This window comes from Rhizobium sp. ARZ01, assembly GCF_014851675.1.
Taxonomy (GTDB): domain Bacteria; phylum Pseudomonadota; class Alphaproteobacteria; order Rhizobiales; family Rhizobiaceae; genus Mycoplana.
On the sequence record NZ_JACVAE010000002.1, the window covers coordinates 169,503 to 225,867 of the forward strand.

General features: G+C 62.3%; 53 protein-coding genes (2 of these 53 only partly in view). 34 read left to right on the forward strand and 19 right to left on the reverse strand.

Annotated features, from left to right (window positions below):
- The 11 genes from IB238_RS14980 to IB238_RS15030 all read left to right on the forward strand — a co-directional run.
- Nucleotides 1–632: the 3' portion of an ABC transporter ATP-binding protein gene (locus IB238_RS14980; RefSeq protein WP_192248293.1), read on the forward strand. The gene continues 142 nt to the left of window position 1, outside the view; only the last 632 of its 774 coding nucleotides appear in the window; its start codon lies off the left edge, out of view; it ends in the stop codon at nt 630–632.
- Nucleotides 633–663: 31 nt separating this feature from the next.
- The gene (locus IB238_RS14985) at nt 664–1,443 is read left to right on the forward strand and encodes a transporter substrate-binding domain-containing protein (protein WP_192248296.1); all 780 of its coding nucleotides are present in this window, start codon (nt 664–666) and stop codon (nt 1,441–1,443) included.
- A gap of 80 nt (nt 1,444–1,523) precedes the next feature.
- Complete coding sequence (locus tag IB238_RS14990; RefSeq protein ID WP_192248299.1) at nt 1,524–2,309, forward strand: transporter substrate-binding domain-containing protein; 786 nt, start codon at nt 1,524–1,526, stop codon at nt 2,307–2,309.
- Nucleotides 2,310–2,411: 102 nt separating this feature from the next.
- Nucleotides 2,412–3,143: an ABC transporter permease gene (locus tag IB238_RS14995; RefSeq protein ID WP_192248302.1), complete on the forward strand. Its 732-nt coding sequence runs from the start codon at nt 2,412–2,414 to the stop codon at nt 3,141–3,143.
- Nucleotides 3,143–3,964 (forward strand): ABC transporter permease subunit, encoded by an 822-nt coding sequence (locus IB238_RS15000; RefSeq protein WP_192248305.1) that lies wholly within the window; start codon nt 3,143–3,145, stop codon nt 3,962–3,964. The genes IB238_RS14995 and IB238_RS15000 overlap by 1 nt, the downstream gene beginning before the upstream one ends.
- 1 nt (nt 3,965) lies before the next feature.
- On the forward strand, nt 3,966–5,135 hold the full coding sequence (locus IB238_RS15005) for a M20 aminoacylase family protein (RefSeq protein WP_192248307.1): 1,170 nt from the start codon (nt 3,966–3,968) through the stop codon (nt 5,133–5,135).
- A gap of 320 nt (nt 5,136–5,455) precedes the next feature.
- Complete coding sequence (locus tag IB238_RS15010; RefSeq protein WP_192248309.1) at nt 5,456–5,698, forward strand: hypothetical protein; 243 nt, start codon at nt 5,456–5,458, stop codon at nt 5,696–5,698.
- A 322-nt stretch (nt 5,699–6,020) separates the two neighbouring features.
- Nucleotides 6,021–6,263: a hypothetical protein gene (locus tag IB238_RS15015; protein WP_192248311.1), complete on the forward strand. Its 243-nt coding sequence runs from the start codon at nt 6,021–6,023 to the stop codon at nt 6,261–6,263.
- A 213-nt stretch (nt 6,264–6,476) separates the two neighbouring features.
- Nucleotides 6,477–7,883, forward strand: coding sequence for a cytochrome ubiquinol oxidase subunit I (locus IB238_RS15020; protein ID WP_192248313.1), 1,407 nt, complete (start codon nt 6,477–6,479; stop codon nt 7,881–7,883).
- Nucleotides 7,873–8,877 carry a cytochrome d ubiquinol oxidase subunit II gene (gene cydB, locus IB238_RS15025; RefSeq protein ID WP_192248315.1) on the forward strand — a complete coding sequence of 335 codons (1,005 nt, stop codon included), beginning with the start codon at nt 7,873–7,875 and terminating at the stop codon, nt 8,875–8,877. The genes IB238_RS15020 and cydB overlap by 11 nt, the downstream gene beginning before the upstream one ends.
- A gap of 476 nt (nt 8,878–9,353) precedes the next feature.
- Nucleotides 9,354–9,650: a chorismate mutase family protein gene (locus IB238_RS15030; RefSeq protein ID WP_192248317.1), complete on the forward strand. Its 297-nt coding sequence runs from the start codon at nt 9,354–9,356 to the stop codon at nt 9,648–9,650.
- A 28-nt stretch (nt 9,651–9,678) separates the two neighbouring features.
- Here the strand turns inward: IB238_RS15030 and galE are convergent, their stop codons facing one another.
- From galE to mscL, 3 genes are all read right to left on the reverse strand, one after another.
- Complete coding sequence (gene galE, locus IB238_RS15035; protein WP_192248319.1) at nt 9,679–10,671, reverse strand: UDP-glucose 4-epimerase GalE; 993 nt, start codon at nt 10,669–10,671, stop codon at nt 9,679–9,681.
- Between the two features lie 73 nt (nt 10,672–10,744).
- On the reverse strand, nt 10,745–11,911 hold the full coding sequence (locus tag IB238_RS15040) for a pyridoxal phosphate-dependent aminotransferase (protein ID WP_192248321.1): 1,167 nt from the start codon (nt 11,909–11,911) through the stop codon (nt 10,745–10,747).
- 164 nt (nt 11,912–12,075) lie between these two features.
- Complete coding sequence (mscL, locus tag IB238_RS15045) at nt 12,076–12,507, reverse strand: large conductance mechanosensitive channel protein MscL (RefSeq protein WP_192248323.1); 432 nt, start codon at nt 12,505–12,507, stop codon at nt 12,076–12,078.
- A 200-nt stretch (nt 12,508–12,707) separates the two neighbouring features.
- On the opposite strand from mscL, the gene IB238_RS15050 reads away from it, so the two are divergent.
- Nucleotides 12,708–16,208 carry a PAS domain-containing hybrid sensor histidine kinase/response regulator gene (locus IB238_RS15050; protein ID WP_192248325.1) on the forward strand — a complete coding sequence of 1,167 codons (3,501 nt, stop codon included), beginning with the start codon at nt 12,708–12,710 and terminating at the stop codon, nt 16,206–16,208.
- Nucleotides 16,209–16,265: 57 nt separating this feature from the next.
- Here the strand turns inward: IB238_RS15050 and IB238_RS15055 are convergent, their stop codons facing one another.
- Both IB238_RS15055 and IB238_RS15060 read right to left on the reverse strand, forming a co-directional pair.
- Entirely contained in the window at nt 16,266–16,919 is a 654-nt protein-coding gene (locus IB238_RS15055) for a response regulator transcription factor (RefSeq protein WP_192248328.1), read from the reverse strand.
- A gap of 69 nt (nt 16,920–16,988) precedes the next feature.
- Complete coding sequence (locus IB238_RS15060; RefSeq protein ID WP_192248330.1) at nt 16,989–17,420, reverse strand: hypothetical protein; 432 nt, start codon at nt 17,418–17,420, stop codon at nt 16,989–16,991.
- A gap of 118 nt (nt 17,421–17,538) precedes the next feature.
- Here IB238_RS15060 and IB238_RS15065 point away from each other — a divergent pair, with 118 nt between their 5' ends.
- A complete protein-coding gene (locus tag IB238_RS15065; RefSeq protein ID WP_192248332.1) occupies nt 17,539–17,883 on the forward strand; it encodes a DUF952 domain-containing protein in 345 nt (114 codons plus the stop codon).
- Nucleotide 17,884: 1 nt separating this feature from the next.
- Nucleotides 17,885–18,967: a quinone-dependent dihydroorotate dehydrogenase gene (locus tag IB238_RS15070; RefSeq protein WP_192248334.1), complete on the forward strand. Its 1,083-nt coding sequence runs from the start codon at nt 17,885–17,887 to the stop codon at nt 18,965–18,967.
- Here IB238_RS15070 and IB238_RS15075 read toward each other — a convergent pair.
- From IB238_RS15075 to IB238_RS15085, 3 genes are read right to left on the reverse strand one after another with little or no spacing between them, the layout of a single operon-like run.
- The gene (locus IB238_RS15075; RefSeq protein ID WP_192248336.1) at nt 18,943–20,295 is read right to left on the reverse strand and encodes an MATE family efflux transporter; all 1,353 of its coding nucleotides are present in this window, start codon (nt 20,293–20,295) and stop codon (nt 18,943–18,945) included. The two genes, IB238_RS15070 and IB238_RS15075, sit on opposite strands and share 25 nt — an antisense overlap.
- A gap of 50 nt (nt 20,296–20,345) precedes the next feature.
- Nucleotides 20,346–20,837, reverse strand: a complete 492-nt coding sequence (locus IB238_RS15080) for a CAP domain-containing protein (protein WP_246723700.1) — start codon at nt 20,835–20,837, stop codon at nt 20,346–20,348.
- 16 nt (nt 20,838–20,853) lie between these two features.
- Complete coding sequence (locus IB238_RS15085) at nt 20,854–21,120, reverse strand: DUF6460 domain-containing protein (RefSeq protein WP_192248340.1); 267 nt, start codon at nt 21,118–21,120, stop codon at nt 20,854–20,856.
- Nucleotides 21,121–21,282: 162 nt separating this feature from the next.
- On the opposite strand from IB238_RS15085, the gene IB238_RS15090 reads away from it, so the two are divergent.
- From IB238_RS15090 to pdeM, 5 genes are all read left to right on the forward strand, one after another.
- Nucleotides 21,283–22,227: a methyltransferase domain-containing protein gene (locus tag IB238_RS15090; protein ID WP_192248343.1), complete on the forward strand. Its 945-nt coding sequence runs from the start codon at nt 21,283–21,285 to the stop codon at nt 22,225–22,227.
- Nucleotides 22,228–22,291: 64 nt separating this feature from the next.
- The gene (locus IB238_RS15095; RefSeq protein ID WP_192248345.1) at nt 22,292–22,927 is read left to right on the forward strand and encodes a YitT family protein; all 636 of its coding nucleotides are present in this window, start codon (nt 22,292–22,294) and stop codon (nt 22,925–22,927) included.
- Between the two features lie 88 nt (nt 22,928–23,015).
- Complete coding sequence (locus tag IB238_RS15100; protein ID WP_192248348.1) at nt 23,016–23,651, forward strand: YitT family protein; 636 nt, start codon at nt 23,016–23,018, stop codon at nt 23,649–23,651.
- A gap of 49 nt (nt 23,652–23,700) precedes the next feature.
- Nucleotides 23,701–26,235, forward strand: coding sequence for a ligase-associated DNA damage response DEXH box helicase (locus IB238_RS15105; protein WP_192248351.1), 2,535 nt, complete (start codon nt 23,701–23,703; stop codon nt 26,233–26,235).
- A 54-nt stretch (nt 26,236–26,289) separates the two neighbouring features.
- Nucleotides 26,290–27,015, forward strand: coding sequence for a ligase-associated DNA damage response endonuclease PdeM (pdeM, locus tag IB238_RS15110; RefSeq protein WP_192248354.1), 726 nt, complete (start codon nt 26,290–26,292; stop codon nt 27,013–27,015).
- Nucleotides 27,016–27,033: 18 nt separating this feature from the next.
- On the opposite strand, the gene IB238_RS15115 is transcribed toward pdeM, so the two are convergent.
- Nucleotides 27,034–27,594, reverse strand: coding sequence for a dihydrofolate reductase family protein (locus tag IB238_RS15115; protein ID WP_192248357.1), 561 nt, complete (start codon nt 27,592–27,594; stop codon nt 27,034–27,036).
- A 98-nt stretch (nt 27,595–27,692) separates the two neighbouring features.
- Between IB238_RS15115 and IB238_RS15120 the strand changes: the two genes are divergently transcribed.
- Nucleotides 27,693–28,199 carry a helix-turn-helix domain-containing protein gene (locus IB238_RS15120; RefSeq protein WP_192248360.1) on the forward strand — a complete coding sequence of 169 codons (507 nt, stop codon included), beginning with the start codon at nt 27,693–27,695 and terminating at the stop codon, nt 28,197–28,199.
- Nucleotides 28,200–28,202: 3 nt separating this feature from the next.
- Here the strand turns inward: IB238_RS15120 and IB238_RS15125 are convergent, their stop codons facing one another.
- From IB238_RS15125 to IB238_RS15135, 3 genes are all read right to left on the reverse strand, one after another.
- Entirely contained in the window at nt 28,203–28,997 is a 795-nt protein-coding gene (locus IB238_RS15125) for a TIGR02186 family protein (RefSeq protein ID WP_192248364.1), read from the reverse strand.
- Nucleotides 28,994–29,920 (reverse strand): sulfite exporter TauE/SafE family protein, encoded by a 927-nt coding sequence (locus IB238_RS15130; protein WP_192248367.1) that lies wholly within the window; start codon nt 29,918–29,920, stop codon nt 28,994–28,996. Before IB238_RS15130 ends, IB238_RS15125 begins: the two co-directional genes overlap by 4 nt.
- A 329-nt stretch (nt 29,921–30,249) precedes the next feature.
- The gene (locus tag IB238_RS15135) at nt 30,250–34,008 is read right to left on the reverse strand and encodes a peptidoglycan-binding protein (RefSeq protein WP_192248370.1); all 3,759 of its coding nucleotides are present in this window, start codon (nt 34,006–34,008) and stop codon (nt 30,250–30,252) included.
- Between the two features lie 495 nt (nt 34,009–34,503).
- Between IB238_RS15135 and IB238_RS15140 the strand changes: the two genes are divergently transcribed.
- The 3 genes from IB238_RS15140 to IB238_RS15150 all read left to right on the forward strand — a co-directional run bounded on the left by IB238_RS15140 (nt 34,504) and on the right by IB238_RS15150 (nt 39,907).
- Nucleotides 34,504–36,300, forward strand: a complete 1,797-nt coding sequence (locus IB238_RS15140) for an acyl-CoA dehydrogenase C-terminal domain-containing protein (RefSeq protein WP_192248373.1) — start codon at nt 34,504–34,506, stop codon at nt 36,298–36,300.
- 171 nt (nt 36,301–36,471) lie between these two features.
- On the forward strand, nt 36,472–37,680 hold the full coding sequence (locus IB238_RS15145) for an acetyl-CoA C-acetyltransferase (RefSeq protein ID WP_192248376.1): 1,209 nt from the start codon (nt 36,472–36,474) through the stop codon (nt 37,678–37,680).
- 19 nt (nt 37,681–37,699) lie between these two features.
- A complete protein-coding gene (locus tag IB238_RS15150) occupies nt 37,700–39,907 on the forward strand; it encodes a 3-hydroxyacyl-CoA dehydrogenase NAD-binding domain-containing protein (RefSeq protein ID WP_192248379.1) in 2,208 nt (735 codons plus the stop codon).
- Between the two features lie 120 nt (nt 39,908–40,027).
- Here IB238_RS15150 and IB238_RS15155 read toward each other — a convergent pair whose 3' ends face one another.
- From IB238_RS15155 to IB238_RS15175, 5 genes are all read right to left on the reverse strand, one after another.
- Nucleotides 40,028–41,647 carry an arylsulfatase gene (locus IB238_RS15155; RefSeq protein ID WP_192248382.1) on the reverse strand — a complete coding sequence of 540 codons (1,620 nt, stop codon included), beginning with the start codon at nt 41,645–41,647 and terminating at the stop codon, nt 40,028–40,030.
- A 231-nt stretch (nt 41,648–41,878) separates the two neighbouring features.
- Nucleotides 41,879–42,520: a hypothetical protein gene (locus IB238_RS15160; RefSeq protein ID WP_192249674.1), complete on the reverse strand. Its 642-nt coding sequence runs from the start codon at nt 42,518–42,520 to the stop codon at nt 41,879–41,881.
- Between the two features lie 543 nt (nt 42,521–43,063).
- Nucleotides 43,064–43,522 carry a GNAT family N-acetyltransferase gene (locus IB238_RS15165; RefSeq protein ID WP_192248385.1) on the reverse strand — a complete coding sequence of 153 codons (459 nt, stop codon included), beginning with the start codon at nt 43,520–43,522 and terminating at the stop codon, nt 43,064–43,066.
- Between the two features lie 98 nt (nt 43,523–43,620).
- A complete protein-coding gene (locus IB238_RS15170) occupies nt 43,621–44,649 on the reverse strand; it encodes a Tim44 domain-containing protein (RefSeq protein ID WP_192248388.1) in 1,029 nt (342 codons plus the stop codon).
- A gap of 124 nt (nt 44,650–44,773) precedes the next feature.
- Nucleotides 44,774–45,466, reverse strand: a complete 693-nt coding sequence (locus tag IB238_RS15175) for a helix-turn-helix domain-containing protein (RefSeq protein WP_192248391.1) — start codon at nt 45,464–45,466, stop codon at nt 44,774–44,776.
- Nucleotides 45,467–45,712: 246 nt separating this feature from the next.
- On the opposite strand from IB238_RS15175, the gene IB238_RS15180 reads away from it, so the two are divergent.
- From IB238_RS15180 to IB238_RS15205, 6 genes are all read left to right on the forward strand, one after another.
- Entirely contained in the window at nt 45,713–46,876 is a 1,164-nt protein-coding gene (locus tag IB238_RS15180) for an acyl-CoA dehydrogenase family protein (protein ID WP_192249677.1), read from the forward strand.
- Between the two features lie 188 nt (nt 46,877–47,064).
- Entirely contained in the window at nt 47,065–47,736 is a 672-nt protein-coding gene (locus IB238_RS15185; RefSeq protein ID WP_192248394.1) for an amino acid ABC transporter permease, read from the forward strand.
- Nucleotides 47,736–48,407 (forward strand): amino acid ABC transporter permease, encoded by a 672-nt coding sequence (locus IB238_RS15190; protein ID WP_192248396.1) that lies wholly within the window; start codon nt 47,736–47,738, stop codon nt 48,405–48,407. Before IB238_RS15185 ends, IB238_RS15190 begins: the two co-directional genes overlap by 1 nt.
- Nucleotide 48,408: 1 nt before the next feature.
- Nucleotides 48,409–49,143: an amino acid ABC transporter ATP-binding protein gene (locus tag IB238_RS15195; protein WP_192248399.1), complete on the forward strand. Its 735-nt coding sequence runs from the start codon at nt 48,409–48,411 to the stop codon at nt 49,141–49,143.
- Between the two features lie 10 nt (nt 49,144–49,153).
- Nucleotides 49,154–50,071: a N(4)-(beta-N-acetylglucosaminyl)-L-asparaginase gene (locus IB238_RS15200; RefSeq protein ID WP_192248402.1), complete on the forward strand. Its 918-nt coding sequence runs from the start codon at nt 49,154–49,156 to the stop codon at nt 50,069–50,071.
- 21 nt (nt 50,072–50,092) lie between these two features.
- Entirely contained in the window at nt 50,093–50,884 is a 792-nt protein-coding gene (locus tag IB238_RS15205; protein WP_192248405.1) for a transporter substrate-binding domain-containing protein, read from the forward strand.
- Between the two features lie 46 nt (nt 50,885–50,930).
- Here IB238_RS15205 and IB238_RS15210 read toward each other — a convergent pair whose 3' ends face one another.
- Nucleotides 50,931–51,932, reverse strand: a complete 1,002-nt coding sequence (locus IB238_RS15210; RefSeq protein WP_192248409.1) for a LacI family DNA-binding transcriptional regulator — start codon at nt 51,930–51,932, stop codon at nt 50,931–50,933.
- A gap of 411 nt (nt 51,933–52,343) precedes the next feature.
- Here IB238_RS15210 and IB238_RS15215 point away from each other — a divergent pair, with 411 nt between their 5' ends.
- The gene (locus IB238_RS15215) at nt 52,344–52,598 is read left to right on the forward strand and encodes a hypothetical protein (RefSeq protein WP_192248413.1); all 255 of its coding nucleotides are present in this window, start codon (nt 52,344–52,346) and stop codon (nt 52,596–52,598) included.
- A gap of 7 nt (nt 52,599–52,605) precedes the next feature.
- The gene (locus tag IB238_RS15220) at nt 52,606–52,959 is read left to right on the forward strand and encodes an EF-hand domain-containing protein (RefSeq protein WP_192248415.1); all 354 of its coding nucleotides are present in this window, start codon (nt 52,606–52,608) and stop codon (nt 52,957–52,959) included.
- A 65-nt stretch (nt 52,960–53,024) separates the two neighbouring features.
- On the opposite strand, the gene IB238_RS15225 is transcribed toward IB238_RS15220, so the two are convergent.
- Nucleotides 53,025–53,909, reverse strand: coding sequence for a DMT family transporter (locus IB238_RS15225; protein ID WP_192248418.1), 885 nt, complete (start codon nt 53,907–53,909; stop codon nt 53,025–53,027).
- 390 nt (nt 53,910–54,299) lie between these two features.
- On the opposite strand from IB238_RS15225, the gene IB238_RS15230 reads away from it, so the two are divergent.
- The 3 genes from IB238_RS15230 to IB238_RS15240 form a co-directional block, all read left to right on the forward strand.
- A complete protein-coding gene (locus tag IB238_RS15230; RefSeq protein ID WP_192248421.1) occupies nt 54,300–54,725 on the forward strand; it encodes a hypothetical protein in 426 nt (141 codons plus the stop codon).
- 96 nt (nt 54,726–54,821) lie between these two features.
- The gene (locus tag IB238_RS15235; RefSeq protein WP_192248424.1) at nt 54,822–55,706 is read left to right on the forward strand and encodes a DMT family transporter; all 885 of its coding nucleotides are present in this window, start codon (nt 54,822–54,824) and stop codon (nt 55,704–55,706) included.
- A gap of 101 nt (nt 55,707–55,807) precedes the next feature.
- Nucleotides 55,808–56,365, forward strand: partial view of a helix-turn-helix transcriptional regulator gene (locus tag IB238_RS15240; protein ID WP_192248427.1) — the 5' portion only. Its footprint extends 108 nt past the window's final position; only the first 558 of its 666 coding nucleotides appear in the window; the start codon lies at nt 55,808–55,810; its stop codon lies off the right edge, out of view.

Consider the following 56,365-nt stretch of genomic DNA (forward strand, 5'->3'; position numbering starts at 1 on the left):
CATTCCTTCGCTGCATCAACATGCTGGAACTGCCGAGCGCAGGATCGGTAACGATTCATGGCGAGACGATCGCCATGAAGAAGGATGGCCATGGCGGCCTGGTGCCGGCCGACCGAAAGCAGGTGGAGCGCATCCGCTCGCGCCTCGGCATGGTCTTCCAGAGCTTCAATCTCTGGCAGCACATGACCATCCTGGAAAACGTCATCGAGGCGCCCGTGCACGTGCTGGGCGTGCAGAAGGCCGAAGCGATCGAACGCGCGGAAGCGATCCTTCGCCGTGTCGGCCTCTTTGAGAAGCGCGATGCCTATCCCGCATTCCTCTCCGGCGGCCAGCAGCAGCGCGCGGCAATCGCCCGGGCACTCGCTGTCCAGCCGCATGTCATGCTCTTCGACGAGCCGACCTCCGCGCTCGATCCGGAACTGGTGGGTGAAGTGCTGAGCGTGATCGGCGATCTGGCGAAGGAAAAGCGCACGATGATCCTCGTGACGCACGAAATGAAGTTCGCGCGCAATGTGGCCAACCACATCGTCTTTCTCGCCAATGGCGTGATCGAGGAACAGGGCCCGCCCGAGGAGATATTCGGCGCACCAAAATCGGAACGATTGAAGAAGTTTATCAGCTCCATCCACTGAAAGTAAAAATAACCAACAGAGGGGAAAAAGCATGAAGACTGCATTGAAGACGATCGCACTGGCCGCCGTCATCGGCCTTGCCGGCATCACCGGTGCCGCCGCGGCGGAACTGAAAGTCGGCGTTGCCGCCGAGCCCTATCCGCCGTTCACCGCACCCGATGCCTCGGGCAAATGGGAAGGCTGGGAAGTGGACTTCATGAACGCCGTGTGCGCTGAAGCCAAACTCGAATGCGTGCTGACCCCGGTTGCCTGGGACGGCATCATCCCGGCGCTCACCTCCGGCAAGATCGACATGATCATCAGCTCCATGTCGATCACCGCCGAACGCCAGAAGACGATCGACTTCTCCGACAAGTACTACAACACGCCCACCGGTGTGATCGGGCCGAAGGGCGTAGCCTTCGAGGCGACACCGGAGAGCCTTGCCGGCAAGACAATCGGCGTCCAGGTCGCGACCATCCATCAGGCTTATGCCAACCATTACTTCGGCGCGACGTCGACGTTGAAGGAATATCAGACCCAGGACGAAGCCAACAATGACCTGGCGGCCGGCCGCCTCGATGCTGTCCAGGCCGACTCCATCGCGCTCAGCGACTTCCTGAAGACCGATCAGGGCAAGGACTGCTGCGATCTCAAGGGCCTCGTGAAGGACGACCCGGCCATCCTCGGTGCCGGCGTCGGCGTCGGCTTGCGCAAGGGCGAAACCGAGCTGAAAGACAAGCTCAACGCCGCGATCAAGGCGATCCGCGCAAACGGCACTTACGATACCATCACCAAGAAGTACTTCGACTTCGACGTCTACGGCGACTGATCGCCGTCGACTGGCGCGCTTTAGGAGAGGCGCGCCAGTCTCCTGACCTTTGAATGCTAAAAACCACAAAAGGGAACAGCATGAAGAAGACTGCGAAGATCGTTGTGGCGGCCGCGGCCCTTGGGATCATCGCCGCAGCAGGCGCCGCCTCTGCGGAAACGATCAAGGTCGGCTTGGCGGCCGAACCCTATCCGCCGTTCACCTCGCCAGACGCGACGGGCAACTGGCAAGGCTGGGAGATAGATTTTCAAAAGTCACTCTGCGCCGAAGCCAAGCTCGACTGCGTTATTACCCCGGTTGCCTGGGACGGCATCATTCCGGCGCTTACGTCGAAAAAGATCGACGTCATCATCGGCTCGATGACGATTACCGAAGAGCGGATGAAGACCATCGATTTTTCCGATCGGTACTACAAGACACCGAGCGGCGTCATCGGCACGAAGGGTGCGGCGTTCGAGCCTACGCCGGAGGGGCTCGCCGGGAAGACGATCGGCGTCCAGGTATCGACCACGCAGGAAGTCTACGCGAACAAATACTTCAGCGGCAATGGCACGACCGTGAAGGTCTACCAGACACAGGACGAGGCGAACCAGGATCTGATCGCCGGGCGCATCGACGCCGTGCAGGCCGATCTGATACCGCTCGAGGACTTCCTCAAGACGGAGGAAGGCAAGGCGTGCTGTGAGATGAAGGGCGTGGTCAAGGACGATCCGGCGACCCTGGGTGCCGGCACCGGCATCGGCCTCCGCAAGGGGGAGGACGAACTTAAGGCCAAGCTCAACGCTGCGATCAAGGCGATCCGGGCCAACGGCACCTATGCCGAGTTCTCGAAGAAGTACTTCAGCTTCGACATCTACGGCGAATGATGCGTCACGACCTGCGCCGCGGGAAGCGCGGCGCAGCTTCCTTGGTACTGTCAACGACTTCTCCGCCGGGCGACCGGCCGGATTCATACGGATACAAGGTTCATGGCGACCGATCCCGGTAGTTTGATCAACTGGAGTCTCCTGGCACTCGAGCCCCCCGGCTGGGGCGGCGTGCTGCTGGGAGGGCTTGCCAACTCGATCAAGATCGCGGTCGGCGGCTATGCGCTCGGGCTCATGCTCGGAACCGGCGGCGCTTTCGGCAAGCTCTATGGCGGACCCGTGCTGAAGGATCTGCTCGAGGTCTACACGACCCTCGTGCGAGCTATTCCGGAACTCGTCCTGATCCTGCTCCTCTACTACGCGGGGACGGATCTTCTGAACCAGTTGATGTCGGTGATGGGTTATGGCCCGATCGACATCAGCGGGCTCGCAGCCGGCATCTTTGTCATCGGCGTCGTCCAAGGCGCCTATTCGACAGAGGTGCTGCGCGGGGCGATCAAGGCCGTGCCGGCCGGGCAGATCGAGTCTGCCCGCGCCTTCGGCATGTCGCCCACACAGATCATGCGGCGCGTGACGCTTCCCGCCATGCTGCCGCATGCCATTCCCGGTCTCTCCAATCTCTGGCTGATCGCCACGAAGGACACGGCCCTTCTCGCCGTCGTCGGCTTCAGCGAACTGACGCTCGTGACACGCCAGGCTGCCGGCACCACCAAGGCCTACCTGCTGTTCTTCTGCGCTGCCGGCGCCCTCTATCTCGCCATTACGCTCATCTCGAACGTCATCATCCGCATCATTGAAGCCCGCGCGCGGCGCGGCATGGTGGCGGCGGCATGATGAGCGAGGGCAACACGATCGACGCCATGGCGCTCACCGAACTGCCGAACCGGCAGGGCTTTTTCAAGCCGCACCGAATTGCGCTGTTGGCAATCGCGGCGATCATGGTCTTCTGCGCCGTCTGGTTCATGCGCTGGGACTGGTTGCCGGAATATGCCGGACGCCTCCTGTCAGGCGTCGGCGTCACACTGCTGATGCTTTTCAGCACCTGCATCCTCGGTTTCCTCTTCGCGCTGCCAATCGGCCTCGTACAGGTCACCGGCCCCTGGCCACTGAAGATGCTCGCCAAGAGCTTCTGCACGATCATCCGCGGCACGCCGCTCCTGCTCCAGCTTTGGCTCCTCTACTACGGCCTTGGGTCACTGTTTCCGCAATTTCCGGCCATCCGGGCCTCCTTCCTTTGGCCTTACCTACGCGAGGCATGGCCCTACGGCGTCGCGGCCCTGACGATCTCGTTCGCCGCCTACGAAGGCGAGGTCATGCGCGGCGCCTTTGCCGGCGTTCCCGCTGGCGAACTGGAAGCCGCCCGCGCCTATGGCATGAGCCGCTGGAAGGTATTCCGTCGCATCTGGCTTCCTCGCGCGATCCACCGGGCCTTGCCGACATTGAACGGCGAGACGGTGCTGCAACTGAAATCGACGCCGCTCGTCGCCACCATTACCGTGATCGACGTCTACGCCGTCATTTCCAAAATCCGGCAGATGACCTATCTGACCTATGAGCCGCTGCTGTTGCTTGCGCTCATCTATCTTTGCCTGACCGCCATCCTCGTCGTGGCGTTCCGCTATCTCGAAAACAAGATCCCCACCCGTGGTGCCTGACATGAACATTCGCGCTTCCCTTACCAATGCTATCCCGGAACTGGTCGCCATCCGCCGTGATCTGCACGCCCATCCGGAACTCGGGCTCGAGGAGGTGCGCACCTCCGAGGTTATTGCACGGCACCTGGAGAGCTATGGTTACAAGGTGACGCGCGGGCTGGCGAAGACCGGCCTGGTGGCGACGCTCTCAAATGGCACCAGCCGCAAATCGATCGGCATTCGCGCCGACATCGATGCGTTGCCGATCCTTGAGGAGACGGGCCTGCCCTATGCCAGCAAGACGCCCGGCCTAATGCACGCCTGCGGGCATGACGGCCATACGGCCATGCTGCTCGGCGCGGCGCGCACGATTGCCGAGAGGAGGAACTTCGACGGGACCGTGCACCTGATCTTCCAGCCGGCCGAGGAGAACTTCGGCGGGGCGAAGATCATGGTCGAGGAAGGCCTGTTTGACCGCTTCCCCTGCGACGCCGTCTTTGCCCTTCACAACGAGCCAGGCCTGCCCTTCGGTCAGTTCGCCCTTCGCGAAGGCCCGATCATGGCCGCCGTCGACGAGGCGCGCATTACGGTCAACGGCCGCGGCGGCCACGGAGCCGAGCCGCAGGAGACAGCCGATCCGATCGTCGCGGGAGCTTCGATCATCATGGCGCTGCAGACGATCGTGTCGCGCAACATCCACCCGCTCGATCCCACCGTCGTCACCGTCGGCTCCTTCCATGGTGGTTCGGCAAGCAACATCATCCCGGAGCGGGCCGAGATCGTCGTCGGCATCCGCTCCTTCGATCCAGCCGTTCGTGACGAGTTGGAGCGACGGATCAAGCTGATCGCCCAGCGCCAGGCCGAAAGCTACGAGATGAGTGCCACCGTGAACTACATGCGCAGCTATGATGCCACCATCAACCACAAGGTCGAAACCGACCTGCTGCGCGACCTCGCCGTCCGTTTCGCCGGCGCCGATAAGGTCGTCGACCTGCCACGTCCCTTCATGGGCAGCGAGGACTTTGCCTATATGTTGAAGGAGCGCCCCGGCAGCTACTTCTTCCTCGGCGCAAAGGTCTCCGACAAGGATCGGCCGCTGCATCATCCCGGCTTCAATTTCAACGATGACCTGCTGCCGATCGGCGCAGCTTTCTGGACGGAACTCACTGAGAGCTATCTCAGGCCCGCTTGAAGCCAGGGGTAACGACTATTCTTTGAGAGAGCGGCGCTAAAGGATGCGCCGCTTTCCTTTTGAGGTGCGCGGGACCTTCAAAGGACGTAGCCCTTCCCCCTGCGCGGCCCCGTTTTGGGCGAGGCGAACCTACGTTCGAGGTACATCAAGGGTTGTTTCGCAGCCTTGGAAGGCCAGAATTTGCTCGCTGCTTTTCAGCAGTCAACAAATCGTGACGATTTTTCGTTTGACACCCCACTTAACACACGTGGGGTTTGCCCCATATGATTCGATTGCTGCACGAGGATGTCCGATGTTCCCCGCAACCAAAGGACCTCACCATGAAGACATTCGTTGTATCGATTGCTGTCCTGGCCGTTTCGGCCACTGGTGCATTTGCAGTTACCGGAAACTTTGATCGCGCAAGATTCGGAGATCCGATCATCGCGTCGAACGAAAGCATGATCGACCAGACCGTGACCGGATCGGTCGATCCGCAAATTTGTAAGTTTGGTGTAAAGACGGTCCGGCGTTGCGTCGATCCTTCGGCCAAACCAACGGAAGCGGGCGCCCGCAAGGACTAAGCCCCTTTCGAGAATTGACGACCCCAGATGACCGCCTGCGGCTGGCGGTCAGACGGCGGAACCACAACACCGACCTTTCCGCGTCGGTCCCGCGACCAGATTGGGCACCTGTCCACGCCACTTCGTCCCTCACCTCAAGGCGCAGTGGCGTGGCGCGTCCGCGACATTTCAGTCCACCGCGGCGCTGGACCGTCTCCATTTTGGAGACGATCTGGTGACATCGTTTATATTAGGATCTCTTAAAATAAAATGATCGGGGCCCCATATACGCGCTGGGCGCGAGGGATTGTATGGGACATACCACCACCCCGAGGACCTCGACATGAAACTCCTAGCCATTGCTGTTGCGGCGCTGGCGCTGTCTGCAACTGTTGCCTTTGCCTTCCCGGAAAGTTTCGGTCTGCCTCACTTCGTCCAGGTTGACCAGTGGTTGGGCGACGCCGATGTCGACCAAGAGAAAACGGGATCGATCACCCAAGTACCTTGCAAAGGCGTGCAAGCGACCGACAGGCATTGCACATATCGCGACGGAAGGAACGCTCGCGAGCAGATGCCGCTGAAGTGAAGCCGTGTGGTGCACATCCTGACCAGAACCGCGACGGGACGCCACCCCTTCGCCTGCCGATTTGTCGCGCGTGCGGATAACGTCGCGCTGTGACAACCTGTCGTTCAGATCAGAATTGACGTTTCACCATTCCGCACCACATTCTTTGTCGTGTTCGTGCCATGTGCGCGGTACCGCTTTCGGTCGGCATGGTCAACCGAGGAAGGACGCAAGATGCTCGACGCCGCCCTGCTTGCCCGGTTTCAGTTCGCCTTCACGGTGTCATTCCACATCATCTTTCCCGCCTTCTCGATCGGCCTTGCAAGTTATCTGGCGGTGCTGAACGGGCTCTGGCTCTGGAAGAAGGACAAGGTTTATCTTGAACTTTTCAATTTCTGGAAGACGATCTTTGCCCTCACCTTCGCCATGGGCGTCGTGTCAGGCATCGTCATGTCCTATCAGTTCGGCACCAACTGGTCCGTCTTCTCGGACAAAGCAGGCCCAGTGATCGGGCCGCTGATGGGCTACGAAGTGCTAACGGCGTTTTTCCTTGAGGCCGGCTTCCTAGGGATCATGCTGTTCGGGCTGAACCGGGTCGGCTCCGGGCTGCACTTCTTCGCCACCTGCATGGTCGCGCTCGGCACGCTGATTTCGGCCACGTGGATCCTCGCGGCAAACTCCTGGATGCAGACCCCTGTCGGGTTCACCATGAATGACACCGGGCAATTCGTCCCCACCGACTGGTGGGCCGTGGTGTTTAGTCCATCTTTCCCCTATCGGCTCGTGCATATGGTGCTCGCAGCCTACCTCACGACTGCGTTCGTGGTTGGCGGTGTCGGTGCATGGCACCTTCTGAGGAATACCGCCCCAAGACGTTCACACACGATGTTCTCGATGGCCATGTGGATGGCAGCCATCGTCGCGCCAATCCAGATCTTCGCTGGCGACGCGCACGGCCTGAACACGCTGGAACACCAGCCAGCGAAGGTCATGGCCATGGAGGGCCACTTCAACAGCCATCCTGACGGCGCGCCGTTGATCCTGTTCGGCATTCCAAATCAGGCCGAGAAGCGGGTGGGGTATGCGGTCGAGATTCCGAAGCTGTCGAGCCTGATCCTCAAACACAGCCTCGATGCGCCGCTTGCTGGCCTCGATACGGTGCCGGACGAACTGGAGCCGCCGGTGGCCATCGTCTTTTGGGCCTTCCGTGTCATGGTCGCCATCGGATTTTCGATGCTTGGTCTCGGGCTCTGGTCGCTCTGGTGCCGCTGGCGTGGCACGCTCGCCACCAATCGCGCGCTGCATCGTGTAGCGGTCGTGATGGGGCCGGCGGGCTTCGTTGCTGTCCTGTGCGGGTGGATCACCACCGAAGTCGGCCGCCAGCCCTTCACCGTCTACGGGCATCTTCTAACCGCGCAATCACATTCGCCTATCGATACCCCTGCCGTCGCGACGTCACTGATTGCGTTCATCATCGTTTACTTTCTCGTTTTCGGCGCGGGTACCTTCTACATCCTGCGACTGATGGGGCGCCTACCGCGCGACCCGATGCCGGAATTGGAAGATGGTCCAATTCGCTCGGCGGGCATCACGCCGGCCGCGGCTGTTGCCGAAAGGGGGGGCAAACGCCATGACCGTTGATCTTCCCTTCATCTGGGCCGCGATCATAGCTTTCGCCGTGTTGGCCTATGTCGTGCTGGACGGGTTCGATCTCGGGATCGGCATACTCTTCCCGTTCTTCCCGGAAAAACAAGACCGCGACGTGATGATGAATTCCGTCGCGCCGGTGTGGGATGGCAACGAGACCTGGCTGGTGCTGGGCGGCGGCGGGCTGATGGCCGTCTTTCCGCTCGCCTATGCGACGATCCTGCCTGCGCTCTACATCCCTCTCATCGCAATGCTGCTCGGCCTGATTTTCCGCGGCGTCGCATTCGAGTACAGGTGGCGTACCCGACGCGGCGAGTTTCTCTGGAACGGCGCATTCGCCGGCGGCTCCATGGTCGCCGCCTTCGCTCAAGGCATCGCACTCGGTGCCCTTGTCCAGGGTATTCCGGTTGAAAACCGCGCCTATGTCGGTGGCTGGTGGGACTGGCTTACGCCTTTCTCCATCGCCACTGGCCTGGCCCTCCTGGTCGGTTACGCGCTTCTCGGATCCACCTGGCTGGTGATGAAGACGAGCGGCGACCTCGCCGTCCGTGCTCGTGCGTTCGCCCTTCGCGCCGCGATCGGGACGCTTGCGGCAATGGGTATCTTCAGTTTGTGGACTCCCTTCCTCGAACCCGCCTATCTGAACCGCTGGTTCGGCTGGCCGACAGCCGTTTTCAGCATCATCGTGCCGCTGCTCGTGCTCGGCTGCTTCCTTCTGTTGCTGCGCGGCTTGCGGAGCCAGCACGACAGTCAGCCCTTCCTCGCCGCACTCGGGCTGTTCCTGCTCGGCTTCATCGGCATCGGGATCAGCTTCTATCCGTACATCGTACCCACCTCGGTGACGATCTGGGAGGCTGCCGCACCGAACGAAAGCCTCGGCTTCCTGCTCGTCGGCGCTTTGGTGCTCGTACCAATCATCCTCGCATACACCGCCTATGCTTACTGGGTCTTCCGCGGCAAGGTCGATCCAGAGGAGGGATACCATTGATGGCCCTGAGCGGAATGGGGCGAAAGCTCCTGTGGTTTGTTGGTCTGTGGATTGCCGGCGTCGTTACTGTCACCCTCGTTGGCCTCGTCCTCAAGCTCGCGCTCGGTGCCTGAGAGAGGGGCGCGCCCCCCAGAGAATGTGCTTGTTTTCAACCCGTTCCGAGGCCGTCGGCGCCATCAATCGCCTCGATCCCGCGATCGCCTCACCTAAGGTAAGCCCGCCACAAACAATGCAACCCTTTAGTGTTTGTTAATTTAAGTTTCGCTCAAGCTTCGTGATCTAGGTTGTCCTTGGCCAGCATATGGGACCGCCAGATAACAGGAACAGGACCGCACCCTCCCTGTCTTCTCGCGGTCCCTATGTGGCACAGCGCCGCCGCACGCGCTTTCATCTTCCCTGTCTCCTCTCGCTTTGTTACAGCCATCCGCAACAGCCGCGGGGCAAGCGAGCACCCGAACAAAAGCGGAGACAGAAAAATGCCTGAGACTGCAGCCGAATGCCGGACCATGGCGGACATCCGCGAGAACATCGACCGGATCGATCGCGCGCTGATGCAGCTTTTCGCCGAGCGCTGGACCTTCATCGGCCGGGCAGCAGAGATCAAGGCGGAATTAGGCCTGAAGGCTGACATCCCGGCCCGCGTCGATGAAGTCCGCGCCAATGCGCGCGTAAACGCCCGGCAACACGGTCTAGATGAGGCATTCTACGACGACCTGTGGAGCAGGCTGATTCAGCACTCGATTGCCCACGAGGCTGAGCGGCTCGGAGAATGAGGTCCTCGCTGAGCCACGCGCGGCAGGACTAGATCTGGTTGCGACGGCTGAGGTGGTCTTCCCAATCAAGCGCGGTGCGTACGATGAAAGCAAGATCGTCGTACTGCGGCTGCCAGTTCAACTCCCGCATCGCAACGGCAGGGTTGGCAACGATCGACACGGCATCGCCTGGCCGCCTCCCGGCGATGCGCACGGGGAAATCCACGCCGGAAACCTCCTTCACCCGGTTCAACACTTCGAACACGGAGAAGCCGCGGCCGTAGCCGCAATTGGCGACGATCGACCCACCGCCTGCGCGCATGCGCTGAAGCGCCTTCAAATGGGCGTTCGCAAGATCGCTGACATGGATGTAGTCACGAATGCAGGTTCCGTCCGGTGTCGGATAGTCTGTACCGAAGACGTCCATACCCTGCCTTTTTCCAAGCACTGCCTCTGACGCGACCTTGATCAGGTGCGTCGCTCCCTTGGTCGACTGGCCGGTACGGCCGCGCGGATCAGCGCCGGCCACATTGAAGTAGCGCAGCGCGGTGTAGGCGAAATCGTGCGCAAGCGCGGTATCGCGCAGCATGATCTCCGTCATCAGCTTCGAGGAGCCATAGGGGGATTCCGGGCGCAGCGGTGCTGTCTCCTCGACCGGATCTGCCGTGTCTGGCGTGCCGTAGACCGCAGCCGTCGAGGAAAAGACGAAGTGCGGCACCTTCGCTTCGACCGCTGCGGCGATCAATGCACGCGACTTGACGGTGTTGTTTTCATAGTAGCTCAGTGGATCAGCCACTGATTCAGGTACGATGATCGAGCCGGCAAAGTGGATGATCGCGTCGATGCTGTTTTCCGAGAAGATCCGCTGGAGCAGTTCCCGGTCCGCGATATCGCCCTCGTAGAAACGGGCCTCCGGCGCGATCGCCCAGCGAAAGCCGGTGGAGAGCCGGTCAATCACGACAACCTCTTCACCGGCATCAGAAAGCGCCCACACCATGTGGGAGCCGATATAGCCCGCTCCGCCCGTTACCAGTACCGCCATCGGTTCTCTCCGAATCTCGTTTAAAAACGGGCGCATAAAAGCGCGATGGCGCTAAAGATGCAATGCAGCATTTTTAGAGCGCAGCAATGTAACGCGACAGGCGCTCCGCCGCCTCGGCCACCTGGCCGGAATCGCGCAGGAAGCAGGCACGCATGAAGAGCGAGCCGCCCTCGCCGAAGGCAGTCCCCGGTGCGAGGCCGACGCCGGTCTTGTCGACGATGTCGAGGGCGGCCTTGCGGACGTCGTCCACCCCGTCAATCTTCAGGAATGTGTAAATCGCGCCATCCGGCTTCAGCGTCGCCACGCGATTGGTGGCGATCAGCGCATCGCAAAGCAGGTCGCGCGAACGGGTTGCCTTCTCGATGTTGGAACGGACGAGATCGTCTCCATGGTCGAGCGCCGCGATCGCACCCTTCTGCATGAACTGAGCCACGCCAGAGGTCGAGTACTGCACGAGATTTTCGATCACCTGGCCCATTGCAGGTGGAGCCACGATCCAACCGACGCGCCAGCCGGTCATCGACCAGTTTTTCGAGAACGAGTTGACGAAGACGATCCGGTCGCCCTCTTCCATCACATCGAGGAACGAAGGTGCCCTGCCGCCTGCATAGTGGTAGAGCGCGTAGATCTCGTCGGCCATGATCCAGAGGCCACGTTTTCGCGCAATGGCCAGGATCGCGCGAAGATCGTCATGCGTTGCCGTCCAGCCGGTCGGGTTTGACGGCGAATTGATGAACATCGCCTTCGTGCGCGGCGTGATCCCCGCCTCAAGGCGCGCAATATCGAGTTGCCAGCGACCGCCGGTGAAATCGAGAGGAACCGCAAGCGGGCGAATGCCGGCGATCTCGGCGGCGGCTGCGAAGTTTGGCCAGGAGGGGCTCAGGTAGACCATCTCGTCGCCGGCGGATGCAAGAGCCTGCAGCGCGAGCTGGATTGCCTGCATACCAGAGCCGACTACGTAGAAATGCTCGGGCGAAAGCGAGCGACCGAAGTGGCGATCGTAGTAGCGCGAGAGCGCCTGGCGCAGTTCGGGAATTCCCCGTTGCCATGTATAGAAGGTCTCGCCGGCCCTCAGCGCCTCCATAGCGGCGTCGGAGATGAAGGACGGCGTAGAAAGGTCGCCCTCGCCGACCCAGAGCGGGATGAGTCCTTCCCGGCCCCGCGCGTAATTCACCAGTTCGACGATACCGCTTTCCGGCGCTTGCAGCGCCCGCGGGCTCAGGCTGTTGATAATATCCATCGTGTCTCCACTGCCGGCAGCCGCGGCTTTCGATGCCGGCAGTCCGTTCTGAACAACCTCTAGCGGGTTTCCCTTGCCCGATCACGCCAGATTATCTGACCGTCCGATCGATTTCGGTGATGAAAGCGATAGCCCCCACAAGCGCGGCAGGGGCTGCTGAAGGATCAGACCGAGGAGCGTGTCTTAAGGAGATCGCGGATTTCCGTCAGCAACTGCACGTCTTCCGGCGGCGGCGCCGCTGCTGCGGCCTCCTGCTTCTCCATGCTGGTGCGCACACGGTTCACACCCCTGATCATCAGGAAGATGATCCACGCGAGGATCAGGAAGTTGATCAGGACGGTGATGAAGTTGCCATAGGCGAAGACCGCACCCTGCTCACGCGCGGCCGCAAGGGTGCTGGCTGTGACATTCGAGGAGAGCGGCAGGAAGTAGTTGGAGAAGTCGAAGCCGCCGCCGGTCAGGGCTCCCACGATGGGCATGACCAGGTCGTTGACGACCGAATCGACAATCTTACTGAAGGCCGCGCCGATGATCACGCCGACGGCGAGATCCATCACGTTGCCGCGGGCGATGAACGCCTTGAATTCGTTGAGCATGCGCTTCTCCTATTGCTTTCCGTCAACCCAAACCTAGTGCAGTTTTGTGGCGCATGGAACCACTTTCACGCGCCACTCCCCATCCCGCAACCGCCCGGCCGCTCATCGGACTTAAGACTAAGCCGCATTCGATTTTCTTCGTTGTTTGAATGGCCTATGGTGACGGGAGTGGGGCATCGGCCCGTCGATCAGGAGAATGCATGCTGCCGGGCTGGACCATCTTCGCCGCGGCCTTCGCCTATCTGCTGCTGCTCTTCGCGGTAGCCACCTACGGCGACAGGAAGACGCGCCAACCGGACGCCGCCACGCGCGGTCGGCCACTGGTCTACGCGCTGAGCCTTGCCATCTATTGCACTTCCTGGACCTATTTCGGCGGCGTCGGGCTCGCCAGCGTCCAGGGGCTCGAGTTCCTCGGTATCTATATCGGCCCGATCCTGATGTTCACGCTCGGCCTGCCGCTCATCCGCCGGATCGTCGGACTAGCAAAGTCCGAGCGTCTGACCTCGATCGCCGATTTCGTCGGCGCACGCTACGGAAAGAGCCCCGGCGTGGCGGCGATCGTGGCACTCATTGCGCTCATCGGGGCCATCCCCTACATCGCACTCCAGCTGAAGGCCGTGTCGAGTTCGGTCAAGGTAGTGGTCGATTTCTACGACTACGGTTTTGCGGAATCCCACTCCATCATCGACCTGCCGCTGATCGTATCGCTGTTTCTTGCCTGCTTCGCCGCGATCTTCGGCACCCGGCACACTGATGCGACGGAACACCAGGACGGCCTGATCCTGGCGATCTCGATGGAATCGGTCGTCAAGCTTTTCGCCTTCGCCACCGTCGGCATCTATGTCGTCTACTTCATGTTTGACGGGCTGGGTGATCTCTGGCTGCGCGCCGCCGAAAACGAGCGCGTCATGTCGGCACTAACGTATGAAACGCCGACCGCGCGGTGGCTGCTGTTGATCATCCTGTCGGCCTTCGCGATCGTCATGCTGCCGCGGCAATTTCATGTGACCGTGGTGGAGAACCGCACCGCCGGGGAACTGCGAACGGCGCGCTACCTGTTTCCGCTCTATCTTCTGGCAATCAATCTCTTCGTGCTGCCGATTGCAATCGGCGGCGTGCTGACCTTCCAGGGGCTGGGCGACGCCGACCTCTACGTGCTGGCGCTGCCGTTGGCGCAGGGACAGCCTATCCTGACGCTCGTCTCCTTCATCGGAGGGTTCTCCGCCGCAACCGCAATGGTGATCGTGGAATGCGTAGCGCTCTCGATCATGGTGTCCAACGACATCGTCATCCCCGTCGTGCTCCGCCGTAACCTGATCGGAAGGGCCGAGCCACTGGAAGACCTGACGAAGACGCTGTTGCGTGTTCGGCGGCTGGCGATCTTCTTCGTGCTGCTGCTCGGCTATGCCTACTACCGGTTCTCGACCTCAAGCGCGGGCCTTGCTTCGATCGGCCTCCTGGCATTCGCTGCCGTTGCCCAAGTGGCGCCCGCCCTCTTCGGCGGCCTTATCTGGCGTCAGGCGAACGCCCGCGGTGCGATCGCCGGCATGATATCCGGCCTGGTGGTCTGGGCCTATCTGCTCTTCCTGCCGAGCCTCGGCCTGAGCGACAATTCCAACGTTGCTTCGGCAATACTCGGCTTTCTCCTGCCGGGGGTGACCGTCCTTTCCGGCGAACAGGCCGATCCGCTGGTCGCCGCATCCGTGCTGTCTCTATTGGTCAACATCGGTGCTTTCGTCATCGGCTCACTGTCGCGCAGCACGACCAATATCGAACGCCTGCAGGCCAACATCTTCATCCACTCCCGGCCGCAACTCGAGCGCGCCTTCCGTGGCAGCAAGACGAAGGTCACGGTCAGGGACCTGAAGAACACCGTTGCCACTTACCTGGGTGAGGAACGCACGGAGCGCTCCTTCCATACCTATGAACGACAGGCCGGCCGATGGCTCGAAGACAGCCACCCGGCCGATATCGCGCTCGTCCACTTCTCCGAACAGGTGCTCGGCAGCGCGATCGGCTCTTCTTCCGCGCGACTTGTCCTATCGCTAACCTTGCAGCGGATCGACGAAACCACGGCCGACACAAGCTGGTTGCTCGACCAGGCAAGCGAGGCCCTACAGTATAATCAGGGAATGCTGCAAACGGCGCTCGGCCAGATGAACCAGGGGATCGCGGTTTTCGACAGTTCGAACAACCTGACTGTGTGGAACCGTCGGTTTCGCGAACTGCTGGACCTGCCCGAACAGGTCGGCCAGGTCGGCTTTGCGCTTACGGATATGGCCGACATCCTCGTTGCCGAGGGCCATGTCGCCGCTGCTGAAAGGAGGGCCATCCTCGACGGCATCATGACCTTCGACCAGCCGCTTCAGCTGGTTCTCTCCGGCGGTCGCCGCATCGTCGAAGTCGTTTCCAACGCCATGCCGGACAAGGGTTTCGTCGCAACCTTCACCGACATCACTGAGCGCGTCGAAGCCGACCGCGCACTGAAACTTGCCAACGAAACGCTGGAACTTCGCGTCGACGAGCGCACAGCCGAACTCACCCGCGTCAACACCGAGCTGGCCGAGGCGCGCGCCTCCGCCGAAGAAGCAAATCTCGGCAAGACACGGTTTTTCGCTGCTGCCGGACATGACATTCTGCAGCCGCTCAATGCGGCGCGGCTCTATTCTACCTCTCTGGTGGAGAGACTCGGCGATTCGGAAAACCGGTCGCTGGTCCACAACATCGACTCTTCGTTGGATTCGGTCGAAGCCATCCTCGGCGCCGTGTTGGATATTTCCCGCCTCGATACTGGCGCAATGAAGCCGCAGTTGCAGGCCGTGCGCCTCGACGATCTCCTGAAGCGGATCGAAACCGATTTCGCGCCAATGGCGCGGACAAAAGACCTGTCGCTCAGGGTCGTGACGAGCTCGGTAGCGGTGCGGAGTGATCCGAATCTGCTACGTCGCCTGGTGCAGAACCTCGTCTCCAATGCGATCAAGTACACCAACGAAGGCAAGGTGCTCGTGGGCGTGCGTCGCCAGGGCGGATACGCGGTCATTCAGGTGCTCGACTCCGGTATCGGAATACCGTCATCGAAATTCAGAACCGTCTTCAAGGAATTCGCCCGGCTTGACGAAGGGGCCCGTACCGCGCCCGGGCTCGGCCTTGGCCTTTCGATCGTCGACCGGATCTCCCGCGTGCTGGGTCACCCCGTCGACCTGCAGTCGACATTGGGGAAGGGAACAAGCTTCAAGGTCCGAATTCCCATCGACGCCACGGCAGCCGGTCGGAAAGCTCCAACGGCCAGGGAGAGATTGCCTGCGGGTGAGCCGCTGCACGGTCTGAGGGTGCTGTGTGTCGACAACGAGCCGAAAATCCTCGACGGAATGCGCCTTCTGTTGACCGGCTGGGGCTGCGAGGTCGTCACAGCGGACTCGCTTGCAGCGATCGATGCGCTTCTGGCCGGCTCCTTCGGCACCCCCCACGCGATCATCGCCGATTACCATCTGGGCGACGGCACGGGCATTGTGGCGATTGCCCGCGTTCGCGAAGCACGCGGCTCCGATATCCCCGGCCTGCTCGTCACGGCCGATCGCTCTGCCGAAGTAAGAGCACTCGCGGAAAGCAGCGATATCATGGTCCAGAACAAGCCAGTCCGTCCCGCCTCGATGCGCGCTTGGCTGACGCGGCTCGCCAATCTGAACATGGCAGCAGAGTAGAGCCGCCAGCGCGAGGCCCCGGCCGCATGCATCTCATGGAGGATTTAGGGAGCGACCTCAGGCCGCTGCGGCCGCGGCACCGATCTTGCCGAGCTGGATCACCGCCTGTGTACGGCTGTCGACATTGAGCTTCAGGAGGATCGCTGAAACATGCGCCTTGATCGTCGCCTCTGAGACACCCAGTTCGTAGGCGATCTGCTTGTTCAGCAAGCCTTCAGCCAACATCGACAGCACACGCGACTGCTGCGGGGTCAGCGTACGTAATCGGTTTATCAGGTCGCCAACCTCGGCATCCTGTTCGGCGCCACGCTCATAGCCGTCAGGCGTGTAAATATTGCCTTCAAGGACGGCGGATATTCCTTTGCGTATTTCGTCGATCGACGCGGACTTGGAGATGAAACCCGAAGCGCCGAGATCGAGCGCGCGACGGATCGTCGTGGCGTCGTCACTCGCCGAAACGATCACGACCGGCAGGCTCGGATACTCGGCGCGCAGCATGATCAGTCCGGACAGCCCGCTCACTCCGGGCATCGACAGGTCAAGTAACATCAAGTCCGCATTGGGATTCCGTTCGACGGTCGCACGCGCCGCCTCGAAGTCGCCGGCTTCGACCACTGCAGGCTCTTCCGCCATTCCCAGTAGCGCCTGCTTCAGGGCGCCTCGGAACAACGGATGGTCGTCGGCAATGATGATCGTCATTCCTGTCGTCATGCGGGCTCCCTCCCAAGAGCACAGTCATGATCAGTCCCGCCGGCGCGGCGTCGCGATGAAATCGCGCACTCAAGTCTTCTCCGGCAACTGGTCTATCTGCGGGTCGGTCTTGTCCTTCCCGCCCTCCAGATTCTTCACGATATCCATGAAGCGCTGCATCATTCTTTCCATGACGCCCATGGTCCGGTCAATCTCCTCATCGGTGGGTAGACGCGGTTTGTCGACGGAAAGCGCAGATCGCTGCGCCTTTTCCAGCGCCTCGACGCGCTTCGTCAGCCGATCGAGTTCGTTTTCGAACGCAGCGCGTTCATCCGCCGCCATGCGGCAGGCAATCTGGCCGGTTCCTTCCTTGCAGAGCGACATTTCGCCAGTGACCGTATCGAGCCGCACGAAGCCGTCGGCCGTCCGCTCCATCTGGTAGCGTCCCTCTCCGTCGGCATATGCTGCCCCCGCCACAAGTAGGGGCAGCGAGAATGCCAGGCCCGCAATTGTCTTGCGCATGCGACTTCCTCCTGAAAAACAGCGCCAGAGACGGAATTGGCCGTGGACAATTCCGCAACGATGCTGCAAGCGCTACATCGAAACAATACGCCCGCCCATTCACCTAGAGAAGCGAACCATGTCCGACACGATTTATAAAATTGTTCCGGCAAGTCTGTGGCAGTCCGCAAGGGCAAGCGGGCGCTTCGAAGGGGCCGCGATTGACCTTGCCGACGGCTACATCCACTTCTCGACGGCTGCACAAGCAACCGAAACGGCGGCAAAGCATTTCGCCGGCCAGACAGACCTGCTGCTGATCGCAATCGACGGTGCGGCACTGGGGAAAGCTCTGGTCTACGAACCCTCGCGCGGCGGCCAACTCTTCCCCCATCTTTACGGCGCGCTGCCGTTTGATGCCGTGCTTTGGGAAAAAGCCCTGCCGCTTGGCGACGACGGCCAGCATGTGTTTCCGGAGATGAACTGACATGGCAATCGCCGATCTGGCCCGCAAAGGGCTGTTTCTGCTCGATCCGGAAGCTGCGCACGGCCTCTCGATCACCGCGCTGAAGAGTGGTCTGGTTCCAGCCTGCCGTCTCCGCCCCGATCCGCGGCTGCGTCAGACTCTCGCCGGCCTCGACTTCGCAAATCCGCTCGGCATGGCCGCCGGGTATGACAAGAACGCCGAAGTACCCGAAGCGCTGATCCGGCTCGGCTTCGGCTTCGCCGAAATCGGCACGGTCACGCCGAAGCCGCAATCCGGCAACCCGAAACCGCGCATCTTCCGACTGACCGCAGATGAAGCGGTCATCAACCGGCTCGGTTTCAACAACGAAGGCCACGCTGCTGCGCTGCAGCGGCTCGAGGCGTGCTCACGCCAGTCGTTGATCGGAGTGAACATCGGCGCCAACAAGGACAGTGAAGACCGGATCGCCGACTATGTCGCCGGCATCCGCACCTTCTACGACGTGGCCCGCTACTTCACCGCAAACATTTCGTCACCGAACACGCCCGGCTTGCGCGATCTGCAGGCGCGGGACAGCCTCGCGGCCCTTTTGTCGGCCGTGCTTTCCGCACGCGCCGAGCAGGCCATCCGCACCGGACGCCGCGTGCCGGTCTTCCTCAAGATCGCACCTGATCTGACCGAGGAAGGGCTCGACGATATCGCCGAGGTCGCGCTCGCCCATGACCTGGACGGCCTCATCGTGTCCAACACGACGCTGTCGCGCGATGGCCTCACCGACCGCACCCATGCAAACGAGGCTGGCGGGCTTTCCGGACGGCCGCTCTTCGAAAAATCCACGATCGCGCTTGCGAAGATGCGTGCGCGCGTCGGCCGGGCGCTGCCGATCATCGGAGTCGGCGGCGTCAGCTCGGCGGAGACAGCCGCAGAAAAGATCCGCGCCGGCGCCGATCTCGTTCAGCTCTATTCCTGCATGGTCTATGCGGGACCGGGACTGCCCGCCTCGATTGTCAGGGGCCTCGCGGACCTTTGCGACCGCGAGCGCCTCGCTTCGATCCGCGACATCCGCGACACCCGCAACGCCTATTGGGCCGGACGAAAGATCTGACGGGCGAGTTTCGGCACACGAGCCGCCAAAAACACTCCGCGAAACGCCAGGAACAGGTTCAGCGACAGCCAGAGCCCGTGATTGCCGAAAAGCGGCACGAAGATCACGAGCGCCGCCAGGTAGCCGAGAAACGCCATTAGCATCATGTTGCGCATGGTGCGCGACCAGGTCGCACCGATGTAGACGCCGTCCATCTGGAAGGCGAGCGCGCCGGTAATTGCCGTCAGCGCAGCCCAGGGCAGATAGGACGCGGCTTCCGCGCGCACGCTTTCGGTGGTCGTCAGCAGCGCGATGATATCCGTTCCGACGATGAGGAAAAGCAGCGCCGTCGCAGCGCCCATCCCGAACGACCAGACCATGGTGAGCCTGACCGCGCGGTCAAAGGCAGGCCGGTAGTCTGCGCCGATCGCACGGCCGACAATCTGCTCCGCCGCATTGGCCAGCCCGTCGAGGTAGTAGCCGGCGACCAGGAAGATGTTCATCAGCACGGCATTGGCGGCAAGCGCCAGCGGTCCGAACGAGGAACCGATGCGCGTCATCAGCGTGAAGGCGGCCAGCAACACGAACGTCCGGATCATGATATCCCGGTTGAGCGCGAACAGCGCCTTCATCCGCACAACCGCAAAGATCGACCCCTTTGGCGGGCGATCTGCGCGCTGGAAGCGATAGAGAACCAGCACAAGGCCAACCAGCATGCCAGTCGTCTCGCCGATCAGCGCGCCGATGGCGATGCCGGCCACGCCCCAGCCATAGCCGAGACCAAGCACGATCGAGAGTGTGATGTTCATCCCGTTGATGATCGCCTGCAGCAGCAGGCCGGTGGTCCCTTGCCCTCGCCCGAGCACGAAGCCAAGTATGGCGTAGTTGGCAAGCGCCATCGGCCCCGCCAGGATGCGGATCGCAAAGTAGGTGATGGTCGCCTCGGCCACGCCCGGCGGCGGCGCCATCAACATCAACCCGGCCTTCAGCAGCAAGGGCGAGGCAAGTGCAATCAGGAGCCCGCAACAGATCGCGATTGCGAGCGAACGCCAGAAGATTGCCTGCTCCTCGCTCCGGTCGCCGCGGCCGAAAGCTTGCGCGACCAGTCCGGTCGTTGAGGCGCGCAGGAAATTGAAGCTGCCGAGAATGAGGTCGAAGAGGACGGCACCGACCGCGAGACCTGCCAAGGCGTCCGCCGAACCGAGCCGTCCGGCGACCGCCGTGTCGGTCAAACCGAGCAAAGGTGTGGTGAGGAAGCCCAGCGTCATCGGAATGGCGATCGACAGCACCAGCCGGTGCGTCACCTCAAAGGGCCCCGCTCCCTCGTTTGCCCCAACCGATGCGTCCATGCCTCTTACCTGCCCTCTGTCGAGCCGCCGACGAACGCGTCAGAATCAGTTCAGCTCGACAGCACCATTGCCCAATAGGGGCGGCTTCCGGAAGCCGGATTCTTCGCTTCCGCCACACCGAGCCCGCGATAACCGGGGCCAAGCATGTTGGCGAGATGCTTTGGCGAGTCGACCCAGGCCTGGAAGGCGCGCGCCGCATCGCTTTGCCCCACGGCAATGTTCTCCGCCGCCGGCAGCGGCACTTCCATGCCCTTCATCCGCTTCGCGAAATTCGCACCCAGGCCGATGTTGTGCTCCATCTTGCCCGCCGAAGCCATGCGTTTTGCCTGGTCGACAGCAGCGTTCGCAGCGGCGGGGTGGCGCGACAAAGGTCCCAGCCCGCGAGCACCACGGAGCTTGTTGATCATCGCCAGTGTCGCATCGGTCTGGTCGCTGGCGCCCGAGGCCGTATCGATCTTGTCTGTCGTCGTGCAGCCGGCCACAGCGGCGGCAAGCGCGCCAAGGGTGGTTCCGAGCAAGGCCCTGCGGCCGATCGGCTTCATCGTCTGCGATGTCATGTCAGCGCCTGTAGCTCAGGACGCGGATAAGCAGGAACACCGGCACGACGATCACCGCGCCAAGCACGAGGTAGTCGCCGACCTGGCCGAGTGCTGCGAAGCCCTTTTCCCACAGGTGGATGACGAAGTCGCGCACGCCGCGCAAGATATCGTCCGGATAGAGGCCGAAGACCGACATCAGGAAGCCGAGTGCGACGGACAGGATCAGAAGTTTTACGGCCACCCGCAACGGCGTATCGCCGAGGAATCTGTTCACGCCATCCGACATGGTTTCTCGCTCCTGTTGCTCTCATGTGCCTCTTAAGCTGACGCGGAAAAGACCGCAAGGTGAGCTTTTTTGAGGCTTGCCGCCGAAAATCGTGACGAATCCGCTTGCGTTTTGCCGTTTCTTAGACAATTAGCGAGCCATCTCGCATCAAAACGCGCAACCATGACAACCGCCACGCAGCATTCCTCCGGCGATATCCTCGCCGATCGCCGCGCCGATTACGCCCACATGTTTGCGGGTGGTGGAGATTTTGCGAGCGCGATGGAGCTGATGGAGCAGGCCTTGGAGCTCGCCCCCCGTTGGGCAGCTGGCTGGTTTCGCCTTTCGGAGTATGCGGAAAAATCCGGACTGAAGGAGGCGGCTGCGGCTGGTCTCGCCAAAGTGCTGGATCTCGCCCCAACCGATCCATTCGGCGCGGGGCTGAAAATCGCGGTGCTAGGGGCGAGCGACGTTCCCAAGGCACCACCGAGCCGCTACGTCGAGCAACTCTTCGACGACTATGCGGAGCGCTTCGACACGGCGCTCGTCGAACGGCTCGAATACAGCGTTCCCGAAAAACTGGCCACGCTGATCTTCGAGCACATACGGTCGGCTCGCTTTTCAAGCGTCGCCGACCTCGGTTGCGGCACCGGCCTCTTCGGCACAAGAATCCGCGAACGGGCTGCCTTCCTCGAAGGCTTCGATCTCTCCGCCAACATGCTCGCCAAGGCGCGGGAGAAACAGGTTTATGATCGGCTTGCGCAGGCCGATCTATCGCTCTCGCCCGACGAGTGCGGCGTCTTCAGCGCTGACTTGCCACTCGGCAGAGCCGAACTCGTCAGTGCCGCCGACGTATTGATGTATCTCGGCGAGCTAACCGCCCCTTTTTCCATCGCCGCCAGACTGGTCGCACCCGGCGGTCATTTTGCCTTCTCCGCTGAGGACGCCGGCGCGGACGAGGGCTATGTGCTGCGCTCGTCGCTGCGCTACGCCCATGGCGAAGCCTATGTCCGCGACCGTGCGGCGGCGGCGGGCTTTGATGTCCTCGTCAGCCAGGGCACCGTCATTCGCAAGGATGCCGGCGCACCGGTTCACGGTCGACTGTTCCTGGCAAGACGATGCACCTAACCGCGACCGCGGGTGCTCCGGCGCGATGCCCAATCCGAACAAATCCAAATCAGAGGATATGCAAATGAGCGGCGACAAGCGGCGCTTCGGCTTCTGGAATCCTGCGCCCGCGCGCCACTCGCCGCTGGAGGATGCGCAAGGCATCTTCACCGGCAGTATGATCGCCGCTCTCGGGCTTAGCCTGATCGGTAGCGCCGGACTTGTCGCGAGCGGTGTAGCAGGTGTCGCGTTTATCCTGCACTACCTGACCGGATACAGCTTTGGCCTCTACTACACCGTGCTGAACATGCCGTTCTACGCACTATCACTGAGCCGCCTGGGCAGGGCGTTCACGATCAAATCCTTCCTCGCTGTCGGCCTGACCTCGCTGATCACCGAAATCCAGCCGCGCTTCTTGAAGATCGAAACGCTGGATCCCGTCTGGGCAGCGCTGCTTGCCGGAGTTCTGCTCGGTTATGGCCTGCTCGCCCTCTACCGCCACCGTGCAAGCCTGGGTGGCATGGGCATCCTCGCCGTCTATCTGCAGGATCGCTTCGGCTGGCGAGCCGGACTGGTCCAGCTCGCCTTCGACCTCGTGGTGCTGGCAGCGGCCTTTGCGGTGGCGGCCCCCTTCATCGTTCTCTGCTCTGTGATCGGCGCCGTGGTGCTGAACCTGTTTCTGACTATCAACCACCGCTCCGACCGATACATCGCCATGTGATGATACGAAAGTGTGGTGGGGCACCGTCTTGCGCTCACCGTCGTTGGTTTTAGAAAGACAGGCAGGGGATCGAGGGGAACCGATCAAAATGTCCGTGAAGACTGCTTTTCCAAACTGGCTGAATTCCAGCGCGGACCGCCATTCGCTCTTCGACGACGTGCAGGGCATCTTTGCCGGCAGCATGCTGGCCGTCCTCGGTGTGACGTTGCTTTCCGGCGCGGGGCTCTTGACCGGAGGTACGGCCGGGCTGGCTTTCCTGATGCATTATGCGACCGGCTGGGGTTTCGGTCTCTGCTTTTTTGCCGTGAACCTGCCCTTCTACTACCTGGCGTTCAAGCGCCTTGGGCTAGCGTTCACACTCAAGACCTTCGCCGCGATTGCACTCACTTCTGCGCTTTCGGACTTCGCTGCTCGCGCAATCGACCTTTCGCACATCGATCCGATTGCCGGCGCGCTCTTTGGCGGCCTCGTCATCGCAAACGGCATGCTTGCCCTCTTTCGTCATCGCGCAAGCCTCGGCGGGATCGGCATCCTCGCCCTCTACCTTCAGGATCGTTTCGGTTGGCGCGCCGGGTTCGTGCAACTCGGCTTCGATGGCGTGATCCTCGCGCTCTCCTTCTTCGTGGCCAGTCCCTTCATCATCGCCTGTTCGGTGCTCGGCGCCGTCGTCTTGAACCTGACGCTCGCAATCAACCATCGCAAGGACCGCTACATTGCCATGTAGAACGGGTCAGTGCTCTTCTCTTTCGTGAGCGTTCGACTACTTTCGGATCGTGGACCAGATCGATTCCGACGCCGTCACTTACCTGCCTGATCCCTTCACCCGCTGGTTCGCGGCAAGGGGGTGGGCGCCGCGTGCGCATCAATTGGAACTGCTTGAGCGCGCACGCACCGGCGAAAACCTGCTCCTGATCGCACCAACCGGTGCCGGAAAGACGCTCGCCGGCTTCCTCCCCTCGCTCACCGACCTTTTCGCACGCGGCAGGAAACCGCCTGGCTCCCGCTTCACCGGCGTCCACACGCTCTACATCTCGCCGCTGAAGGCGCTGGCCGTCGACATCGAGCGCAACCTGACCAAGCCGGTCGAGGAGATGGGCCTGCCGGTGACCATCGAGACGCGCACCGGCGACACGCCGCAATCCAAACGCCTCCGCCAGCGCCTAAACCCGCCGGACATCCTGCTGACGACGCCCGAGCAGCTGGCGCTGCTGATCGCCAATGCAGAGGCACCGCGCTTTTTCAAGGACCTGAAATTCGTCGTCTTCGACGAACTGCATTCGCTCGTCACCTCCAAACGCGGCCACCTGCTCTCGCTCGGCCTCGCTCGGCTGCGCAAGCTGGCGCCGGGGCTCCAGACCATCGGCCTTTCCGCCACCGTTGCCGAGCCGATGGACCTGCGTCGATGGCTGGTCGGACAGGCGCTCGACGAGAACAACCACGCGGGCCTGGTGCTGGGGCCCTCCGGCGCCAGGCCGATCATCACCATTCTGAAAAGCGAGCAGCACATTCCCTGGTCCGGCCATTCGGCGCGCTATGCCATGCCCGAGGTCTATCAGGCGCTCCGCGAGCACCGCACCGCCCTTCTCTTCGTCAACACCCGCAGCCAGGCCGAGATGTTGTTCCAGGAGCTCTGGCGTCTCAACGAGGAGACGCTGCCGATCGCGCTGCACCATGGCTCGCTCGACGTCGCCCAGCGCCGCAAGGTCGAGACCGCGATGGCTGAGAACCGCCTGCGAGCCGTCGTGGCTACCTCAACGCTCGACCTTGGCATCGACTGGGGCGATGTCGACCTCGTCATCCATGTTGGGGCGCCAAAGGGCGCCTCGCGCCTTGCCCAGCGTATCGGCCGCGCCAATCACCGCATGGACGAACCGAGCCGGGCGATCCTGGTGCCTGCCAACCGTTTCGAGGTGATGGAGTGCCAGGCGGCATTAGACGCCAACTATATCGGCGCGCAGGACACCCCGCCGATGACTGCCGGCGCGCTCGACGTGCTTGCCCAGCACGTGCTCGGCACGGCCTGCGCCGCTCCCTTCGACGAGGACATGCTGTTTGCCGAGATCACCTCGGCCGCCCCCTATGCCGCCATGCCGCGCCAGACCTTTTCCCGCGTCGTCGAGTTCGTCGCGACGGGGGGCTATGCACTGAAGACTTACGAACGGTACGCCAAGATCCGAAAGACGAAGGAGGGGCTCTGGCGCGTTTCCAACCTTCAGGTTGCCCAACAATACCGCCTGAACCTCGGCACCATCGTCGAAATGCCGATGCTGAACCTCAGGCTGGTCAAACGCAACGCGCGCGGTTCGCTCGGCCGGGGCGGCGCGGCGCTCGGCAAGGTGGAAGAGTATTTCCTCGAAACCATGGCGCCGGGGGATACCTTCCTCTTCGCCGGCAAGGTGCTGCGTTTCGAGGGCATCCGCGAAAACGAGTGCCTCGTCAGTCAGGCCTTCTCTCAGGACCCGAAGGTGCCGGTCTATGCCGGCGGCAAGTTCCCGCTCTCGACCTATCTTGCCGAGCAAGTGCGCATCATGATCGCCGATCCCGAGCGCTGGCGCGCCCTGCCCGGCCAGGTCCGCGACTGGCTGTCGATCCAGCGCGACGTCTCGATGCTGCCGAAGCGCGACGAGCTTCTGATCGAGACCTTTCCGCGCGGCAGTCGGCACTACATGGTCATCTACGCCTTCGAGGGCCGGCTTGCGCATCAGACGCTCGGTATGCTGCTGACGCGGCGGCTCGAACGGGCCGGCCTGAAGCCGCTCGGCTTTGTCGCCACGGATTACTCCCTGGCAATCTGGGCGCTGGACGATCTGGCCAGCGCCTTTCGTGCACGCTGTCCCTCCCTCGCCGACCTCTTCGATGAGGACATGCTTGGCGACGATCTTGAAGCTTGGCTCGACGAAAGCTGGATGCTGAAGCGCACCTTCCGCAATTGCGCCGTGATTGCCGGCCTTATCGACCAGCGTCACCCGGGCAAGGAGAAGACCGGGCGGCAAGTAACGGTTTCGGCCGACCTCATCTACGACGTGCTGCGCAGCCATGAGCCGGACCATATCCTGCTTGAAGCGACGCGGCACGATGCGGCTTCGGGTCTTTTGGACATCGAGCGCCTCGGGTCTATGCTTGCCCGAATCAAGGGGCACATTACCCATCGCTCCCTCGACCGCATCTCGCCACTTGCCATCCCGGTGATGCTGGAGATCGGCAAGGAGCCGGTCAGCGGCGAGGCACATGACACTGTGCTGGCCGAGGCGGCGGAAGACTTGATCGCCGAAGCCATAGGCGAAATGGCGTGCCGGATGCGACGGTAGGGGCCTGGCCGGACGCGACCGGCCAATGAACGACGGAATGAGAGTGGAGCGCCGATGAACAGGTTGGCCCTGGCAGCCGCCGAAATACGGGATTTTGGATCGCTTTCGGCGCGAACAGTCGTGGCAGATGTCGAGGCCGTCTGCGATCCGTTCGGCGCGCTCTATTTGCCGGAGACGCGGCTGCTCGTCATCTCCGATTTGCACCTGGAAAAGGGGGCCGCATTTGCCCGTCGCGGCATGCTGCTCCCCCCCTACGACACGCTCGCAACCCTGAAAATCCTGGAGGCGGTTATCGCCCGCCACGACCCGGCAATCGTCGTCAGCCTCGGCGACAATTTTCACGATCGCGTCGGCTCAGCCCATCTGCCGGAAATGTTCCGACACAGGATCGAGGCGATGGCGCGCGGACGCGACTGGATCTGGATCAACGGCAACCATGACCCGGACGGCACGACCGACCTGCCGGGCCAGTCTGCCGACGAGCTGCACTATGCCGGCCTCATCTTTCGCCACGAGCCGTCGCTAGCTGACGGCACCGGCGAGATCGCCGGTCATCTGCATCCGTCCGCGACCGTTCGCCGTCGCGACAAGTCGGTGCGGCGACCCTGCTTTGCTACCGATGGACGGCGGATGCTGATGCCGGCCTTCGGCGTCACCACCGGCGGGCTCGACCTGCGCCACCGCGCGATGGCCGGGCTGTTCGAGCGCGAGACCCTCGTCGCCCACCTTCTCGGCCGCGATCGGGTCTATTCCGTACGCTTTGCCAATCTTCTGGCCTGAGGCCGTATTCAGGGGCCGTCAGGCCGCAGCCTTTGGCGCATAACGCAGGATCACTGTCCCCGTCTTCAGCGGCCGCGCCTCGATCAGGCCGAACCGCTGCTGCACATCATTGCCGTTGAAGAAGTGATTGCCCTTGCCGAGCAGCGTTGGCACGAGACCGATCCACAATTCGTCCACGAGCCCGGCATTCAACAGGGTGGCGGTAAGTTTGGCGCTGCCAAACACGAAGATGTCCTTGCCGGGCTCCTGCTTCAGCCGCGACAGTTCTCCGACAATGTCGTCGGCCATACGTGTGTTGGTCCAGTCTGACTCTGTCAGAGTACGCGAGGCGACGAGTTTCGGCAGCGCATTCATGTAGGCTTTCGTCTCCAGATCCTCCTCCGTCGTCGTCCAGAAGGATTTCATGCCTTCATAGGTCACGCGACCGAAGACCAGCAGACTCGCTCGAGAGCCGAATTCATTGCTCATCGCGGCAAGTTCGTCGCCCCAGGCATGACCGTGGAAGGAGAGATCCCATTTGTTTTCGCCCTCGAAGTATCCATCAAGGGTGACCAGGTTCCAGGCGATCAGCTTGCTCATCTCAGTGTCCTTTTGCGCTCTTAACCAATTGCATATTGAAAGCAGTTGAAGGCTACGCATACCGGTGGCAAAATGCAATCAGAATCGCGGAGACTGCAATGAAGGACGAACATCGATCGGGCTGCCCGATCAATCTGACGCTCGAGATCCTCGGGGACCGCTGGAGCCTGATCGTGATCCGCGACATGATGTTCGGCAATCGCCGCCATTTCCGCGAACTCCTGACGCAGTCCGAGGAGGGCATCGCCTCCAACATCCTTGCCGACCGACTGAAGCGCTTGGTGGACAAGGGGCTGATCACCAAGGTCGATGATCCGAGCCACAAGCAGAAGTCGATCTACAGCCTGACCGATAGGGCAATCGGCCTCGTGCCGCTCTTTGCCCATATGGGCGCTTGGGGTCGCCGACACCTGCCTGTGAGCGAAGAATTGAGCATCCGTGCCGAGCTTCTCGAAGACGGCGGACCGGCCATGTGGAGTGACTTCATGGACGAACTGCGTGCCATCCACCTCGGCGCCATACCGCCGAAACGTTCCGTCTTTGCGGAATTGCAGAGCGCCTATGAGGCCGTCCTTACCAAGAAGGCCGCGATGTTCTCGGGTTGACCATCAATCCTTGCGGAAGACCACGCTCGCGATCCAGCCGGTCAGGACGGCAAGGACGACGGCGAGGACACCGTAGGAGATCGGGCGGTTAAAGGCGGCATTCGAGATCATCTGCTCCAGGCCGGTCTTAACGACCCGCAGCGGCAGCGCCTTCTCGCTGATGAAGACACCATCGCGGAACAACTGGGCACGCACGACGTGGGTTCCGTTCGGCACGTTGGCCGGCAGCTTCACGGTCGCCTTGAACAGGCTGGCGCTGATGAACTGTACCCCGCCCGGGTCGCGCTGGAAGTAACCGCCGGTTTCCTTCAGTTGGAGGAAGGCCTCGCGGAACGCTGCGACGCTGCTGCCGTCGCCAATGAAGCCGATCGGGTCCAGCCGGATATGTTGCAGCCCGACGCCGATGCTGTTGAGAACCTGGTCGGACGCGATTTGGTCGACATCGCGTGTGCTCGACAGGGAGTAGGATTCCGGCGCGAGCTCGAAGGTCATCGAATGACGGTTTACCCAGACGCCGAGCACCCGCTCCTTGCGGCGGACCGTCATGTTGTCCTTGGGCCCTTCCAGCGCAACGACGATATCGTACTTGCTCTGTGCCAGCAGATTCGGATCATAGCCCTCGATGGCGCCGAAGATGGTGAGGTCCGCCCCACGAAAATCGGAGGAGATGGCGATCTCATCGGTGGAGATGCCAATTTCCAGCTTCTCGGTGTTTTCGGACTGCTTCTCCTGCGCATGAACCGGCCCGGCAAACGCCAGAACGACCGCGGCAAGAAGGGTGTACGCCAGGCCTCTCATCGGCGCCCCCCTTCACTGACGACGGAATAGATGTTCTCGGGCGCCAGAACGAGATCGACCGCGAGGCGCATGCCGACCGCGAGCACGAGAAGGGCAAGCAGTGCACGCAATTGCTCGCCACGCAAACGCTGACCGACGCGCACGCCGTACTGGGCGCCGACGACGCCTGCCACCATCAGGATGAAGGCAAGCACGATATCGACCGAGTTGTTCGTGGTCGCCTGCATGATCGTGGTGTAGGCGGTCACGAAGATGATCTGGAACAGCGATGTCCCGACGACCACGTTGGTCGGGATGCGCAAAAGGTAGATCATCGCCGGCACCATGATGAAGCCGCCGCCGACGCCCATGATCGAGGTCAGCACGCCGATCGAGAAACCGAGCACGACGAGGGGAATGATGCTCAGGTAGATCTTGGACTTCTTGAACCGCATTTTCAGCGGCAGGCCGTGAACCCAGTTGTGGTGACCCGGCTTGCGCAGCGTCACCGGTTGGTCCTTGGCGGCACGACGCAAGGCTCTAATGCTTTCAACTAGCATCAAGGCGCCCACTGTGCCGAGCAGCGCCACGTAGAGCAGCGAAATGACGAGATCGAGTTGACCGAGGCGCCTCAGCAGGGCGAACAGCCACACGCCCGCGGTCGCGCCGCAAAGGCCGCCCACCAGGAGCACCGTGCCAAGCTTCATGTCGAGCGTGCCGCGGCGGAAATGGGTAATGGCGCCGGAAATCGACGAGGCAACGACCTGGTTTGCACCCGTTGCGACGGCCACGACCGGTGGAATGTTGTAGAAGATCAGGAGCGGGGTGATCAGGAAGCCGCCGCCGACGCCGAACATGCCGGAAAGAAAGCCAACCGCCGCGCCCATGCCGAGAATGATGAAGATATTCACCGAGAGTTCGGCGATGGGCAGATAAACCGTCACAGCATTACCCCGATGGGCCGACAGCCCGCACTCCTCGGCGCCCCCTGACGCCGCCCCTCACCAAGTCTGGCCCGGATGCTGCGAGATCTGCGGCAGAAAGCCCGGCCTGACATACAGAATTACTTCGGGCGCGCATGATGCCAGCCCGTTCGCTATTCCATCCACTCACGATGTCGGCAAACGCCCATGCTCGGATGGACGCCGCTTCCGTATCATTCTGAAGCGGCTTGTGGTTTTTTCATGATCCGTCATGCCCGCGCAGGGGTAACCCGTCAACTGCTCAACGGCCGAGGGGCAGGCTTTATGCGCCACGGCGCTTCAGCAGAGTGTTATCCCTGCGGCTTGTTGCGCTTCAGCAACTCATTGACGAGCTTGTCATCGATCTTTCCCGTCTCCGCCTGTCCCACGGACTTCTGGAAGGCCTTGATCGCCAGCACTGTCTTCGGCCCCATGGCGCCATCCGGCGTGCCGGCGTCGAAGCCATTGTTGTTGAGGATCGCCTGGATGTTGCGGATCGCCTTCTTCATGTCGACGGATGCGGTCTTGGTTCCCTTGCCGACCCATTCGTCGGGCAGGTCCACCGAGTTTGCCTTCTCATCGAGCGGCTGCTCCTTCCAAAGCTCCAGTTTGGCCTTCGCGCTCGAAAGCTGCTCCGGCTTCATGGCGTTCGCCACTTCGTCACGCTTTTCGGCAGCATCCCGGTCGCCGTCACGGGCGGCGATTGCAAACCACTTGTAGGACTCTTCCAGATCCGTCGGTACGCCGTTGCCGCGTGCATAGAGGATCGCAAGGTTGAACTGGCTGTCGCGAACGCCGAGGTCCGCCGCCTTCTTGAACCACTCGGTAGCTGCCGCAAAATCCGGTGCCTTGCCGCCACCAGTCGCAAGCACGACCGCAAGATTATGCATAGCGCTGGCGTTGCCCTGCTTAGCCGCCTGCTCATAGAGGCTGCGGGCCTTAGCGAGGTCGCGCTCGACGCCCTGCCCCTTTTCATAGAGGCTGCCGAGACGGTACTGTGCAGGCGCAAAGCCGCGTTCCGCCGACAATGCATACCACTTCGCGGATTCGGCCATGTCGATCGAAACGCCGCGGCCGTCCGTGTAACGCGCTCCGATCTCGAACAGCGCCAGACTGTCGCCTTCGCCGGCCGATTTGGCCAGAGATGCCGGCTCGATCGTCGGCGGCACCGTGATGACGTTGGCAACATCCTGAGACGGGTTGCTGGCGCCGACGACCGTTTCCGTGGTGCCGCCTCCATTCTCGGGAACGTCCTTGACGCCGCCGGAAACCTCCGTCGTCACAATAGGCTCGAAACCGCCGGTCTGGGCTGCGATCGAGTTGTCGGCCGGCCGTGTCAACTGCTCCGCGCCTGTCACCGCCAAGGCTGGCGAGGCCGTATCGAGCTCGGTGTTCTCCACCGTCGGCTTGGCGATCTCCACGGGCACGGCTGCGTTGTCGAGCACCGACGAATCTCCCTCGATGACCTCGACCGGAACCTTGTTCTCCGGCGTCGGGACGGCGAGGTCTTGCGCAGCCACGGCCTCACTGCCGACCGGCTTAGCCTCGTCGCTCGGCGGTGCGGCAACGCTGGCCTGCTCGATCGCTGTCGGCTTGGGCGCCTCGTCGCCACGCACCAGCGTGTTGACGAGTGGATAGGACATGATCGCCAGCAAAATCGCGCCGACGGCCATCAGGATCGGCCGGCGATGACGGCCGAACGTCGCGGCCGCCGCGCCGGAGCTGGAGCCCTTCCTTTCAGGCGCAACACGGGCAAGCGTATCGGTTTCCTCCGCCGCCATGCGCGCAGCGCGACGAGCCGCGGCGATGAAGTCCGCCTTGCCGGCATCGGCCGATGCCGTCCTGCCTTCCGCCTGGTTTGCCCTGACGCGTTCGAGAATCTTGCGCACGTCCGGCGCGCCGGAGCCGGGTTCCAGCAACTGGTTGGCCACTTCGGGAGCGATCTCGTCGCCCGGATCGATCGAAGGAGCGGAATCGATCTGTTGGCGCTCCGCCACAACCGGTGCTTCCTTTTTCGCCGGCGCGAAGCGGCGCGCGAGGCCGGCAATCAGGCTGGTCTTGCCGGCCTTCGCGACCGGCTCCGCAACCGTGCCGCCGATGGCGCCAACCGTCGCCGCTTCGACGACATCGACTGCCATCTCCAGTTCGCGGCCGGCTTCTTCCAACTCGCTCGTCGGCTGACGATCGCCTTGCGCTCTGGCTGCGGTTTCGTAGCCGTCATCAACGAACGGATACTCTTCTTCTTCGAAAACTGGAGCCGTGGCGCGCTGTATCGCGGGCGCGGGCTGCCGCTCTTCCTCATGGTAGCGCTCGTGGGGCGTGTCGAGTTGCTCAAGGCGCCCGGCAATTTGGACCAACGTATCGTGCAGCGCTTCGAACGTCCGGGCCGTGCGATCCTCGCTGGAGCGCATGACGTCTTCGAGCGTGCGCAGATCTTCAGCCAACGCCGAGATCGCCGCCATGTCGGAGGGAGCAGCGCTCCCATCACCATGGCGCTGATACGCCTGCATCACCGTCTCGGCCGCCTGGCGGGCAGCTTCGATGATGTATTCGTCGTTGGTCGCCATGTAGTCTTCGATCGTCGCCATGCGGCTGTCGAAATCGGACGGCAGTGCGGCAGCCGGCTGCGGTGTGCTGATCAGCGTCGAAAGATGGGCAATCTGAGTTTCCAGGCTGCGCAGTGCGCTACCATCGTCGGCGGGTGCGGCGCTCGTGCGGTCGAGCCGCTCGGCGATCGCCTGCAGGCGGCCCTCGATGGACGAAAAGCGATCGCCGGCGAACGGTGCTTCGGCCGCCACATCGAGTTCATCGATGCGTCGGGCAAGATAGTCGAGCCTCTCGGCGAGCGCATCATTGACCGAACCATGATCGAGTGCATCGATCTTGCGGGAGATGTCGGAGAGATGGCGCGTCAGGTCGGCGCCCGCCGCCGGCGCGCGCTGGCCCTGCTCGATCATGGCCGAAAGCTGATCAAGCCGCTCCTCGAGACGGATCGCCGCTTTTTCGTTCGTCAGTTCCTCGATCCGGTAGGCGAGCGCCTCCAGCCGCTGGCCCAGATCCTGCTCGGCTGCCGGGCGGTGGGCCATCGCATCAAGCTGATCACCGAGATCGACGATCCGGCTCTCGATGCGCTGGAACAGAGCTGCGTCGGCGGCCGTGCTTTGCGCGCGGCCGCTTGCCGCGATCGCCCTGCTGATTTCGTCGAGCCTCAGGTCCAGCCCTTCGAAATGGGGAACAAAACGCCGATCATCGTGCTGAACGCTGCGGCCGAGTGCTTCCAGGGCCTGGCCCATCGCATGCAGTTGGCGTTCCAGATCGCGAAGGGCCGGCGTTGCGCTGACGGACTGGATCTGCGCCTTGAGTTCGTCCAATCGATAGGCAAGCGCTACGAGCTCGTCGTCACGGCTCTGGTCGAAGGCCGAAAGCCTCTCCTCCATCCCGCTCCAGCGATCCTCCATGCGACGGACGGAGTCCTCGCGCGCCAGACCGTCGAGCACCGAGCGCAGCTCGTCGAACTCGACACGAAGGCTGTCGGTTTCGGATCGGCCGGACCGCCGTTCGAGCTGATTGATGCCATGGGCCAGCCGCTGCAGGTCTTCGCGCACGTCGTCGCCGTGGTCACGGGCTTCGGCGGACTGGCGGATGGCGCGCATCTCGGCGCGCAACGTGTCCATCTCGCGTCCAAGGCCGTCGGAAATGTCCCGCTTCAGGTCCTGTCGCAGGCCGACGAGCGCGCGTGCGATCTCCTTCATGGCGAAGTCCGGCTGGGCTTGCTGCGCTGGAGGGGAGGTGTCGGACGGCCGTTCAGTCCGCACGGCGTGCCGTTCGCGGCCCGCGTCGAGTGCGCGCTGGCGCTGCATGATTTCGCCGACAGGATCATCCCGAAGAGGATTTGCGCGCGCGCCTTCCGGCCGAGGCGGCTCGCCGCGTCCGTATCCGCTGTCGCGCCCGCGTTCGCGTCCGCCCATCAACCCCTCGATGCGCGCCTCCAGACCTTCGATGGTCCGGTTCAACGCATCGAATGAAGGCCTGTCGCCATAGCGGGGGGGATTTGCTCGCGATCCGTTCATGTTCTTCGCCTCGCTTGGGAGCCCGTCGGCTCTCCGGGAGAACCCGCGTCACGCTCGCCGTCCATGGCGCGTGCCGCCTCTTGTTTCTTGGACCGGCGAGACTTGCTGCCGGCATTCTCCGATGTTCACGTGCAAGCCGGAAAGGGCATCCTATATGGCGCATCTTTCCCGGACCTGACGCTCCGATTGGCAGGCGAAATCTGGAACGATGAAACTATTTCGTGAGCTGCCCTCAAGCGCCACAATTCACGGAACATGGTAAATAAGCCGTTAACCGGACCGAACTTTTTTAACGATTTGCTCATAAAACGGCTTACCGCCTACCATTTCGGGACATCGCGATTTTGCACGTCGCCTCATACGGCGGTCTGCCGCAGCTTACGGCACGAAAATTTCACGTAATCGCATTTTGACGTTTACGCAAACGTCAAAATTTTCTAGTATCGCGGCAAAGGTCGGACGATCGTCCGTCGGGAACACGAGGAACATGCGCTCATGCCAATCTATAAAGCCCCAGTGAACGAAACGTTGTTCGTCCTCAACGACGTGCTCGGTCTGGAGCGATACAACAATCTTCCCGGGTTTGCTGACACGACGCCGGACACGGTCGAGGCAATCGCAGGGGAAGCGGCAAAGCTCTCCGAGGAGGCCCTGTTCCCGCTCAATCTCTCCGGTGACCAGGAAGGCTGCAAGCGTGCAGACGACGGCTCGGTCAGCGTGCCAAAGGGCTTCAAGGAGGCCTTCGACCTTTATCGCGAGGGTGGATGGCTGGGTCTTGCCGTGCCGGAGGAATTCGGCGGCCAGGGCCTTCCCTATGTGATCCACACCGCGGTCGGCGAATACATGTCGTCAGCGAACATGTCGCTGATGATGTATCCGGGCCTGACGCAAGGCGCGATCGCAGCGATCCTGGTCCATGGATCGGACGAGCAGAAGAAGACCTACCTGCCGAAGATGGTCGCCGGCACCTGGACCGGGACGATGAACCTGACCGAGCCGCATTGCGGCACAGACCTCGGAATGTTGCGCACCAAGGCCGTACCGAACGGCGATGGCTCCTACAGGATTTCCGGCCAGAAGATCTTCATCTCCGCAGGCGACCACGGCATGTCGGAGAACATCATCCACCTGGTGCTCGCCCGCATCGAGGGCGCCCCGGACGGCACCAAGGGCATCTCGCTTTTCATCGTGCCGAAGTTTGTTCTCGATGAAAGCGGCAATCCCGGCAAGCGCAACGGTGTTTCCTGCGGCGCCATCGAACACAAGATGGGCATCCACGGCAATTCAACCTGCGTCATGAATTACGACGAAGCGACCGGCTACCTCATCGGCACGGAGAACAAGGGCCTCAACGCCATGTTCGTGATGATGAATGAAGCCCGCCTCGGTGTCGGCCTGCAGGGCCTCGCTATTGCCGAGGTCGCCTACCAGAACGCCGCAAACTATGCCCGCGATCGTATCCAGGGCCGCTCGCTCTCCGGTCCGAAGGCTCCGGACAAGCGCGCCGACCCGATCATCGTCCATCCCGACATCCGCCGCTCGCTGCTGACCATCAAGGCCTGGAACGAGGGCGGCCGCGCCTTCCTGCTCTGGACGGCGCTTCAGTCGGACATCGCCCATCGCGCGGCAGACGAGAACGAGCGGCAGGCGGCCGACGACATTCTTGGTCTCGCAACGCCGATCCTGAAGGGCGTGCTGACCGACAAGGGCTTCGACCACGCGGTGATGGCGCAGCAGGTCTTTGGCGGCCACGGCTACATCGAAGAACACGGCATGAGCCAGTACGTACGCGACGCGCGGATTGCGATGATCTACGAAGGTGCAAACGGCATCCAGGCGCTCGACCTCGTCGGTCGCAAGCTCGGCATGAACGGTGGCCGTGCAGTCATGGCCCTGTTCAAGGAGATCGGCGACTTCTGCGAGGAGAACCGTGCCGACGAAAGCCTCTCCTTCTTCACCAAGCACCTGAAGAAGGGACTGAACGACCTGCAGGCGTCGACCATGTGGTTCATGCAGCACGCCATGGCCAAGCCCGACAATGCCGGGGCCGGTTCCACCGACTACATGCACCTGTTCGGCCTCGTCGTCGTCGGCTACATGTGGGCAAGGATGGCCAAGGCAGCACAGGTGGGACTTGCGGCAGGTGCCGGCGAGCGCGAAGCGTTCCTGCGCAACAAGCTCATCACCGGCCGCTTCTTCATGGAGCGCATCATGCCGGAAACGGCGTTGCGCAAGGGCCGCATCGAGACCGGCGCCGAGACGATGATGGCGATGGCCGCTGAGGCATTCTAACAGTCTGCCCCTCACCCCGGCCCTCTCCACGCAGGCGGGGAGAGGGAGTACAGTCGCCGCGGCATCTACCTTCGCCCCGCTTGCGGGGAGAAGGGGCCGGCAGGCGGATGAGGGGCCGGCCGACAGTGCAAAGATTGACGGTGCATTTGCGCCGATAGGGAGAAAAGATTGATGACCGAAGTTTTTATCTATGACCACGTGCGCACCCCGCGCGGGCGCGGCAAAAAGGACGGCGCGCTGCACGAGGTACCCTCCGTTCGCCTCGCCGCCAAGGCGCTGGAAGCCATCCGCGATCGCAACGGGCTGGACACGTCGAAGGTAGACGACATCATCATGGGCTGCGTCGATCCGGTGATGGACGCCGGCGCCGTCATCCCGAAGGCCGCGGCCTTCGAAGCCGGCTACTCGACCAAGGCGCCCGGTATGCAGATCTCGCGCTTTTGCGCCTCCGGCCTCGACGCCGTGAACTTCGGTGCTGGGAAGATTGCACAAGGAGCGGACGACATCGTTATCGCCGGTGGGGTGGAAAGCATGTCGCGCGTTGGCATGGGCATGTCCGGCGGCTCCTGGTACATGGATCCGTCCGTCAACTTCCCGGGCTATTTCATGCCCCAGGGTGTTTCCGCCGACCTGATCGCCACCAAATACGGTTTTTCCCGCGACGACGTCGACGCCTACGCGGTCGAAAGCCAGAAGCGCGCCGCCAATGCCTGGGAAAAGGGCTACTTTTCCAAATCCGTCGTGCCGGTGAAGGACATCAACGGCCTGACCATTCTTGACCGCGACGAGCATATGCGCCCCGGCACTGACATGCAGGCGTTGGCGCAGCTCAACCCGTCCTTCCAGATGCCGGGCGAGATGGGCGGCTTTGAGGCCGTCGCCATCCAGGCCCATCCGGAGATCGAGGCGATCAACTACGTCCACCACGCCGGCAACTCGTCCGGCATCGTCGACGGCTCCGGTGTGGTCCTGCTCGGCTCGAAGGAAGGCGGCGCGATCCTCGGCAAAAAGCCGCGCGCCCGCATCAGGGCCTTCGCCAATATCGGCTCAGATCCGGCACTGATGCTGACCGGTCCGGTCGACGTGACGGAAAAGCTCCTGAAGCGTGCCGGAATGAAGCTTTCCGACATCGACCTGTTCGAGCTGAACGAGGCCTTTGCCGCCGTCGTACTGCGCTACTGCCAAGCCTTCGAGATCCCGCGCGACAAGATCAACGTCAATGGTGGCGCGATCGCCATGGGCCATCCGCTCGGCGCGACCGGCGCGATGATCCTCGGCACGGTTCTGGACGAGTTGGAGCGGCGTGACCTCAATACGGCGCTGGTAACGCTCTGCATCGGCGCCGGCATGGGTACGGCGACCATCATCGAGCGCGTCTGAAAGGTTTCGGGAGAGAGAAATGACATACAAGAACTTCAAGATCGAAACCGACGCTGATGGCATTGCGCTTGTCACCTGGGACATGCCCGACAAGTCAATGAACGTGCTGACCGTCGAGGTAATGGAAGAACTCAACGCGATCATCGACCAGACGGTTGCCGACGGCGCCGTCAAGGGCGTCGTCATCACCTCCGGCAAGTCCTCCTTCTCCGGCGGCGCTGATCTTTCGATGATCAAGTCGATGTTCACGCTGCAGCAGGAGGAAAAGGCGAAGGATCCGGCGCATGCGGTCGAAAAGCTGTTTGCCCTGACCGGCCAGATGAGTGGCCTGTTCCGCAAGCTCGAGACCTGCGGCAAGCCCTGGGTGTCAGCGATCAACGGTACCTGCATGGGTGGCGCCTTCGAGTTGTCGCTCGCCTGCCATGGCCGTGTCGCCTCGAATGCCAAGTCGGTCAAAATTGCGCTCCCCGAGGTGAAGGTCGGCATCTTCCCCGGCGCCGGCGGCACCCAGCGCGTGCCGCGCCTTGCCAATGCGCAGGACGCGCTGCAGATGATGACCACCGGCTCTTCGCTGACGGCCGCGCGCGCCAAGGCTATGAACCTTGTCCACCAGGTCGTCGCCCCCGAAGAACTGATCGCGGCCGCCAAGCAGATGATCAAGGACGGCCTGAAGCCGATCGCCCCGTGGGACGAGAAGGGCTTCAAGGCTCCCGGCGGCGGCATCTGGACGCCGGCTGCGGCCCAGCTCTGGCCGGCAGCGCCCGCGATCCTGCGCCGCGAGAGCGCCGGCAACTATCCGGGGGCGCTGGCGATCCTCAAATGCGTCTACGAGGGCCTGCAGGTGCCGTTCGATACGGCGCTCAAGATCGAACAGCGCTACTTCACCTACATTCTGCAGACGACCGAAGCCTTCTCGATGATCCGCTCGCTGTTCATCTCCATGCAGGAGTTGGGCAAGGGTGCGCGCCGGCCTGCCGGAGTGCCGAAGAGCGAGTTCAAGAAGGTCGGCATCGTCGGCGCCGGTTTCATGGGCGCCTCGATCGGCTATGTCACGGCTGCCGCCGGCATCCCCGTCGTGCTGATCGACCGCGACCAGGAGGCTGCCGACAAGGGCAAGTCCGTCTGCGAGGGCCTTGTCTCCGGCAGCGTCTCCAAGGGCCGCATGAGCAAGGAGGAGGGCGAAAAGCTGCTAGAATTGATCACGCCAACTGCCGACTATGGTTCCCTGTCGGATGCCGATCTCGTGATCGAGGCGGTCTTCGAGGACCGCGAAGTCAAGAAGGCCGTTGCAGAGAAGATCGAGGCGGTTCTGCCGGAAGGCTCGATCTTTGCCTCCAACACCTCGACGCTGCCGATCACCGGCCTGGCGAAGAACTCCAAGCGTCCGAACCAGTTCATCGGCATCCACTTCTTCTCGCCGGTCGAGAAGATGATGCTGACCGAAGTGATCCTCGGCAAGGAGACTGGCGACAAGGCGCTCGCCGTCGCACTCGACTATGTCGCGGCAATCAAGAAGACGCCGATCGTCGTCAACGACACGCGCGGCTTCTACGTCAACCGCTGCGTCTTCCGCTATATCGGCGAGGCCTACGACATGTTGATCGAGGGCGTGCCGGCGGCGATGATCGAGAATGCGGCAAAGATGGCCGGCATGCCGGTCGGCCCGCTCTCGCTCAACGACGAGGTGGCCGTCGATCTCTCCTACAAGATCTTCAAGGCTTCCATCGCCGATCTTGGCCCGCAGTCCGTCGATCCGCGTCATATGGAACTGGTGACGAAGCTGGTCGAGGACGGGCGTCTCGGCCGCAAGAGCGCCAAGGGCTTCTACGACTATCCGCCGAAGCCGGCCAAGAAGCGCCTCTGGCCCGGCCTGAAGGATCTCTATCCGCAGCAGAAGCCGGAAGACGTCGACGTCAAGGTGCTGAAGGAACGCCTGCTCGTGACGATCGCGCTCGAGGCCGCTCGCACGGTCGAGGAAGGCATCGTCACCGATCCGCGCGAGGCCGATGTCGGCTCCATCCTCGGCTTCGGTTTCGCTCCCTACACCGGCGGCACGCTGTCCTACATCGACGGCATGGGCGTGAAGACCTTCGTCGCGCTCTGTGAGAAGCTCGCTGCCAAATACGGTAGCCACTTCAAGCCGACGCCGCTGCTCCTCGACATGGCCGCCAAGGGCGAGACGTTCTACGGCCGGTTCGATCCGTATGCGAAGGGCAAGGCGGCCTAGGCCGCCTCTGCTTGCATCGCCCAGTGGATTGCTGCCACCGCGGCGTGGGCGGTTGCTTTCCAAAAGAAGACCGCGCCCCGGCTGCCCGTCGGGACGCGGTTTTGGATTCGGACGCTGTGCCTAGTTCGAGGCTCTCTGCATGTTCTCCATCACCTGATCGATCGAGAAACTCCCTGGTTTCTGACGGGGCGGGAACTCCTTGAAGGTTTCAAGGAATTTCGCGACATAGGCCTGCGCCGGCACCATGACGAAGAGATGTTCGACGCGCCAGCGCTCATAGTCCATGCCTTCGTGGTCGGCGGTCTCGAACGGATCGGACCGCAGGTTGAACAGCTTGGGCAACCGCAGTGGCACGAAGGGCTCCTGCCAAACGTCGAGCCCTTCGGCTCGTTGCTCGGCAAAGACGATCTTGTATTGATTATAGCGCAGACCGACCAGTGTTCCGTCGTCCACGAAGTAGATGAACTCCTTGCGCGGATCTTCGCCCTTTCCGGCGAGGTATTGGGTGATGTCATAGCCGTCGAGATGCACCTTGAAGGTCTTTGCGCCGGCGGTATACCCCGCGAGCAGCTTGGCCTTCACGTCGGGTTCGCCCGCCGCAGCGACCAGCGTCGGGATCCAGTCCTCATGTGCGACGATCTCATTGTAGATCGTTCCGGGGGCGATCGTCCCCGGCCAACGCACCATGCAGGGTACGCGGAAGCCGCCTTCCCAGTTGGTGTTTTTCTCGCCGCGGAACGGTGACGTGCCGCCGTCAGGCCAGGTGAATTTCTCGGCGCCGTTGTCGGTCGAGTACATAACGATCGTGTTTTCGGCGAAGCCGAGATCGTCCAGCGCCTTCAGCATCTGACCGACCGCCGCGTCATGCTCGACCATGCCGTCCGGATAGATTCCGAGGCCCGTCTTGCCCTGGCTTTCGGGCTTGAGGCGGGTCCAGATATGCATGCGGGTGGTGTTCCACCAGAGGAAGAAGGGCTTGTCCTGTTCCTTGGCGCGTTTCAGGAAGTCGATTGCCGCGTCGGTGACCTCCTGGTCAATCGTTTCCATGCGCTTCTTGGTCAACGGGCCAGTGTTCTCGATGCGTCCATCCGCATAAGCATGCAGGACGCCGCGCGGGCCGAACCTTTCCTTGAAGGCCGGGTCCTTCGGATAGTCCGGGTGTTCCGGCTCGTCCTCGGCGTTGAGGTGGTACAGGGAACCGAAGAACTCGTCGAAGCCGTGCGCGGTAGGCAGGTGCTCGTCGAGATCGCCGAGGTGGTTCTTGCCGAATTGGCCCGTCACGTATCCATGCGGCTTGAGCAGTTCCGGCAGTGTCGCGTCCTCGGCCTGCATGCCTTCCTTGGCACCTGGCAGGCCGACCTTCAACAACCCGGTGCGATACGGCGATTGACCGGTGATGAATGCGGCGCGCCCGGCCGTGCAACTCTGTTGCCCATAGTAGTCGGTAAACAGGCCGCCTTCCCTTGCGATCCGGTCAATATTCGGCGTCTTGTAGCCCATCATGCCCTGGTTGTAGGCGCTGATGTTCCAGTAGCCGACGTCATCGCCCCATAGGATCAGGATGTTTGGTGGCCTGGTGGGGGCCTGCGCGCGCGCCAGCCGGGGTGTGAACGACGTTGCCGTGGCGGCAGCCAGGGCCGTGCCGCCGAGTAGCAGGAGATGGCGCCGGCTGAGACCGGCTGAACCGTCGCGCGCCTGAAAAGCGCGACCGCATAGAGATTTTCCGACATCCCTCAGCATGTCATTCCTCCCTTTGCTTCAGATTTTCTCCAGTCGATGTAGCCCCCTCGAAGACGATCATGAGATCACGATAAGCCACCATGCGCCCGTTACCCATCTCCCGCAATGGTGGAGAACTGCCAAGGAACGTCGGATCCGCCCGGGCGCGCCTGGCCGCATGGGGGCCGCCAGAACACCTGCCCAGCCCGTGCATTTGGCGCACTATGTCGCGCGACCGCCCCCTGATCTAATTCAATAGCAGGGCGGATAGGGATAGTAACCGCAGGGTGGTGGGTAGGGGCGATATGGATAGGGGGCGGCCGCGTAGCCGGCACCTGCTGCTGCCCCGGCATACCAGGCACCGCGATAAGCAGTCCGGCGGGCAACGCCGGCGAAAGACGCAGGTGTTCTCGGCATCCCAATGATGTCGATGAAGATCGATGCGGGGCCGTCGGCGCCCTCAAGGCTTCCTTCCAGGACCTCCACTGCGAAACTCAGCCGATCCCCCTCGCGCTTGGGCGATTTGAGCACGACCACGGCATCCCTTATCGTCGCACCGTCCTTGCTGAAGGCCGAAACCGTCGCATTCGGCGGGTCCTTGGCGAAGCTGTCGCTGCCTTCCGCCCACTCCTCAAGAAGATGCTCGGTCAGCGCATGACCCGCGCTCCTCACCGGACGATCGGCGAATATGATGGCGTTTGTCGAGACGCCGGTCAGCGTAAGCGTGTCTGCCGCCAGGCTTGCGCCCGCAGAATTCAGCACGATCAGCGATGGAACGATGTCAGGCTTGGCCTGGCCGATCGTTTTCTGCAATGGCACATGTGCCGGCGCCGGTTGTGCGGCCTGCCCAAACGCAGCAGCCGGAACGAGGGTGAGCATGAGAACTGTCAGCATATGCGTGGCGCGAACCATCGACCCCTCCCAAGGAAGTGTGTTTCGATTAATCCAATGCAGGGGAGTAGAATCCCCGACGCCTCCTGTCCGGCGCGCAATTAATGTACGCGCCGCAAACTTCACAAAGCCATGCGGGACAACCACGCCGTTAATCTACGGCATACAACAGGGCCCCGCAAGGATCAGCTTGCTCGATCCGACTGCAGCCTTTCGGAGGCCGAAGACAACCCGACTCAATTTATGGGGATGCGAACGCCCCCGCCAGCTTCCGGCGGACGGGCATAATCCGTGTTGTTCGCGGCACCTGTGGTACAGCCCGAAACGGTCAACAGAACAATTGCGGTTGCTATGAAGGACTTGAACGGCATTGAATTCTCCGATCCGAGTTGCCAGTCGACTTACGGTCCAAAAGGCACCACCGCAAATCGGCCGGCCCCATTTGAGAAGCCAAGTTCAGGTCAGAATCAAAATCAGGGCAAGCCCCCAGAGGGAACAACAGGCGCTTTTGTCCCGTGTTCGGTGAATGGCTTTCCCTTTCGCTGATCAAAGCGAAAGCTTGTAGCCCACATGGCTGGCGACAAAACCGAGGTCGTCATAGAAGCGGTGTGCGTCTGGGCGGCTTTTATCCGTCGTCAGTTGCACCAAACGGCAGCCACGGGCACGGCATTTGGCAATTGCCCACTCGAACATGCGGTGGCCAAGCCCCTCCCCGCGCCGTCCGCTGGCGACCCGCACCGCCTCGATCTGGCCGCGCCAGGCGCCGCCACGCGACAGGCCGGGAATGAAGGTAAGCTGAAGTGTGCCAACGATCTCGCCGTCACCTTCTGCGACAACGAGCAACTGGTTCGGATCGGCCTCGATCGCGACAAAGGCTGCTTCGTAAGCAGCGTCCGGCGCTTCGCCAACCGCTTCCCGCAGTTTGCCCAAGGGATCGTCGGCAAGAAGCGCAACAATGGCAGGAAGATCGCGGCGCTCGGCTTTGCGAAAATTGATGTCTTTCATGGCGGAGTTTCTAACCCGCCCGGATGGTTCCCGCAAGAACGCCAAAGGGGCGCAGCACGGCTGCGCCCCCCCTTCGCTCTCAATAACCTGTGGCGTTCCTATGCCGCTTCAGTGCCCTGGATGGCGGAGACCAGCCAATCAGAACCCGGCTTGCGCACGAAGGTCCACACCTCGACGGACTCGGTCAGATTATCCGGGTCTCCACTGACGGCCTTGCCGGAAGCACGATCGCGCATCACGTCGACGCTCTCATAGCGCATGGCGACCGTGGCGTAGTCAGTGCCGTCTTCGTTCCACGCCTCGGCGACGTCGCCCTGGACGAGATGGACGTCGCGGACTTCGTTCTTCACGCCGCTGGTGGCGTTGTCGCTCAGTTCCTCGGCGAGCCACGACATGGCCTCGGGCGTCGTCAACTTGCGAAGTGCGGCATAGTCTTCCGCGCCATAGGCGGCCTGGACGTCCTTCAGCATCCGTTCGAACTGCTCAAGGTCTTCCTGGCGAACGCCGATCTCATCCGGCTGTTGCGGGGGGGCGGCGCGGCCACCCAGCCCACCACCGATGCGCGGGATGGAGAAGGATGGTCCGTTGTTGTTGCCTGTCGAACGCGCCATGCCGGAGAGGCTGCCCAGTGGGCCGCCGGGTGCAGTTCCGGCGGCGGCACCGCCGCCACCGTATGCCGGCTGACGGCTACGGCCGAAGAAACGCATCGCAAGCATAATCGCGCCGATGATCAGACCCGCCTGAAGCAGCAGACCAAGGAACCCGGCCGCGCCACCGAGGCCGTTGCCCATCAGCATGCCTACAAGACCGCCCAGCATCAGGCCGCCGAGCAATCCGCCGGCGAGACCGCCGAACATGCCCGGCCGCTGGGCCGCGGGTCGATTTGCGCCCGTCGTCTGCTGGTTGGCGCCGGGAGCCTGCTGGCCTGCCGGCTTCTGCGTCATGCTGCGGTCAATCGGCGCTGTCTGCGTCGGCGCCGTGCGCGTCGCGGGCGGCGGCGAGAACGTGCGGGTGCCACGGCTGCCAAAGCCGCCGCCGGCGCGGCGCGCCTCCGCCACGTCGACCGCCGTCACCATCACCATGACGGCGACGCCGATCATCGCGAAAATTCGTCCAAAACGCTGCATGCCAAGCCTTCCCATTGTCTGTTCCCGCGCGCGTCAACGCGCATATTGGCGCCATATAAGGTCGGGCATTTTCGAGTTTAAGGTGGAGTCCGGCTTTTTTTGCCGTCCGGCGATCACGTAAATGTCAGGAGACCCGGCGAGGTTCGGGCGCGAACTTGCTCAAACCAAGCCATTGCTGCATGGCGCTTGCGATGAGCGGATCGCCATCGAACTCCACGTTCCCCGCGTCAACCTCCCGGCGAACGACGGAAAGTCCCATCCAGATCGCCGTCATGCTCTTCAGCGAACTCGTCACCAGAAGATCGATTTCGAAACCTGGATCGAAGCCGCATAGGTCGACCGAGCCGCCATCGACCACAAGCCACCAGTTCTGCCGCGCGATCGGCAGTTCTGGGTACAAAAACTGAATCGTGCAGCGCCGCTTCGGCAGCGGTTGCGGGTTCAGATTGCGGCGCATGTCCCACATCAACAATGATGGATCGAGATTTTTTAGCGAAAGCTGCGACTCCACCCAGCGCTGCCCCCAAAAGCCCATACTCATGATGATCGGCTGCAGGTCCTCGCCGGCCGGTGACAGGCGGTATTCGGTCACTCCCTTCTCTGCCGGTGCCGTGATGATCACGCCGGCGCGCTCCAACTCCTTCAGCCGCTTGGATAAAAGCGCCGGCGACATGCGCGGCACGCCGCGGCGCAAATCGTTGAACCGCGTCGTCCCGCACAAAAGCTCGCGCAGGATCAGCACGGTCCAGCGGGTGCAGAGTATCTCGGCGGCCATCGAAACAGGACAGAACTGGCCGTAGCTTCCATGAGTTTCCATGATCGTAACCGGGCGGCAGAGTTCCGCCGCGATAATAATCCAAAATATCGCCCGCGGCCACGGGTGGTACAGTTCGTGAACTGGACGAAAGACGTAGATCGTTGGAGCCTGCCATCGTCCAGTGCAGAACCCCGGCATCGGGATCGATGCGCGGAAGACTTACGCGCCGTTTCAAGTGTTACCGCGTGCTTTGTGCGCCCCCCTTTCGGACGCCAGCGCGGCAAATGGAGGAGTCCCATGAACACGATGGCAGACATACCCCCCAGAGATGCAGACAAGGCGCCGGCAGCGGCCGGCGATCCAGTCGAAATCGCGCGCGCACTCGTACCGGTCCTTGCCGAGCGCGCCGCACGGTTTGACGAGAGCGACGAATTCGTTGCGGAGAATTATGAGCTTCTGAAGGAAGCCGGCCTCGTCGAGGCCGGCGTGCCACGCGAACTGGGCGGCGGCGGCGCTGAGGTTCGCACGCTCGCCGAGATGCTGCGGCTGATGGCCCATGCCTGCTCGTCCACGGCGCTCGCTTTCTCGATGCACACCCACCAGGTGGCGATCCCCGCCTGGCGCTGGAGCCATCAGCAGGTCGCAGCCGTCGAGCCGTTGCTGCGACGCGTTGCCGCCGAGAAGCTAATTCTCCTTTCCAGCGGGGGCTCCGACTGGATCGGCGGCTCGGGGAAGGCGACCAAGGTCGAGGGCGGATATCGGGTTTCGGCCCGGAAAGCCTTTACGTCCGGCGCCAATGCAGGCGATCTACTAATGACGGGCGCCGTCGTGGAGACCGCCGAAGGCCCGGATGCCGTTATCCATTTTGCGGCCCCCATGAAGGCATCGGAAGTAAACATCGTCGAGACATGGCGTGCGCTCGGCATGCGCGGAACCGGGTCCAACGATGTCGTCATCGACAATCTGTTTGTGCCCGATGCTGGCGTCTCGTTCACCCGGCGCGCCGGCGAATGGCATCCGGTGTTCCAAATCATAGCGACGACCGCTTTTCCGCTGATCTACGCGGTCTACCTCGGGGTCGCCGAAAGCGCGCGCGACATCGCGCTCGACATGGCGAAAAAGCGGCATCCGAGCGCCGCGCTTCTCGACCTGGCGGGTCGGATGGAGACATCGTTGCGCGGCGCGCAACTGGCGCATCGGTGGATGCTTGATACGGTCGAGCGCAATTCGCCGTCGGCCGAATCCGTCAATGATGTGATGATCGGCCGCGCACTCGTTGCCAAGCATGCCATCGCCACTGTTGAACTGGCAATGGAACTGGCGGGCGGCGCCGGTTTCTATCGCGACAACGGGCTGGAGCGCCGGTTCCGCGACATCCAGGGCGCTCGCTTTCACCCACTCCAGCCGGGACCGCAAGCCCAATATGCCGGGGCCCTCGCGCTCGGCCATTCGGTCGCGCACATTTTTTGAGTACTTTCGCATCGCGCGCGCCTCTTCCGCTTCGCCCGGGAGAGGCGCCGGTTGCTCGGTCGGGCAGGCTGCAGCAGCGCCACGCGGAGATTGGCGCTTCGGCGGCAATTTTTCGGCCCTGCGGCAATTGACAACCGACACGACAGAAGACACGATGAAACCGGTTTCAATCGCAGTTCGGAGAGCGCGTGCGGTTTGATCTGTCGATACTCCTGCCGCATCTCGGCTTCCTCGCCGAGGGCGCGCTTCTGACGGTGGAGGCCTGCGCGCTGTCCTTGCTTGGCAGCGTCATCGTAGGCGCCTTCGTCGCCATTGCCCGGACGTCCGCTTCCAAGACGCTGCGCAAAGTTGCCTTTGCCTATGTCGACGTGTTCCGCAACGTCCCCTTCATCGTGCAGCTCTTCTTCTTCTACTACGGCCTGCCTGAGATTGGCATCTACATCGACGCGTTCACCACCGGTGTGATCGCGCTTTCGATCGCCGGCGGGGCCTATGCGTCCGACGCAATCCGCGCCGGCATTCTCGCAATCGACCCAGGCATCATCGAAGCGGCAGAGGTCAGCGGCCTTTCCAAGCGCGTGATCTTCACCCGCATCGTGCTGCCAATCGCGCTGCGCACCGCTGTACGCCCGCTCGGTTCCGTGCTGATCAACATGATCCTCACCTCCTCCATCCTGTCGACGATCACGCTGAACGAACTGACCGGCTCGGCCCAGATCGTCGTTTCTGAGACATTCCGGCCCTTCGAGGTCTATGTCGTCCTGCTCGTCGTCTATGCGACGCTGACCTACCTGCTGTCGCTCGGCATCGCCTATCTGCACCGCCGCCTCAACCGCGACATGATGGAGGCGGTGGCCTGATGCGATTTACCGACTTCACCCCCTACGATCTGGTTCTGCTCGCCCAGGGGCTCGGCGTCAGCATCGCGCTGTTTCTCGCGACATCGGCGATAGGTCTTGTCATCGGCACACTTTGGGCAGTGGTCCGCTTTTACCGAGTGGCCGTGCTGACCCCGATCATCACCTTCCTGGCCGAACTCCTGAAGAACTCGCCGGTGCTGGTCCAGCTCTTTCTCGTCTTCTTCGGCCTGCCGGGCCTCCTGCACATCCGGGTGACGCCGGTCGAGGCGGCGATGATCACGCTTTCGGCCAACACGGCCGCCTTCGTCTACGTCATCGCGGTCTCGGCGATCGAATCGATAAGCCGCGACCAGATCGAGGCGGCGCGCGTGTTCGGACTGACCCGCTGGCAGGTGTTGCGCCACGTCGTGGCGCCGCAGGCAACGGCATTTGCCATCGGCCCGCTGGTGGCCCTGCTGGTCAACCAGTTGCAGGTGACATCGCTGATCTCGGTGATCGGCGTGGTCGACCTTACCAAGATCGGCGACATCCTGAACCTCAGGACACTGAAGCCGTTCGTCGTCTGGACCGCCGTCGGCCTGCTCTACTATTTCTCGGCCAAGCTCGTCGCCTTGATCGGCACTCGCTTTGAAAATCGCCTGAGGGCCCACAGCGCATGGAGAGGGCTCTGACATGCTCAAAGTCGAACACGTAAAAAAGTCCTTCGGCCATATGACGGTGCTCGATGGCATCGACCTGACGATCGAGCCCGGCGAGGTCGTATCGATCCTCGGCTCATCGGGATCGGGCAAGTCGACGCTGATCCGCTGCATCAACGGCCTGGAACGGCTCGACGGCGGCCGGATCACCGTCGACGAGTTCGATGTGAGCAGGCCAAAGGATCTCGCCGAGGCGCGCAAGCGCTCGGGCACGGTGTTCCAACTCTTCAACCTCTACCCGCACATGACCGTGCTCGGAAACATCACGCTCGCGCCGATCGAGGTGCTGAAGCAGCCGCGCGCCGAAGCGGAGGCCAAGGCGCACGCACTACTGAACTCGGTCGGGCTCGGCGATCGCGCAGGCGCCTACCCGGCCCAGCTCTCCGGCGGGCAGCGCCAGCGCGTCGGCATCTGCCGGGCGCTCGCCATGCAGCCGCGCTATCTTCTGCTCGACGAAGTGACGAGTGCGCTCGATCCGGAGATGACAGCCGAAGTGCTGGCGATCCTCGCCAAGCTCGCCGAAGAAGGCACAACGATGTTGTTCGTCACCCATGAAATCGAGTTCGCGCGGCAGATTTCCGATCGCATCGTCTTCCTCGACAAGGGGCGGCTGCTGGTCGACCTGCCCACCGACGAATTCTTCGCCGCCGACGGCGGCATGGCGCAGCCCCGCGTTGCCCAGTTCCTTTCCAAAATGCGCAACGACTAGAGGCTTTCCCATGCTCCTTCTCGCCAACAACGAAGCCTGGCCCGGCTTTCCCACCTCGGTGCAGATGCTGCGCGACGGGGCGAACAGCCTCGACGCCATGGTTGCCGGCATCGGCAAGGTGGAGGCGGAGGTGAAGGTGCGCAGCGTCGGCTATGGCGGCTGGCCGAACATGCTCGGCCGGATGGAACTCGACGCGGCCGTGATGGATGGCAACACCCGCGATGTCGGCTCCGTCGGCGCCGTGCCGGATACGCTGCCCGTGGCAGCGCTGGCCCACGAGGTGATGAAGCGCCTGCCGCATGTGATGCTGACCGGCGACGGCGCGCGCCGCTTTGCCAGTGAAATCGGTTTTTCCAAGGATGACTTGCTTTACGACGACAGCAAGAGGGTCTGGTGGGAGCGGCTGGAGCAGGAGCTGTCGCCGGAGGAACTGGCCAAATTCCCCGACATTCCGCTGGCACAACTGAGCCGCGCCATCACCGATCCCGAGCGTGTGCGCGACACCACCGTCTTCCTGTCGGCCGACCCGACGCGCGGCATTCATGCGGCGACCTCGACGTCAGGCTGGGCATGGAAATATCCGGGCCGGCTTGGCGATTCACCTATTCCCGGCGCCGGTTTCTATGCCGACAGCCGCTACGGTGCTGCCGCCTGCACGCATACGGGTGAGATGACGATGCGCTGCTCGACCGCGCGCACCATCGTGCTGGCACTCAAACTCGGTTATTCGCTCTCCGACGCCGTGAGGCTTGCGATCGAAGAGCTCAACGAACTGTCCACCGGCTTCCTGGCTGGCGTGGTGATCCATGCCGTCGATGTCAAGGGAAACCACGAGGTGGTGAATTTCAGATGCCCCGGCGAGATCCGCTACTGGCTTTGGGAGGACTCGATGCCCGAACCGGAACTTCGGGCGGCGAAACTGGCATAATCACGAAGAGGGAAACTGCACATGAAGAAAATCCTAACTACCCTTGCCGCGCTGGCCGTCGTTGCCGGCTCGGCCCTTCCGTCCTTCGCCGGCATGATCGACGACATCCGCTCGCGTGGAACCGTGCGCATCGGCGTCTCGCTCGGCGGCGAGCCGATCGGCTTCCGTGACGCGCAGAACAACCCGGTCGGTTACGACGTTGACGTTGCGACGCTGCTTGCCGAGAAGATCGGCGTGCCGGTCGAGTTTGTCGACGTCTCGGGCGACGCCCGCATCTCGATGCTCGTCTCCGGCCAGATCGACGTGGCAGTCGCCAACACCTCCGCCACGCTCGAGCGCGCTAAGACGGTCAACTTCACGATCCCCTACAACCGCGCCGGCCTGCGCATTCTCGTCCAGAAGGACGCCGGCATCACGGACCTAAAGGGCCTTGCCGGCAAGAAGGTCGTCGTCGGCCGCGGCACCACGGGCGAGAGCTTCCTGAAGAAGGCCGTTCCGGAAGCGGAACTCGTCTATGTCGACCAGTTCGCCCCGGATGGCGTTCTGCAGCTGCAGCAAAAGCGCGTTGATGCGGCGATCGAGGATTCTTCGCTGCTCGACTATCTCGCCACCAAGAACCCGGAACTGGTGACGCTGCCGGGCCTCTACTCCAACGACCCGATCGGCATCGCCGTCGCCAAGGGCGATCCGGAATTCGCCCGCTGGCTCGACATGTTCGTCTCCGACTACATTCAGTCCGGCGCCTACGAGGCCAACTACAAGAAGTGGTGGGGTGAAGCAGCCAACCCGCCGGCTCTGAACCCGCTCTGGTAAGCCCCGTATTACGATCTGAAGGCCGCCTGCGGGCGGCCTCTTTCGTTCAGGCTGTCAGGCGCGGCACGAAACGCGTCGGCACGGTGACCGGCGGCTGGCCGGGGTGAAAATCGCCCGGATTGGCGATGAAATCAACAATGTGCTCCACATAGACCGACTTGTCGAAACCGATCGAGGAGATCGGGTAAGCATCGAAATCCGTCAGCGACAGATTGTCGAAGCCGTAGAGGCGGAAACGGGCGGGGCGGTTCTGCGGGAAATCGGCTCGACGGACGTCGAGAATGCCCATCGCCATGGCGTCGGAGGTGCAGAATACAGCATCCGGACAATCCTTTCCGGAAAGTGCGGCTGATGCTGCATGGCCGCTCTGGTACGAATAATCCCCCTGCACAGTCCAGACCAGTTCGATGCCGCTCTGTGCGAAAGCCTTGCGATAGTGCCCGATCCGGGCCTGCTCCACCGGCGACGAGTATCGCCCCGTCACGAGCGCCGCGGTGCGGACGCCCTTTGACGCCGCATCCGCCACTGCTTCGGCAATCCCCGCTCCTTCATCTGCGATGACGACCGGCGACAACGCGTCGTGCAGCCCGTTCAGCATGACCACCAGATCGGAGCGGAACATCTGCCGCACGGTCGCCGCGTCGGCGAAGTCGGAGAACACCAACGCAGCGTCGACGTGATAGGCGACGCCATTGCGTAGGAACTCCTCGATGCGATCGACCGAGCCGATGCGGACCAGGATCACCTGCTTGCCGATCGACTGGATGCGGTCGATCAGCCGATCGAACAGGTCAAGGTCGGAAAGATCATGGATATGGTTGACGACAACAGCGACGAGATTGACCTTCTTCGTCGTCAGGCTCTGTGCCAGGAGATTTGGCTTGTAGCCGAGGCGTGCTGCCGCCTCGACAACGCGCTCGCGCTTGTCGGCCGACACCGGGCGCGGTTCGTTCGAAAGCGCCCGGCTGGCAACTGCGCGCGAAACGCCCGCAAGCCGCGCCACATCGGCGATTGTTGGAGCGGCGCTGCCGCCATCATCTCGATTCATGTTCGGAATCGTCCACCTCTGCCCTTGTGATAACGCAAACCGCCGGGCTCGACTATGCCAATCTGCACCGATTCCAAAGGGATGACGAGCATGACTGTTCCGCTTTTCGGCGATGGGAACCGGGCGGTGTGAACGCCTGTAATAGATCCTGATCGCAGTTGAGTTGCCATCACATCGCGTCGATTGTAGGATGGCGGCGTCCACACCGAAGCGTGGATCGAACCCCCGAGTTGCGGATGCCGTTTGGCCCGCACTCATGCATTGCTTTGTGCTAACGGCTATCTTTAGCTGGACGCACGCAATCGACGATCAGCCGCCAGAGGATCATCCAAAGCTCCGATAATCTCGATATTCCATTGCGGTCCGATTGGCGATCCCGTGAGAAGCGAAGAGAAGTACTTGGAGGGTAAGATGAAGAAACGTACGGCCACCGTTCTCGTCGGTGCCACATTCGCCCTGTCGGCTTGCGCATCGCAGCCGGTTTCCCAGAGCGTTATCGATCGCAACACCGAGTTTGCCTGCGTCGCCGGAACAGTCGGCGGAGCGATCGTCGGCGGCCTCGCCGGCGCCACCATCGGTGCCGGAACCGGCCAGATTGCCGCGATCGGCGGCGGCATCGGCGTTGGCGGGGTGCTCGGCAATCTCCTGACCTGCAGATATCGGTGAGGCGCGCATGAGGCTAGCAATTTTCGTAGTCGCCCTCGTGGCGAGCCAAGCTGTATTTGCGGTTACCCAGGCACAAACGGCGCAGATGCACCAGGGCCAGAAGGACCAACTCGACACCAACAAGGATGGAGTGGTGCAGCGTTCGGAATACCAAGCCTTTATGAAAACAGCCTTCACTGGTCTGGACAAGAACAAAGACGGCGTGCTGGTTGTTTCGGAAGTCGGCGGCGTCCTGACCCCCGACCAATTCGCCGCAACGGACGCCAACTCGAACGGCAGCATCAACCAGACCGAGTTCATGAACCGGGTGATGGCTGACTTCGCCGCAGCCGACAAAAGCGGCGACGGTAAACTGCAATGACCGCTGTCTGACGCCGGCCGGCTCACCTATGCGTTCGGCAGCCGGCGTCGGGCGACTGACGGCGGTTATGTCTGTGTTTCGGCTGGTCGACGTGAAAACCGCTCGGCTGCGATGATGATCATGCCGGCGGAGAAGATCAGCACCGCGCCGATGAAGACATTGTGCGCCGGAACCTCGTTCCAGATCAGGAAGCCGAGGATGAAACCCCATACCAGCGAGGAATACTCGAAGGGCGCGAGCAGCGACACCTCGGCCCGTCGCATACCCTCGAACAGAGCATACTGGGCAATGCCGGCGAGAATACCGGTGCCTGCCATCAGCGCGAAGTCCGAAAGGTTCATTGGCAGCCAGACGAATGGCGCGACAACTCCGGTGAACAGGATCAGAAACCCGCTGGAGATCGTCATCTGCACCAGCGTCGTTTCCTGAAGCGCGGTCTTCCGCAGCAGGATGGTCCCGATCCCCCAAAAGACTGCCGCCTGCAGCACAAGATAGACAGGAAGCGAGATGGTCATTCCCTTGTCGAAAACGTCACAGGCGATCAGCACGCCGAGAAAGCCTGTCAGCACCGCCACCCAACGGTTCAGCGGCACTCTCTCGCCCAGGATCGGTATCGCCAACACGGTCACGATAATCGGCGAGGCATAGTAGAGCGTCGTCAGTTCCGCCAGGCCGAGATCACGCGACGCCGTGTAATAGGAGAGCCAGGCAGCGAGCAGCAGCAGGTTGCGCAGGATCATCGGCTTCACAATCGGCGAAACCGATGCACGGCGCAGGAGCGATCCTCGCCCGATCGCGGCGCAGATCGCAAAGATCGTGACGCTTCGCACGAACAAAACCTGCCACACCGGCAAGGCTGCCACCAGCCACTTGACGGAAGCATCCTGTACCGAAAACAGGAAATAGGAAAAGCTCGTCAGCAGGATGCCGGAAAGGATGCTCTTATTCACGGACGGGAACTCCGGGCGCGGAACCGCTTGCGCCCGCGCCACTGATAGCGCCGTCGGCGGCATTGTGAAAGAGGCCAGAAATTGCCTCTTAGCGGTATCCTTGTGTCACCTCCGGGACGCACCTGTTCCACCGGGAACAACGCCGTTGACCGCGTGCTGCAATGATCCCCTTAGAAAATTAGGGGGTACGAATAAAACGAATTGCCCGTACGTTCACATGAGGTGCGAATTGCTTTCGCAAATCCACATTTCGCACGGGAAGCGAAACAATTGAAACAGCCCCGCACGGGGCCTTCTCCCGAAATGGAATTCATGAACAGCCAACAACATTGATCCGCCGTGGCCGTGCTCCTCTGAAACAGCGCACCGCATCGGCGCAGGAGAACGGACATGACATACGATTCCAAGAAAGACGCACGGGCGGCGCTTGTCAGCGCGCTTCTGCTCGCCGCGATCGTGACGGTGAGTGGTGGGTTCACCATCCTTTCGGCCCATCCCGGCTCGACCGGCGATAAGACCGCCGCCGGCAAGGTGAGCCTGAGGGAAATCCGGCGCGAGGCCTATTGTGCCCACGCCGTCAAGCGGCTCTCGCCGAAGGCGGAGAACATCCGTCTGGTCGAAAGCCCCAACGCCGACACACGCATCATGCGTTTCGGCAGGGAGGGCCAAAACATCGCCCGCTGCGAATTCCTTCCGCAGGACCAGACTGACAGCCTTCGCATGGCGACGATGAGCGTCAATGACAAACGGCTGCACCGCCAGGTGATCGACGCGATCAACATGCGCATAGACGTGCTCGAATATCACCGTAGCTGACCAGTGCAACGGGCGAGGCGCGCATCTCGCCTGCCCGTTTCGCAGCCAGAGAGGATTGCAGGTGCAAACCGACCCGCCCCGGTATAAGGCGGGGGCATGGAAGCGAAACGCAACGGCTATATCTTTACCCTCCTGGCGATTGTCATCTTCGCCATCCAGGACGGCATCTCCAAGCATCTGGGCGGACTTTACCCGCCCGCCTTCATCGCAATGATCCGCTTTTGGGCTTTTGCAGCGTTTGCCATTTTGATGGCCGCGCGCTCGAAGGGAGGCCTGCGCGCCGCTGCGGCGACCCGGCGTCCGATCCTGCAGGTCCTGCGTGGCGTCATGCTGGCACTGCAGATTGTCATCGTCATCACATCGCTGGCCATGGTCGGCCTTGCGCATTCGCAGGCGATCTTCTCCGCAACGCCGCTGTTCGTCGCCCTTCTCTCCGTTCCACTGCTGGGCGAGAAGGTCGGCTGGCGCCGCTGGACCGCCATTCTGCTTGGGCTCTTCGGCGTGCTCATCATTCTCGAGCCGGGACCTGACGGTATCGACCCCAAGCTGCTGGTCCCCCTTGCAGCGGCAGCGGTGTTTTCGCTTTACGTCATCGCCACGCGGCTCGTCAGCCGCGATGATTCGACAAGCACCAGCTTCTTCTACATCGGCACCGTCGGCGCGATCACGCTATCGTTCATCGGTCCGTTCTACTGGACCTCGCTTGCGGCGGCTGACTGGGGCTGGATGGCGCTGCTTTGCATCACCGGCATGGCAAGCCACTATTTCCTCATCCGCGCCTATGATCTGCTCGATGCGGCGGCCGTCCAGCCGCTGACCTATCTGCAACTGGTGTTTGCCGGTCTCATGGGCGTGACCATTTTCGATGAACGACTGACACTGAACATGGTCGTCGGGTCAGCCATCGTCGTCGGGGCCGGAATCTTTACGATCTGGCGCGAAAGCATCGTGGCCCGACGCAGGCAAGAGCCGCAGGGCTAGGCAGGATTATATTCCTTTTTCCTTTACTAGAGACCGCAGCTTCGCTATGCTCAACGGCAATCGGCCCGGTGCACTGCGGCCGTTGAGCAGGACGAACGACGATGTTTTCCCACGAGAGGATCTGGGCGGCGATCGATGCCCTCGCCGAACGCCACCGGCTTTCGCCGTCCGGGCTCGCCCGGCGCGCGGGCCTTGATCCGACATCGTTCAACAGGTCCAAGCGACTGGGCGCGGACGGGCGACTGCGCTGGCCTTCGACGGAGTCGATCGCGAAGGTACTGGACGCGACGGGCGCCACAATCGACGAGTTCATCGGCCTCGAAACGGCAGGCAACCGCAACGCAGGTTTGCCGCAGGGCACCTTCCCTCCCCAGTCGAGTTCAATTCCGTTGCTCGGTTTTGCTCAGGCCGGTGCCGGAGGCTTCTTCGACGACGGCGGCTTTCCGGCGGGTCAGGGCTGGGACGTCGTTGAGTTTCCGGCCTCGCCGGAGCGTAAGCAGGGCGTCTATGCATTGGAAGTTCAGGGTGAAAGCATGATGCCGCTCTATCGCGACGGCGATGTGCTGATCGTAGAGCCGGGCGCGCAGATACGGCGGGGCGATCGGGTTGTCGTCAAGACGCGCGAGGGCGAGGTTATGGCGAAGGTCCTGCACCGGCAG

Excerpts from the sequence above, each read along its gene's own strand:
- IB238_RS15080 (WP_246723700.1), bottom strand. The coding sequence starts at position 20,837 with ATGAAGCCGATCGGCCGCAGGGCCTTGCTCGGAACCACCCTTGGCGCG.
- IB238_RS15000 (WP_192248305.1), top strand. The coding sequence starts at position 3,143 with ATGAGCGAGGGCAACACGATCGACGCCATGGCGCTCACCGAACTGCCG.
- IB238_RS15170 (WP_192248388.1), bottom strand. The coding sequence starts at position 44,649 with ATGCAGCGTTTTGGACGAATTTTCGCGATGATCGGCGTCGCCGTCATG.
- IB238_RS15180 (WP_192249677.1), top strand. The coding sequence starts at position 45,713 with ATGGCAGACATACCCCCCAGAGATGCAGACAAGGCGCCGGCAGCGGCC.
- IB238_RS15215 (WP_192248413.1), top strand. The coding sequence starts at position 52,344 with ATGAAGAAACGTACGGCCACCGTTCTCGTCGGTGCCACATTCGCCCTG.
- mscL (WP_192248323.1), bottom strand. The coding sequence starts at position 12,507 with ATGCTCAACGAATTCAAGGCGTTCATCGCCCGCGGCAACGTGATGGAT.
- IB238_RS15195 (WP_192248399.1), top strand. The coding sequence starts at position 48,409 with ATGCTCAAAGTCGAACACGTAAAAAAGTCCTTCGGCCATATGACGGTG.
- IB238_RS15065 (WP_192248332.1), top strand. The coding sequence starts at position 17,539 with ATGTCCGACACGATTTATAAAATTGTTCCGGCAAGTCTGTGGCAGTCC.
- IB238_RS15230 (WP_192248421.1), top strand. The coding sequence starts at position 54,300 with ATGACATACGATTCCAAGAAAGACGCACGGGCGGCGCTTGTCAGCGCG.
- IB238_RS15010 (WP_192248309.1), top strand. The coding sequence starts at position 5,456 with ATGAAGACATTCGTTGTATCGATTGCTGTCCTGGCCGTTTCGGCCACT.
- pdeM (WP_192248354.1), top strand. The coding sequence starts at position 26,290 with ATGAACAGGTTGGCCCTGGCAGCCGCCGAAATACGGGATTTTGGATCG.
- IB238_RS15095 (WP_192248345.1), top strand. The coding sequence starts at position 22,292 with ATGAGCGGCGACAAGCGGCGCTTCGGCTTCTGGAATCCTGCGCCCGCG.
- IB238_RS15005 (WP_192248307.1), top strand. The coding sequence starts at position 3,966 with ATGAACATTCGCGCTTCCCTTACCAATGCTATCCCGGAACTGGTCGCC.
- IB238_RS15085 (WP_192248340.1), bottom strand. The coding sequence starts at position 21,120 with ATGTCGGATGGCGTGAACAGATTCCTCGGCGATACGCCGTTGCGGGTG.
- IB238_RS15235 (WP_192248424.1), top strand. The coding sequence starts at position 54,822 with ATGGAAGCGAAACGCAACGGCTATATCTTTACCCTCCTGGCGATTGTC.
- IB238_RS15200 (WP_192248402.1), top strand. The coding sequence starts at position 49,154 with ATGCTCCTTCTCGCCAACAACGAAGCCTGGCCCGGCTTTCCCACCTCG.
- IB238_RS15160 (WP_192249674.1), bottom strand. The coding sequence starts at position 42,520 with ATGCTGACAGTTCTCATGCTCACCCTCGTTCCGGCTGCTGCGTTTGGG.
- IB238_RS15220 (WP_192248415.1), top strand. The coding sequence starts at position 52,606 with ATGAGGCTAGCAATTTTCGTAGTCGCCCTCGTGGCGAGCCAAGCTGTA.
- IB238_RS15055 (WP_192248328.1), bottom strand. The coding sequence starts at position 16,919 with ATGACGACAGGAATGACGATCATCATTGCCGACGACCATCCGTTGTTC.
- IB238_RS15050 (WP_192248325.1), top strand. The coding sequence starts at position 12,708 with ATGCTGCCGGGCTGGACCATCTTCGCCGCGGCCTTCGCCTATCTGCTG.
- IB238_RS15165 (WP_192248385.1), bottom strand. The coding sequence starts at position 43,522 with ATGAAAGACATCAATTTTCGCAAAGCCGAGCGCCGCGATCTTCCTGCC.
- IB238_RS15140 (WP_192248373.1), top strand. The coding sequence starts at position 34,504 with ATGCCAATCTATAAAGCCCCAGTGAACGAAACGTTGTTCGTCCTCAAC.
- IB238_RS15190 (WP_192248396.1), top strand. The coding sequence starts at position 47,736 with ATGCGATTTACCGACTTCACCCCCTACGATCTGGTTCTGCTCGCCCAG.
- IB238_RS15040 (WP_192248321.1), bottom strand. The coding sequence starts at position 11,911 with ATGGATATTATCAACAGCCTGAGCCCGCGGGCGCTGCAAGCGCCGGAA.
- IB238_RS15120 (WP_192248360.1), top strand. The coding sequence starts at position 27,693 with ATGAAGGACGAACATCGATCGGGCTGCCCGATCAATCTGACGCTCGAG.
- IB238_RS15100 (WP_192248348.1), top strand. The coding sequence starts at position 23,016 with ATGTCCGTGAAGACTGCTTTTCCAAACTGGCTGAATTCCAGCGCGGAC.
- IB238_RS15175 (WP_192248391.1), bottom strand. The coding sequence starts at position 45,466 with ATGGAAACTCATGGAAGCTACGGCCAGTTCTGTCCTGTTTCGATGGCC.
- IB238_RS15015 (WP_192248311.1), top strand. The coding sequence starts at position 6,021 with ATGAAACTCCTAGCCATTGCTGTTGCGGCGCTGGCGCTGTCTGCAACT.
- IB238_RS15135 (WP_192248370.1), bottom strand. The coding sequence starts at position 34,008 with ATGAACGGATCGCGAGCAAATCCCCCCCGCTATGGCGACAGGCCTTCA.
- IB238_RS15125 (WP_192248364.1), bottom strand. The coding sequence starts at position 28,997 with ATGAGAGGCCTGGCGTACACCCTTCTTGCCGCGGTCGTTCTGGCGTTT.
- IB238_RS15210 (WP_192248409.1), bottom strand. The coding sequence starts at position 51,932 with ATGAATCGAGATGATGGCGGCAGCGCCGCTCCAACAATCGCCGATGTG.
- IB238_RS15020 (WP_192248313.1), top strand. The coding sequence starts at position 6,477 with ATGCTCGACGCCGCCCTGCTTGCCCGGTTTCAGTTCGCCTTCACGGTG.
- IB238_RS15090 (WP_192248343.1), top strand. The coding sequence starts at position 21,283 with ATGACAACCGCCACGCAGCATTCCTCCGGCGATATCCTCGCCGATCGC.
- IB238_RS15060 (WP_192248330.1), bottom strand. The coding sequence starts at position 17,420 with ATGCGCAAGACAATTGCGGGCCTGGCATTCTCGCTGCCCCTACTTGTG.
- cydB (WP_192248315.1), top strand. The coding sequence starts at position 7,873 with ATGACCGTTGATCTTCCCTTCATCTGGGCCGCGATCATAGCTTTCGCC.
- IB238_RS15205 (WP_192248405.1), top strand. The coding sequence starts at position 50,093 with ATGAAGAAAATCCTAACTACCCTTGCCGCGCTGGCCGTCGTTGCCGGC.
- galE (WP_192248319.1), bottom strand. The coding sequence starts at position 10,671 with ATGGCGGTACTGGTAACGGGCGGAGCGGGCTATATCGGCTCCCACATG.
- IB238_RS15115 (WP_192248357.1), bottom strand. The coding sequence starts at position 27,594 with ATGAGCAAGCTGATCGCCTGGAACCTGGTCACCCTTGATGGATACTTC.
- IB238_RS15075 (WP_192248336.1), bottom strand. The coding sequence starts at position 20,295 with ATGGACGCATCGGTTGGGGCAAACGAGGGAGCGGGGCCCTTTGAGGTG.
- IB238_RS15030 (WP_192248317.1), top strand. The coding sequence starts at position 9,354 with ATGCCTGAGACTGCAGCCGAATGCCGGACCATGGCGGACATCCGCGAG.
- IB238_RS14995 (WP_192248302.1), top strand. The coding sequence starts at position 2,412 with ATGGCGACCGATCCCGGTAGTTTGATCAACTGGAGTCTCCTGGCACTC.
- IB238_RS14985 (WP_192248296.1), top strand. The coding sequence starts at position 664 with ATGAAGACTGCATTGAAGACGATCGCACTGGCCGCCGTCATCGGCCTT.
- IB238_RS15150 (WP_192248379.1), top strand. The coding sequence starts at position 37,700 with ATGACATACAAGAACTTCAAGATCGAAACCGACGCTGATGGCATTGCG.
- IB238_RS15145 (WP_192248376.1), top strand. The coding sequence starts at position 36,472 with ATGACCGAAGTTTTTATCTATGACCACGTGCGCACCCCGCGCGGGCGC.
- IB238_RS14990 (WP_192248299.1), top strand. The coding sequence starts at position 1,524 with ATGAAGAAGACTGCGAAGATCGTTGTGGCGGCCGCGGCCCTTGGGATC.
- IB238_RS15070 (WP_192248334.1), top strand. The coding sequence starts at position 17,885 with ATGGCAATCGCCGATCTGGCCCGCAAAGGGCTGTTTCTGCTCGATCCG.
- IB238_RS15155 (WP_192248382.1), bottom strand. The coding sequence starts at position 41,647 with ATGCTGAGGGATGTCGGAAAATCTCTATGCGGTCGCGCTTTTCAGGCG.